Here is a 50,452-nt window from a genome sequence, read left to right on the forward strand (position 1 = left end):
GATCGCTCCGAATGCTCATTCGTCCCCTCCGATCAGACGCAGGCGGGGCCTACCAGTACGCGGCGGGACCGGTGGTTGGGGCCTGGGTGCCGCCGCCTCGCGCACGGCATCGGCGATGGCCAGCAGATCATCACGGCTGCGCTCGGGGACCTCGGCCCCGCCGTCGAGCCGGATCAGCTCCCAGCCGCGAGGGGCGGTGAGCCGATCGGCGTGGTACTGGCACAGATCATGGGCGCCCGGTTCCGCTCTGACCGATAGCGGGCCTATCACCACACAGGCGTCCGCGTGGACATAGGTCAGCGTGCGCGAGGCCGCGCGGGAACAATTGGTCTTCGAACAGGTTCTTACTCCGGGCACACCGGAAGTCTAGTACATCGCCTACAATCGGCCTGTGTCCCGATCCCATCCGCGCGACAGGCACGGCCGCGGCCTGCGCACCGAGCTCTTCGCGGCCCCCGTGCCCGCCAAACGCAGCCGCGCCGCGCATTTCGCACGGATGGCCGGCAGTCTGTTCGACGAACTGCGCGCACGCGCAGCCGGGCAGCTCGACCGCGTGGTGCTGGCCGTCGATTTCCTACCCGACCCCACCGCCGCCGAACCACGGCTGGCCGCGACCTTCAACGCCCGGGCCGAGGGCGGACACACGATCGTCATCTATCGTGCCCCGGCGCTGGCCGCCGCGGACCCGCTCGAACTCAGGGAGGCACTGTTGTTCGCCCTGGCGCAGGAGGCGGCCGGGCTGTGCTCCTTCTCAGCCGAGGAACTCCTGGGCCGTTGAGACCCGCGGCCGCTGAAGCCCGTCAGCGCAGGCTGTCGATCCCGCCCTGTTTCTTCAGCGCCCGACGTTCGCGCTCCGATAGACCGCCCCAGATTCCGAAGCGCTCGTCGTTCTCCAACGCGAACTCGAGGCACTCCATGCGGACCTCGCAGGAACCGCAGACCTTCTTGGCCTCGCGCGTCGAACCGCCCTTTTCCGGAAAGAACGCCTCGGGGTCGGTCTGGGCGCACAGCGCCAGCTCCTGCCACCCCGGCCCGCGCAGCTCTTCACTCAGCAGCCTTTGCAGAGGGTTGGGCACACTGACCACGGACGCATCGGGACCAGCCTGCAGCGGCACCAGTTCGACCGGGTCGATCTGCAGCGGGTCGGACCGGCGCGCAGGCTCGGTGACCGGATCCGCAGACCAGTCGCCTGCGATCCTGTCCTCGACGGTGGGCCCGGTGATCGATCCGAGCAGGTCGTAGTCGAGCTCGTGATTGCGCTGCACATTGTCCTCCGTGCTCACGTGCTTCCCCTTTCCCCAGGTGGCTCGTTGCGGGCACTCATGTATTCCCCTGCCTAGAATTACACGTGTGTCATTACCCATGAGTCAAGCTGCACTTTGCTATTTTATTCACCGACACGTGGGGTAATAGAACACACCTTTGATTCAAAACTCGGTGTGACCACAACATATTGTGTTCAACGAATGAGTCAGCACTATATATGCCATTTGCTGGGAGTTCCCAGACCATTTTAGGAATGCAGTGACATTCAAGCGAATAGGAGCGAGCATGACGGTCCCAACCGACTTTGCACAGCTGATCGGCCGCATCGCGGGCCACAGCGGACCCGCAGTGTCCTGGCACGGAGCCGACGGCGCCATGCTGGAACCCACCGGAGCGGTGATCGCCAACTGGGTGTACAAGGCCACCGGCCTACTCCGCGACTTCGGCTGTGGGCCCCGGGTGCCACTCCTCGTTGTCACGGACGGTACCTGGCACTGGCGCTCCCTGAGCTTCTCACTGGCCGCCTGGGCGATCGGCGCGCCGGTGATCTTCACCGGCCCGCTCGCGCAGCCCGCCGCCCTGGACGGTTATCCGGCCCACCTGGCACTGGCCGAGGAGGCCTGCGCGGACACACCGGCAACCGCCGCAGCAGACGAGGTGCTCGTCTACCCCACAGCGCCCCTGGCCCTCGACGTCGAGGTCCCCGATGGTTTCACCGACGCGGTCAGCGCCATGCGCGCCCACCCCGATACGGCCGTCCTGCCGCCGCTGCGCACCCTGTCCTGGGCGCCCGTCGGCGGCACCGTCCACGAGCTCACCCTGACCGGCGCCCGGACCGCACCGTTGGACCCGGAGGCTGACACCGGTGATGTCCTCGACGTTCCCGGCACCGACGCCGAACTGCTCGCCCTGCTCGGCCGGCTGGGGACCGGAGTGATCGGCCTGGGTTCGGCACGCACGGCACACTGACCGACATGTGCGGTCGACGCCGCATGACAGAATGGCGAACATGGACAAAGTTGTTTCAACACCCGCAGCAGCAGTGGCGGACGTCTTCGACGGGGCCAGCCTGGCCGTCGGCGGGTTCGGCGTAGTCGGCGTCCCGGAATACCTCATCCGCGCGATCCGGGACCAGGGCGCGCAGGACCTGACCGCCGTCTCCAATAACGCAGGGGTCGACGGACGGGGACTGGGCCTGCTGCTCGAAACCCACCAGATCAGCAAGATGATCGCCTCCTATGTGGGAGTCAACAAGGAGTTCGCGCGGCAGTACCTGGCCGGTGAACTCACCGTGGAACTCACCCCGCAGGGCACTCTGGCGGAGAAGCTGCGCGCCGCGGGCGCCGGGATCCCGGCGTTCTACACGATCACCGGCGCCGGCACCCAGGTGGCCACCGGCGGCATCCCACAGCGCTACGATTCCCACGGCGAGGTCGTCATCGCCTCCGCGCCGAAGGAGACGCACACGTTCTCCACCTTCGGTGCCGAACAGACCTATGTGCTCGAGGAGTCGCTGCCGGTTGACTTCGCGCTGGTCCGCGCGGCCAAGGGCGACCGGCACGGCAACCTGGTCTTCCACGCCTCTGCCAGGAACTTCAACCCGCCGGCGGCCCAGGCGGGCAGGATCACGATCGCCGAGGTCGAACAGCTGGTCGAACCGGGCATGATCGATCCCGATGATGTCGATCTGCCCGGCGTCTACGTCACCCGCGTGGTGCCCCTGACACCTGCACAGGTGGCCGATAAACCGATCGAGAACATGACGCTGACGAAGGACTGAGATGGCACTGACACGCACACAGATGGCCGCGCGCGCCGCACTGGAACTGGCCGACGGATCCTATGTCAACCTGGGCATCGGCCTGCCCACCCTGGTGCCGAATTACCTGCCGGAAGGCGTCGACGTCGTCCTGCAGAGCGAGAACGGGCTGCTGGGAGTGGGCCGGTACCCCCGCGCCGACGAGGTCGATCCCGACCTGATCAACGCGGGCAAGGAGATCGTCACGATGAACCCCGGCGGGTCCTATTTCGATTCGGCGACGAGCTTCGGCATGATCCGCGGCGGCAAGATCGACGTGGCCGTGCTGGGCGCCATGCAGGTCGCCGCCAATGGCGATATCGCCAATTGGATGATCCCAGGCAAGATGGTCAAGGGCATGGGCGGGGCGATGGACCTGGTCCACGGGGCCCGGCGCGTCATCGTCATCATGGAGCACGTGGCCAAGGACGGATCGCCGAAGCTCAAGTCCGCCTGCTCACTGCCGTTGACCGGGCAACGGGTGGTCTCGCGCATCATCACCGATCTGGGGGTCTTCGATGTGGACAGCACGGGCTTCACCCTTGTCGAGGCGGCCCCCGGCGTCACGGTCGACGAGATCCGTCGGGCGACCGAAGCGGATCTGACAGTGCCCACCGAACTCCCCCGAACCCCGCAGGGCGTCCTGACCGCCGCGGCCTGAGCCCCGGTCACCCTGCCCCGGGGAATGGCTCAGGCGCCGGAGGGGCCGGACGTGGCGATGAACAGCTCCCCCGACCCCGTCACCGTGACCGGGCCCTCGGCATGGCCGATGAACGCGGCCTGCCCCTGCAGCACGGGCAGTTCCTGCGCGGTGGCCCGGAGCTCCGCGGCGCCTTTGGTGCACAACACGATGGCAGGACCCGCGATCAGCTCCGTCCCGCCGGCGAACCGGTGCAGGGCGAAGTCCGCCACGGCCGGGCCGTCCACGCCGGCTGGCACCACCGGCGGCGGCCCGGGCCGATAGTCGACCAGTTCGCACAACAGCCGGGGATCGACGTGTTTGGAGGTCAGGCCGCCACGGACCACATTGTCCGAGGACGCCATGATCTCCACGGCCAATCCGTGTACATAGGCGTGTGGCACCCCCGCCTCCAGCGCCAGGGACTCTCCCGGAGCCAGTCGCAGATGGTTGAGCAGCAGGGCCAGGCACACGCCCACGTCTCCCGGATAATCCACGGCCAGGCGATCGGTGAGCGAGGCCGCATCCCGATTGCCGGCCACCTCGAGTAATTCGGGCAGCAGGGATCCCAGGGCCCCGAACTCGTCCTGACGGGAGAACAACAGCCGCAGCGCAGCGGCCAGCCCGGCCTCGGCCGTGGCACCGGAGTCGAGGGCCCCGGCCCATTCGCGCAGCAGGCCGGAGGCCTCCGGGCGCCCGAGTTCGGCCGCGGCACCGGCCGCACCGTGCAACACGGGGGCCGTCAGGGCCGGGTCCGCGAAGCCGCACAGGACCTCGAACTCGGAAAGCGCCGTGACCATTTCGGGTTTGTGCCACGGGTCCTTGAACGTCCGCCGTGGATCGTCCAGGTCGATCCCGGCGGCATTCTCCCGGTCGAACCCGGCGCGGGCGGTCGCGGCATCGGGATGGACCTGGATCGACAGGGCCCGGTTGGCCGCCAAGAGTTTGAGGAGGAACGGAAGTCGCGTGCCGAAGCGCTCCAGATGTGCCGAACCGAGCAGATCGTCACCTGCCAGGTCGAGCGCAACCGCCAGAGTGTCGGGGGCCGGGGAGGCGCTCGCGCCGACCGGTATCGGGCACCTGGTCGGTGCAAGGGGGTGGGTGCCCAGCCAGTACTCCGCAACGGGCTCGCCCGTCACCGGTCTGCCCAGCAGCTCCGGAATCGCCCGGACGTCACCCCACTCGTAGGTGCGAACGGCTCCCTGAAGGAGGTGCATGGATCCCCTTTGAAATCGCGGACGGCTTACTTCGTACAGCCTAACCCGCCGGCCCTGAACGCCGGGTGAACACCATGTCAAAAGCCTGCGGGGACCGGAGAGCTCCAGATTGCGCGCGGGTGAATGCACAAGCGGGGCGCACCCGAATCGGTGCGCCCCGCAGGATCTGCTTACCGGCTCGCTCAGATGACCCGGATGACCACTCCGCCGGAGTTGAACATGAACTTCGAGGAGCGCTCACTGGTCCCGGTACGCCGTGAACCCGCGTCGATGAGCTTTCCCGGCTTGTCCGACACGATCGTGATGTGTCCCGGATGCCAGATCAGATCGCCCGGTTTCGCCTTAGAGCGCGGGATCACTTCCCCTGCTGCCTTCTGCTGACCCGAAGTCCGCGGCAGCTTGATCCCGTTCTTCTTATAGACGTACTGGACGAATCCCGAGCAGTCCCAGCCCTTGGTCGGAGAGGTTCCGCCCCAGACATAGGGCACTCCCACGTACTTCCTGGCGGTCTTGACGATCGCCGCGCGCTTCTCGGCCTCGCGCTGGGACGCGCTCTTCTTCGCCTTCTTCTTCGCGGGCTTCTTCCCCGGCTTCTTCGAGTTGTCTGCAGACCCTTCCCCGGTGCCTGCAGACGGCGCGGTGGAGACGGCGCCACCGGATATCGGTGGGGCGTTGCCGTCGGCCATCCCAGCGGAGAACTCGCTCACTCCGGCACCCTCGGCCCAGAACAGGGTCGCGCCCTGGAACCGCTGGGTGCAGGTTCCCCCGGCGCACTGCTCATCGCCCGCGGGATACCCCAGATGGCTCTTCTCGGATCCCTTCTTGGCCCAGTGAGCCTTGATCGCCCCTGATGTGGCGTGGGCACCGGTTGCCTTCGACCAGTGGATCGAGCCGGAGGCGAAGGTCTGGTACAGGCCCGCGGACAACTTCCCCTGATTGTTCGCGGGCAGTCCGATCCTCTTCCTGACCTCGGCATTCCAGGCCTTGGCGATCTCACCGGTGATGAGCTTGGCCCCACCCTTGGCGGTCCAGGTGATGAAGCCGGACTTGTACTGCTGGTAGCTTCCCCCTGCCAGCTTGGTCTCGCCTCCGACCTTCGCGCCCAGCGCTTTGGCATTGGCCTTGTACGCCTGCTGGATCGCCTCGCCCGAGGTGATCGGGTTGGTACTGGCCTGCTTGCCGCTCGATTGGATCGCGGCCACCGCTTTGCGGATCTGCGGAATCTTCGCGTAGAACGCATCACCGGGGCAGTCTGTGTCGCCGACATCGCGGTGGCCGACGATCCGGTTGATCCGCTTGCCGTTGACGGTGGTCTTGCCGATGGCCGGGACCCCGTCCTTCGACAGCTTCCAGGCGATTGTATTCTCAACGGCCACCTGGGCCGCCTTCGACGGCGCCTTCTTCATGTAGGTGCCGAGCACGGAGATGCCGAAGGTGCCCGTGTTGAAGTTCGACACATGGGCACCGATGATCGGACGGTCGACATTGCCGGCGCGGCCCTGCCACAGACGGCCGAACTTGTCGACCAGGACGTTGTAGCCGATATCGGCCCAGCCACGGCCCTTGACGTGGAAGGTGTAGATCCCGCGGATGATGCCGGGCACATCACCGGCGTCGTAGTTGTTCGAGCCCTCGGTGTGGTGGATTACCGCTGCCTTGACCGAGTCAGCATATGACGGGCCGCTGCGGCGGATGCTCTCATTGGCACCCCACGCCTTGCGGGAGGCGATGGAGGGCTTGGCGACCTTCTTCACCTTGGCCGCCACGTTCTGCACCCCGGCCGAGCCGCTGGCCTCACCCGCGGTGCCCTGGGCGACGGCAGCCGCCTGCTCTCCCAGTGAGGTGCCCGCCGGGAAACCCGTCGCCTGCACCGTTCCGGAGGAGTTCACCACTGCCGCGCCGGGAACCGACTGCTCATCCGGCCGGGTCGACTGTGTCTGCCCTTCGGCTGCTTGGGTGGTCGCGCTCTGGTTGATCACCGGAGTGTTGGCATTCACCGCCGCCTGGTCCGCCGCCGTCTTCTTCGGATCGATGATGACGAGCTTCGCGTCTGCCGGCGCGGAGGAGCCCAGGATGCGCATCTGCACAGCGGAGGCACCCGAGACGACAAAGGGATCGGTACCGGCCCGCTGATCGCCGTCTGCCCCCTGATCGTATGAGAGGCCGGTCCAGGCGCCCCAGCCACCGGAGGTCGACTGGGTTCGCACCTCGATATTGGAGGCGTTGGCGCCGGAGGCCACGACACCGACCACCGAGGACCGATCACGCGGAACGCTCAGTGACGCCGAGATGGCCGCGATCTTGATTCCGTCTTCGGTCTGCTGTTCGACATCACCGGAGATCGACGGGCTCGGGGCCGAGCTGGGCTCGGCGCTCGGCGTGGGCTTCGTCTCGGGGTTCTGAGTGCGCGGCGCCTGCGGCGTCTGCCGCGGAGCGGTGGAACCGGCATCGGACAGGCCCTCGCCCGGACCCTGCTCCGCGGGCCGCCCGGCGGCGCCTGAGTCCTGTGCGGATTCTTCTGCGGTGGAGTTCAAGGATGTCGATGCGGCTGCAAAGGCCTCGCCGGCCGCTTGCAGTGCCGTGTCCGAGGCGCCGAACTCCGCAGCGCTGAGCCGACGATTCTCCGTTGTCGAGCGCAGCGCACCTGGCATATTCGTCGTCGACTTCTTCGACACGGCGGCCGTGGCCGGCGAGGAGTTCCGAGCGCCCGGGGTCAGCAGACCCTTGTGGTCGACATCGGTCAAAGACAGTTCGTTGAAGCTCGGGCGAGCAGCACCCGCGGCATCGGCAACGGGCCCCAGCGCTATGCCGGAGACCACGAGAGCCGCAGCGCAAACGGCCGCAGTCGTCATTGCGATTTTCATTAGATTTAGCCTTATTCGAGGAAGACAGGGAAGAAATTTGGCCAGTCCGGAGATCACCGCCGGCTGCGATCATCCCCGACAATGTGAAATTGTTACATATTTTTCCGCGTGTCGCATTGCAATCTCTGTGCTCCCTGCTAGTTACACGGATGTAGTTCCCCGTCATTCCGCGGCCCGACCGGGCAGAAAAAAATCCCCGCGTCCACCTTCGATCGGGTGAAGGTGGACGCGGGGACACCCCGCGGGGCAGGTCGGGCGGGATCAGGGAACCGAGCAGATCTCCGAACCATCGGAGTCGGGGTCCTCGCCCCCGCCCGACTCTGCGCCGGAGGCCCGAGCAGACATCGCCTGCACCGAATCGAGGCCCAGCGCATCGGCATTGCCCTGTGCCTGCGCGCCCTTGTCGGAGGCCTTCTCGACGGCGGTGGAGACCATATCGTGGACCGTGGCGAAATCGGGATGCTTCGGCACGACCTTGGGCGGAGCCAGATTCAGCTTCGCCATCTTGTGCCCCTTGGCCTTGGTCGCCAGGTCCACGAACTCACCGACCTCGTTCTGCGGGATGTCGGTGGAAATGACCTCCGGAGCGGCGGCCGCCAGCTTGGTGAATCGCTGAGCGACGGTCATCGGATCCAGCTGTTTGAGCATGGCCTCCTGCACACAGCGCTGTCGGGTCATTCGCGCATAGTCCGAGGCGAACTCCCTGGACCGGGCATACCACAGGGCATGGTACCCGTCGAGTTCGATGTTCTTCCCCGGTTCGATCCACCCCAACGGCTTGTAGTGCTTGCCGGTGGCCTTGTTCGTCTTATTCGAGATCGGCACCCGGACGTTCGAGTCCAGCCGGATTCCGCCCATCGCGTCGACCAGCTTCTGGAAGCCCTTGAGATCGATCATCGCATAGTACTGGATATCCAGACCCGTCACACCCGAAAGCGCCTGTTCGGTGGCCTGCACACCCGCGGGGACCTTGTCGGTGTTCGGGAATTCGTCCTTGTGTTCTTCCCCCTCCTGGTACACCGCGTTGATCAGGCATTCGTCCCCGCAGTTGTAACCCTGCGGATAATGCGCATGCAGCGGTGAGGAGTCGGGGAACGGGACGTTCTGCATGTTCCTGGGCAGACCGATCACAACGGCGCGCCCGGACTTCACCTCGATGGAGACCACGGACAGGCTGTCAGGGCGCACGCCCGTGCGCTTCTTGCCCGCATCGGAACCCAGCAGGGCGATGTTGTAGCGGCCGTCAACGGGCTTCTTACCCGGACCCGAGGCGAAGATCCCCCCGAGCGCACTGCGGGTGGAGTTCAACGTGTTGACTCCCCAGGCGACTCCCCCGCCCACCAGCAGGACCAACACCAGGCTGACGGCCAGGAAGGTCGGCTTGGTACGCCGGCCCAGGCTGTCGATGCGGATCCGGCGCACGGAGTCGAGCATGCACAGCACCCAGTTCAGACCCGCCACCGCCAGCCACACCATCAAGACGATGAGCCCGAGCGCCGAGGACGCGAAGGACAGCACGGCCCGCTGTGAGACGAGCGCCACCACGATGAGCAGAACGATCAGCGCCCAGGAGAACAGCGAGATGAGCAGCGGAATCCTGGCCTTCCGTCGATCACCGATGATCGACTGCACCGAGCCGGGCAGGAGGGCACTGCAGATGAGCAACAACCAGCCGCGCCAATTCCGCATGCCGATGGGGGCATGGCGCGGATTGCGCAGTGGATCGACGTACACGAGTTCACGGCGTTTCTCGTTCACTGGCTGTCTTCTCATCTCCTGGCTCGAACCTGCCGCTTCAGGATATCGGCAAAGCCGCAAGGGCACTGGGAGCCGACTCCCAGTGCCCTTGCGCGTGTCGCCCCGCCGAACCTCTCAGCCCAGCAGCTTGCGCCCCATCACCAGGCGCTGGATCTGGTTCGTGCCCTCATAGATCTGCGTAATCTTCGCATCGCGCATCATCCGCTCCACCGGGTGGTCCTGCACATAGCCCGCCCCACCGAGCAGCTGCACCGCATCGGTTGTGATCTCCATCGCCACATCGGAGGCGAAGGCCTTGGCGGCGGCACCGTAGTAGCCCAGGTCAGCATCCTGGCGTTCGCTCTTGGCCGCGGCGACATAGGTCAGCTGCCGCGCTGCCTCGAGCTTCATGCCCATATCGGCGACCATGAACTGCACCGCCTCGAACGAGGAAATCGGCTTGCCGAACTGCTTGCGCTCCTTGACGTAGCCGATCGCGTAGTCGAGGGCGCCCTGGGCGATGCCGATGGCCTGGGCCGCGATCGTGATCCTGGTGTGGTCGAGGGTCTTCAGCGCCAGTTTGAGACCCTGGCCCTCGGCACCGATGATCCGGTCCGCGGGAATGTGGCAGTCCTCGAAGAACAGTTCGCGCGTCGGACTGCCCTTGATGCCCAGCTTGCGTTCCTTCTCGCCGAAGCTGAAGCCCTCATCGCCCTTCTCCACGAGAAAGGCGGTGATGTTGTTGCCGCGGCGGCCCTCGGGGTCCGTGACGGCCATGACCGTGTAGAACTCGGAGACTCCCGCGTTCGTGATCCACGTCTTGACGCCATTGAGCACCCAGCCGTCGCCCGAACGCTGTGCCCGGGTTTTCATGCTGGCGGTGTCCGACCCGGCCTCGCGTTCGGACAGACCGTAGGAGAAGCCCTCGCCGGCGGCCAGGCGCGGCAGGTACTTCGCCTTGATCTCATCGCCGCCGCCCAGGATCACCGGCATCGAACCCAGCTTGTTCACGGCGGGGATCAGCGAGGAGGATGCACATCCGCGGGCCACTTCCTCGATGACGATCGCGGTGGCCAGGGCGTCGGCCCCGACGCCGCCGTACTCCTCGCCCACGTGCGGAGCGTAGAAGTCCGTGGCCACGAGCGAATCGTGGGCCTCCTGCGGATAGCGGGCCTCGGCGTCGACGGCCGCCGCATGTGGGGCGATCGTCTCCTCGACGATTTCACGCACCGCCGCGCGGATCTCCTGATGCTCCTCGCTGAGCTGATACAGATCGAACATATGAATCCTTTTCCTCGGGGGATGGTTTCCGCCCCTGGCTGATCCACGGGTCACGGCCGGGCTGCCGTGGCCGAGATCACTGCGGGTCAGACCGTCCCAGTTTAGCCATGAGGGCCCGGCCCTTGGCCTCGGCACTGTCACGCAGGCCCGCCCGGTAGTCATCGAGCGCCCCACGGATCCGTTCGGCCTCTCCCCCGACCCCGGCGCCCAGGATGCGGGCGGCCAACAGACCGGCGTTCTTGGCCCCGCCGATCGACACGGTCGCCACCGGCACACCGCCGGGCATCTGTACGATCGACAGCAGGGAGTCCATCCCGTCGAGGTACTTCAGCGGCACCGGCACGCCGATCACCGGCAGGGAGGTGACCGAGGCGAGCATCCCCGGCAGGTGCGCCGCACCCCCGGCCCCTGCGATGATGACCGACAGACCCCGTTCGGCAGCCGACGCTCCCCAGGCGATCATGTCCTGCGGCATCCGGTGCGCCGAGACGACCTCGGCGGAATAGGGCACGGCGAACTCGTCGAGCACCTCGGCGGCAGCGGCCATCGTGGGCCAGTCCGAGTCCGAGCCCATGACGATGCCGACGACTGGCGCGGCCCGCTTATCATCCATCGTGGTCATGCGAGGTCCTTCCGGTCCGGGTGGGGATTGGTGTCCACTCCTGCGATGAAGTCCGCCGCGTGGCGGGCTCTGGCCACCGCATCGGCAGCGGAATCGGAGCAGACGTTGACATGGCCCAGTTTGCGGCCCGGGCGCACCGACTTGCCGTACATGTGGACCTTGGCCGCAGGATCATGGGCCATCACGTGCAGATAGGCGTGGTACAGATCGTCGCGGTCAGCGCCGAGCACGTTCGCCATCGCACACGCGGGCGCGATCGGCGCCGGATCCCCCAGCGGCAGGTCCAGGACCGCGCGCAGATGCTGTTCGAACTGGCTGGTGACCGAACCGTCCTGCGTCCAGTGCCCGGTGTTGTGCGGGCGCATCGCCAATTCGTTGACGATGTAGCCCTCGGCCGTTTCGAACATCTCCATTGCCATCACCCCGGTGACGCCGAGGGCACCTGCCACCTTGAGCACATCGGCGGTGATCGTCGTGGCCAACTCGGCGGAGATCCCCGGTGCCGGCGCCACCGCCTCCTTGCAGATGCCGTCCTGCTGATAGGTGGCGACAACCGGCCACACCGCGGTCTGCCCCGAGGGCGAGCGGCCCACCATCACGGAGAGCTCACGGGTGAAGTCGACCTTCTGTTCGGCCAACAGCGTCCCGGCTTCGGCGAACCAGTCGGCGGCCTCGGCGGCCGCGTGGATCACGCGCACCCCGTGCCCGTCGTAGCCCCCGCGCGGGGTTTTCAGGATGAGCGGGAACCCGATCCGGGAGCCGAATTCCTCCAGGTCCGCGACCGAGGAGACCTCGGCCCAGGCCGGATTGGGCAGGCCGAGTTCGTCCATCTTGGCGCGCATCACGAGTTTGTCCTGCGCGTGGACCAGGGCGGCCGGCCCCGGGTGGACCGCATGCCCGGCGGCCGTCAGGGCCTCCAAATGCTCTGTGGGAACGTGTTCGTGGTCGAAGGTGATGACATCGACGGTGGAGGCGAAGGCCTCCAGCGTCGGGTAGTCGTGGTAGTCGCCCACCACCACCTGGGAGGACACCTGGGCTGCCGGGGCATCCGGCGCCTCCGAGAGAACATGGAATCCGACGCCCAGGGCCTCTGCGGCTGGAGCCATCATCCGGGCCAGCTGGCCCCCGCCGATCACACCGATTCTTGGAAAAGTCACGACACCATTCTAAGGTCTCGGACCCGGCGGCTCATCCCACCGGAATATAGGGAATGGACAACTCACGCCGACTGACCGAACCGTGCTGGCCGATCAGCCGCAGTGCCGTCGGGGTGTCGTGGCCGGAGTCGACCAGGCCCAGACCCTCATCGGCCACCACGACGAGGTCGCCGATCCGGGCCCGCACCTCGTCGGCCAGCGGGGTCCCGGTGGGGCCGAACCATCCGCCGTCGATCGCCTCGTCCCGGCGCAGAACCGCCGCCCGGTCCCCCAACAGCTCGGAGAACGCCTGCGCGGCCGCGTCCTGCGCTCCCGGAACCGTGTGGATGTGACGGGCCCGGGGCTCGCCCGCGATGAATTCGACGCCGTCGAGCAGACCCGGCACGCCCGCCATGTCCACCCGCTGCTCCTCGGCCACGTCGACCATGCCGTGGTCGGCCACAATCGTCATGAGCACGTCTCCACCGCACACCCGGGACAGGTGGGAGAGCTCACGGTCGGCCTCCTCCAGCGCCGTCGTCCAGTCGAAGGAGTCATAGCCCTTGCCGTGCCCGGCCTTGTCGAGCGCGCCCCAGTACAGGTAGATCAGGCGCCGGCCCGGCTTGGCGGCCTCTGCACTGGCCTGCGCGACCCGCTCCCCCAGGGTCTTCGAGCCGCGGAAGCGCCCTCCGCCCAGAGCGGAGCCGTTGAGTCCGCGCCCGGCGAACTTGGGCTCGCCCAGACTGACCACATCGATTCCCGCACCGGCCAGTTCCCCGAACAGGCTGCCGCCGCCCACCCAGGTGCGCGGATCGGGGCCGCGGTCCCAGGTCAGCTGGTTGAACACGACACGCCTGACCGGGTCCAACAGGGTGTAGCCGAGCACCCCGTGGCCCACCGGCGGCAGGCCGGTGCCCAGGCTGGTCAGGGAATTGGCCGTGGTCGAGGGGAAACCCGCGCTGATCTCGCGCATCCGCGGCAGCTGCCGGCGCAAGAATGCGGCGTGAGCGGCCCGTTCGCGCAACAGCACGGCGCCGAGCCCGTCTACCAGGACCACGATGACGACCCGCTTGCCGCGCTCGGGTTCCAGCGCCTCCGCGCGGGCGGCGCGTTCCGGGGCCAACACCGAGCCCGCGTCCAGTGACAGGGCCGCCGCCGGCAGCACATCGGCCAGTTGGGGCCCCGCATAGTCGGGTGGGGTGAGTCCCACCGGTGCCGGTGCCATGTTCAGGACCGCCGACTCAGCAGGCGGGCACGGTGGACCAGGCGCTTGAGCGTCAGTGCGAAGTGTTCGGCTCGGTCGACAGCCGCCTGCCCCTCCGCCTGAGCCGCCACCCGCAGGTTGACGTCATCGCCCACTTCGGATCCGGCGTAGCCATGATCGCCCTCACAAGCCGGATCGGCGCAGGTTTCGGGGTACACGTCGAGGCGACGGACATTGCCCCAGGCCAGATTCACCGAGACCTCGATGGGGCGCTGGCCGGGAGTATAGCGCGCGGGCTCATTGTAGACCCGGCCCAGTACCGCGCAGCTCACCCGTTCAAGGGCGATCTCCTCGGTATTGGTCAGGGCCTGCGCGGGCCGGCCCGCCTCCCCCTGATCGTCATCGACGTGCGCCAGGAGCAGCCGGGTCTCCGTCACCGCAAACACCGTGACGTGTCGGTGGATTGATTCCAGGTCGATGTGCGTGTCCATCTGCACGATGTGGGCCAGCACATCCTCCCCGTAGAGGACCTCTGCGATGAGGTCCTGGGTCAGCTGCGGATAGTACCCGGTGTTCTGCAGGTCGTGGATGAGCTCGGTAGGCACAGACATGCGGATATTCTTTCATGCCGGATGTGCGCACCGGACCCTCCGGGGCACCGACCCGTGCTTGGCAGTGGCATTCGGCATATGCTGAGCCCATGGACAGATACCCCGCGGACTGGGAAGCCGATGTCGTTCTCCGCGATGGGCAGACCGCCCATCTGCGGCCGATCGTGCCGGAGGACGCGCAGGCGGTGCAGGACATGCACGCCAGGCAGTCGGCCGAATCGATCTATCTGAGGTATTTCGCCCCGCTGGCGGTGATCCCCGAGGCGCAGTTGCAGCGCTTCGTCAACGTCGATTACCACGACCGGGTGGCCCTGGTCATCACGATCGGCGAAGAGATCATCGGGATCGGCCGCTTCGACCGGCTCGACGACTCCTCCGCCGAGGTTGCCTTCAACATCGCCGACGCCCATCAGGGCCGCGGACTGGGCTCCATCCTGTTGGAGCACCTGGCCGCGATCGGCCGTGAGGTGGGGATCACCCAGTTCACCGCCGAGGTGCTGCCCCAGAACCGTTCGATGCTGCAGGTCTTCGCCGCCGCCGGCTTCGAGGTCAGCAGGGAGTTCGAGGACGGTGTCGTGGCGGTGCGCTTCGAGATCGACCCGACGGAGAAGTCGATCCAGGTGCAGGAATCGCGGGAGCACCGTGCGGAGGCACTGAGCGTGCGCTCCGTGCTGCACCCGGCCTCGGTCGTCGTCATCGGGGCCTCGCGCAAGCGCACCAGCGCCGGCAACCTGCTGCTGCGCAACCTGGTCGCCGCCGGCTACCGGGGATCACTGCACGTGGTACACCATTCGGCCGCAGAGGTCGCCGGGATCCCCGCGGAGAAGTCACTGGCCGATATCGACGGCGATGTCGATCTGGCCGTTATCGCGGTCCCGGCCGAGGCTGTCAAGGGCGTCGTACTCGACTGTGCCGAACACGGGGTCAAGGCGGTCGCCGTGATCTCCTCCGGTTTCGCCGAGGAGGGCCCGGCCGGCGCCGAGCTCCAGCGCGAGGTCGTGGCGGTGGCCAGGTCCCATGGGATGCGGGTGATCGGCCCGAACTCGTTCGGCCTGATCAACAATTCGACCGAGATCTCCCTGAACGCGTCCCTTTCGCCGATCGTGCCCGAACCCGGATCGATTGGCCTGTTCAATCAGTCCGGTGCTCTGGCCACCGCGATGCTGCAGGCGGCCAAGGACCGGGGCCTGGGCATCTCCACCTTCGTCTCGGCCGGCAACCGGGCCGACCTCTCTGGCAATGACGTCCTGCAGTATTGGGAGGAGGATCCGGAGACCAAGACGATCGGCCTGTACCTGGAGTCGATCGGCAATCCCCGGAAGTTCTCCCGGATCGCCCGGCGCGTCACCCGCACCAAACCGGTCATCGTCATCAAATCCGATCTGACGGGGCGCGAACTGCCCCCCGGCCACCAGGTGCGGGTGTCGAGTCTTTCGCCCTCCGCCCTGGATCAGGTGCTGGCCCAGGCCGGTGTGCTGCGCGCGGCCAATATCGGTCAGCTGTTCGACCTGGCCCAGGTCTTTTCGAATCAGCCCCTGCCCGCGGGCAGACGGGTCGGAGTGATCGGCAATTCGGCCGCCCTGTCGACGCTGGTCGTCCAACAGGCCAGGGCCGAGGGGCTGCGCGTAGAGCGCCCGGCGGTCTCCCTGCATCCGGAGGTCACGGCAGGGGAATTCGAGGCCGAACTGCGCGCGCTCTACGCCGATGATGCGGTGGACTCGGTCGTCGTGAACCTGGTACCCAGCGCGGCCGGTCGGGAGAACACGATCGCGGAGACCCTGGCCGAGGTCGCCGCGAAGTCGGAGAAGACCACAGTGGCCGTGTTCATGGGCATTCAGGGGCTCAACCGGGAGCTGACCGCCTACACCCGGGGTACCACCGGCGGCCTCCAGGTCCACCGGATCCCCAGCTACTTGGGGCCGGAGAACGCGGTCTGGGCGTTGGCCAGGGCGACCGAGTACGCGGTTTGGCGCGGTTCGGACCACGGCACCTACCCGGAACTCGACGACGTCGACACGCGCGAGGCCCGCACCGTCATCGAAACGGCCCTGGCCCGCGCCACCGAGGACCGGGCCGAGGTCCGGCTGGAACCCGATGAAGTGGCCCGCCTGTTGGGCGCCTACCAGGTGCGGGTGCTGCCCCAGGTATCCACTGCATCCGTCGACGAGGCGCTGGCCGCCGCTGCGAAGCTGGGCTATCCCGTAGCGCTCAAACCCCTCCACCGTCAGCTGCGGCACCGGGTGGAACTGGGCGCGGTGAAGCTCGATGTTTCGGACCCGGACGAACTGCGGGAGGACTACCAGGCGATCATCGACATCATCGACGCGGTGTCTCCGGGCACCGACCACCGGATCGATGTGCAGACCATGGCCGAACCCGGCACCCCCTGCATCGTGCGCGCCGGCGAGGACCCCCTGTTGGGCCCGATGGTGTCCTTCGCCCTGGCCGGGGACGCCGCGGAACTGCTCGACGACGTGGCCCACCGGGTGGCACCGCTGACCGATGTGGACGCCGCACAGATGATCAGGGGATTGGGGTCCTCACCGCGCCTGTTCGGCTACAAGGGACTGCCCGTGGCCAATGTGTTCCCAGTGGAACTGGTGCTCATCCGGCTGTCGGCCCTGGTGGATCGGTTCCCGATGGTCCGGCGGATCACGCTGCGCCCGATCACCGTCACCACGGCCGAACCCACCATCCTCTCCGCCACCGTGACCTTGAGCGCGGATTCCGACCGGATGGATTCCCGGCGGCGCCGGATGAATCTCTGAGCCCCCGGCGCCGTCCGCCCGCCCCGTCTGTAGGCCGCCGAGGGGCGCGGGCGGACGACGTGTCCGTACCTGCCGGTAGAGTAGTAGCGTTGTTCGATTAAAGCTCAGGCAGGAGTCATCACCCATGGCAGCGCACCCCGACGGCAAGATCGTCGATATCGACGTCACCCAGGAAATGGAGACGTCCTTCCTCGAATACGCGTATTCGGTCATCTACTCACGTGCCCTGCCCGATGCCCGTGACGGGATGAAGCCCGTCCAACGCCGCATCGTCTACCAAATGGGCGAAATGGGGCTGCGGCCCGAACGGCCCTATGTGAAGTCCTCGCGCATCATCGGCGACGTCATGGGCAAGCTGCACCCACACGGCGATTCGGCGATCTACGATGCGCTGGTGCGCCTGAGCCAGGACTTCGTCATGCGCGTTCCCCTGGTCGACGGCCACGGCAACTTCGGCAGCCTGGACGACGGGCCGGCCGCCGCCCGCTACACGGAGGCGAAACTGACGGACGCGGCGATGACGATGATCGCCGGCCTCGACGAGGACGTCGTGGACTTCGTGCCCAACTACGACAACACCCTGACCCAACCGGACGTCCTGCCCAGTGCCTTCCCCAATCTGCTGGTCAACGGGGCATCCGGCATCGCAGTGGGGATGGCCACGAACATGGCCCCGCACAACCCCGGCGAGGTCATCGCCGCAGCCCAGCACCTCATCTCCCACCCGGACGCCGAGCTCGACGAGCTCATGCGCTTCGTGCCGGGGCCCGATCTACCCACCGGTGGGCGGATCATCGGCCTCGACGGGGTGCGGGAGGCCTATGAGTCCGGCCGCGGCACCTTCCGCACCAGGGCCACGGTGCGATTCGAAAACCTCACGGCCCGGCGCAAGGGCATCGTGGTGACCGAGCTGCCCTATCTGGTGGGCCCGGAGAAAATCATCGAGAAGGTCAAGGACCAGGTCAACGCCAAGCGCCTGACCGGGATCGCCTCGATCGACGACTTCTCCGACCGCAAGAACGGCCTGCGCCTGGTGATCGGTGTGAAGAACGGCTTCAATCCGGAGGCCGTGCTCGAAGAGCTCTATCGGCTGACCCCGATGGAGGACTCCTTCGGCATCAACAACGTCTGCCTGGTCGACGGCCATCCCCGGACCCTGGGACTCAAGGAACTGCTGCAGGTGTTCGTCGGCCACCGCATCGACGTGGTGAGGCGCCGCTGCGAATTCCAATTGCACAAGGCGCAGGACCGCCTGCACTTGGTCGAGGGTCTGCTGGTGGCCATCCTCGACATCGACGAGGTCGTGCAGCTGATCCGCGGATCAGACGATGCGGCGACCGCGCGGACCCGGCTGATGGACGTCTTCGACCTCTCGGAGATCCAGGCGACTTACATCCTCGACCTGCAGCTGCGCCGGCTGACCAAGTTCTCCCGAATCGAACTCGAGGCCGAACGCGATGAGTTGCGTGCCCGGATCGAATTCCTCAGCGGGGTGCTGGCCGATCCGCAGAAGCTGCGCCGGATGGTCTCCGATGAACTGGGCGAGACCGCGGCGGCCCTGGAATCCCCCCGCCGCACCGTATTGGTCGCAGGCGACCTCAAGCAGATCACCGCGGCCGGGCGGAAGAAGGGCAAGGCTGAGCTGACGATCCCCGATGTGCCCTGCTGGGTGCTGCTGAGCACCTCCGGCAGGATCGCGCGGACCACCACCTCGGGCCCACTGCCGCACACCGGCCGCCGGGCCTCACACGATGCCCTGGTCTCCCAGGTGCGGACCACCAGCCGCGGCACGCTGGGCGCCATCACCTCGACCGGCCGGTTGTTGCCGGTGGACGTGGTCTCGCTGCCCCAGCTGCCGGCTCAGGCCACGCGGGCGAATGTGGCCGGCGGGGTGCGGGCCGCGGAGTTCCTCACTCTCGAGGCCAAGGAGAAGCTCATCGGCATCGTCGACTTCAGCCGCGATTTCATCCTGGGCACGACCGGCGGGGTGGTCAAACGGGTGGCCGGACACGAACCCCCGTCGAACCGCCCCGACTGGGAGGTCATCGGGCTCAAGGGCCGCGACAGGGTGATCGGCTGCGGCCAGCTCGACGATGTGGGCGCCGGGCAGGCGGTCTTCATCACCTCAGCGGCCCAGCTGTTGACCTTCGGCGCCGATGTGCTGCGTGCCCAGGGCATCGGCGCCGGCGGGGTGGCCGGCATCAAGCTGGGCGCCGGCGCCAAGGTCGTGTCCTTCCAGCTGGTCGATCCACGCGCCGAAAACCGGGTTGTGACGATCGCGCAGGGCCCGGGCGCCGCGCAGCCCAGCGTGAAGGTCAGCGAGCTGGCCGAATTCCCCACCAAGGGCAGGGCGACTGCCGGGGTACGCGCCCAGCGCTTCCTCAAAGGGGAGACCGAACTCGTCCTGGGCTTCGCCGGGCCCGCCCCGCAGGGCGCCGCAGCCGCCGGCGGGGCCAGGGAACTGCCGGGCGAACTCGCCCGCCGGGACGCCTCGGGTACGCCCCTGGAGTCGAAGATCGATGCGATCGGCACGGTGCCAGGCGGAGCCGCGGATGGCGCCGCGTCGGCCGAGGCAGGTGTGACCGGAGACGGCCAGGGAACTCCATTGGGACAGGGCACTGTGCCGGAGGCGCCGACCGGTCCGCGGGCCACCGGGGGCATGGCGACCGCTCCCCTGGATCTGGGGCCGGACGATCCGGCCGATGCCCCGCAGACCCGCGATGACGATTCGGACGCCGTGGTCATCAGCCACGACGACGATTCCGACTCGTTGTTCTAAACCCGCCGCCTCAGATACCGCCGAGCTCCTCGCCTATCCCGTCGTCCAAGTCCAGGTCCAGGGCGCCGGCGGTGCCACGGGTCATCTCCACTACGCTCACCTCGCCCAGGCCCTGCAGGCTCAGCGCCCGGCGGGCACCGAAGGCGTAGGCGTCCGAGCGGGCGAGCACCTGTGCGGTGTCCCAGTCGGTGAGGACCGTACCTGGTTCGGTCACCGCGGTCAGCCGTGCGGCCAGATTGACCGTGGAGCCGAAGACATCGCCCATCCGGGACAGTACCTTGCCCCAGGCGAAGCCCAGCCGGGCCTTGGGCAGCAGGTCGTCCGCACGGATCCGCTCCATCAGCGTCATGGAGATCTGCGCGCCGGACATGGGCGTCTCCGCGGCGAAGAACACCTCATCGCCCACCGTCTTGATCACCCTGCCGCCGCCGGAGGCGACGACGTTGTAGGCCAGGTCCTGGAAGCGCTTGACCATGAATGCCAGTTGACGCGGCTCCAGCTGCTGTGACAACCGGGTATAGGAGACCATGTCGACGAAACCCACCACCCGGGCCAGGGGCATCGCCGAATCATACCAGCCCGTACGATTCTCCATTGCCAGGCCCTCTTCGACATTGACAGACAGACGGCCCAGCGAATTGGCCAGATTACGCCGCCAGGCGTAGTCGAGCAGGCTCTGCATGGGTTCGACCAGCCGATCAAACAGCTCCACGGCCTCGGCCCGGGCATCGTTCTCCGAGCGGCCCTTGGTGTCGCTGAGGTACTCGACCAGAGTCTCCATCTGCCATACCGTCAACCGGTCGGTGGTCTGGCCCACCGCGCGCAACAGGGCGACGGCGGTCTCCTCGTCGACGATCCCATCGGTGACCATCGTGGCCGTCCCCGCCAGTGCCGCAACGTCGTTGTGCGTATAGGCGGCCTGTCCATCCGGGATGCGCGGCAGGCCCAGGGCCCGCCAGAACTTCCGCAACATCTTCGTCGATACCCCGGCCGAGGCGGCCGCTTCCTTGCGCGTCAGTTCCCGCTTCCCGCCCAGCAGCCGGTCCTCGAGCCGGGATACGGCACCCGAGCCGGTGGCGGGGGGCTCCCCCGCGGCGGCCTCTGCCACCTCGTCGTCCATCCGCGCCCCATCGCTCACAGCAGGCCCCCTTTCGCATCCGCCCTGACATGGATCACATCGCCGGCACTGACCTCCCCGGTCCCCTCCGGGGTTTCCACCACCAGGTCACCGCCAGCGCCCAGACCGGTCGCCCGGCCCGTGAGGCTGCGCCCACCCGGCAATTCGACCCTGACCCCACGGCCCAGGGTGAGCATCGTATCGCGAACCCGGCGGCCCACTGCAAGATCGGACACACCCAACCGGCGCTCGGACAGCTCCGTGGCGTGGCCGAACAGCTCTCCTAGGCCCGAGCGCAGGCCGCCGAGCACATCGGCCAGGAGCTGTTCCCGATCGGTGTTGCCGCCGGCCAGGGCCAGCGAGGTGGCGGTGGGCACGGGCAGCTCCGCGGCCTCCAGCGACACATTGATTCCGATGCCGATGATCGCCACGCGCTCGTCTGCCACCTGTTCCATCCGGATCAGGATGCCGCAGATCTTCTTGCCGGCGACCAGCACGTCATTGGGCCATTTGACCCCGGCGTCCACGCCCGCGGCGCCGATCGCACCCGCCACGGCGGCTCCCGTGATCAGGGGCAGCCAGCCCAGTGCCGTCATGGGCAGGTCGGCGGGGATGCGCACGGGCACCGAAACGGTCAGCGCCTTGCGCGCCGGCACCGTCCACACCCGGTCCAGCCGCGCATGACCGGAAATCTGGTGGTCGGTGCCCCAGACGGAATAGTCGGGCCAGGCGCTCGGATCCGCCTGCAGAGCGGCGGCGAGTTCGTCATTGGTCGAACCGGATTCCGCCGGCCAGACGATCCTGGGCAGGTCGGCACCGCGAACGTGCGCGCGTTCAACGGCCCGATCCACGTTGAAATACGAGGAAGCAGGTACTGTGTGCACCACATCACCCTAATGGGTTTGGCTGCGGCATACAACGGCGGGGGTACGTGACTAGGGTGGAGGCCATGAGTTCAGAATCCTCACCGAAAACCACCGCGGCGAAACTCGCGGCTCTCATCGAGCGGCGCAGGCTGGCCCATGCGGGCAAGCAGACCGCCATCGACAAGCAGCATGCCAAGGGCAAGCAGACTGCCCGCGAACGCATCGATCAGCTGCTCGACGCGGGTTCCTTCCAGGAGATAGACGAATTCGTCCGCCACCACAACACCCAGTTCGGAATGGCGGCGAACCGGCCCGACGGTGACGGTGTGGTGTGTGGCCTGGGCACGATCGACGGGCGCACCGTGGCGGTGTTCGCCCACGATTTCACCGTCCTGGGCGGCTCCTTGGCCGAGGCCAACGGCCGCAAGATCGTCAAGGTCCAGAAACTGGCCCTCAAGCTGGGCTGCCCGATCATCGGTGTCAACGACTCCGGCGGCGCCAGGATCCAGGAGGGCGTGGGATCGATCGCCCTGTTCGCGGAGATCTTCCACTGGAACGTCCAGTCCTCCGGGGTGATCCCGCAGATCAGCCTGATCATGGGTCCCTCGGCCGGTGGAGCGGTCTACTCCCCCGCGCTGACCGACTTCACGATCATGGTCGACGGCACCAGTCACATGTACATCACCGGTCCCGATGTCATCAAGACCGTGACCGGCGAAGAGGTCGGCCATGAGGAGTTGGGCGGGGCCAGGACCCACAATTCGGTTTCGGGCAATGCCCACTATCTGGCCGCCGACGAGGCCGATGCACTGAACTATGTGCGCGATCTGTTGAGCTTCCTGCCGGGGAACAATATGGATCCGGCGCCCGCCACCGGGTATCCGGTCGACTTGGAGGCCTCCGATGAGGATCAGGCCCTGGACACCCTGGTGCCCGACTCCCCCGCCCAGCCCTACGACATCCTCGACGTCGTGCGCACGGTACTCGACGACGGCGAGTTCCTGGAGGCCTCCGAACTGTTCGCGCCGAATGTCGTCACGGGTCTGGGCCGGGTCGAGGGACAGACGGTGGGTGTCATCGCGAACCAACCGATGCAGCTGGCCGGTACCCTCGACATCGACGCCAGCGAGAAGGCGGCCCGGTTCGTCCGCTTCTGCGATGCCTTCAACATCCCGATCCTGACCTTCGTCGACGTGCCGGGCTTCCTACCGGGGACCGACCAGGAACTGGGTGGAATCATCCGGCGCGGGGCCAAACTCATCTACGCATACGGTGAGGCCACCGTCCCGCTGATCACCCTGATCACGCGCAAGGCCTACGGCGGCGCGTACTGTGTGATGGGCTCCAAACAGCTGGGCGCCGACCTGAACCTGGCCTGGCCCACCGCGCAGATCGCCGTGATGGGCGCACAGGGTGCCGCCAACATCGTCTACCGCCGCAAGCTCAAGGATGCGCAGGATGCCGGCCTCGATGTCGAGGCGGTGCGCGCGGACCTGGTCGAGGAGTACGAGGACGCCCTGCTCAATCCCTATCTGGCGGCCGAGGAGGGCTACATCGACGCGGTGATCGCCCCGGTCGAGACCCGCGCCCGGATCGTCCGCGGACTGCGCGCACTGCGCAACAAGCATGTGGCCGCGCCCGAGCGCAAGCACGGGAACATTCCGCTGTGACCGGTGCACAGGACTCCAACACCGCATCCCTGGACCCGGCGCTCGAACGGCGCCTGGCCAAGCAAGCGGCCATCGCCGCCCTCGTCACCGTACGGCGCACGGTGGCGTTGCGCCAGGCACCGGCACCGGCCGCCACGCCGCGGGTGTTCGCAGCGCCTGCCAGGGGGATCCATGCCCCTGGCAGGCCGGCACGCGGTGGTTGGGCCCGCCGCTACTGAAGCACCGCGGCGGGGGTCCCGGTCCTCAGGCGCCGGGTCCCCCGCCCGCTGTGCCGGAACCTCGAGTACGACGACCGGGTCCACGGCCGTGGACCGCCGTGTACACGCCGAGCGCCAGGACGATCAGCACGGCCGCACAGACGTAGATGGCCCGGTCGCCGGCCCTACCCGAGACCCAGCCCAGGATGAGCGGGCCGATCCCGGTGCCCAAGTCGAGCATGAGGAAGAAGGTCGCCATCGCCACGCCGATCTGCGCGCGCCCGACCGCCTGCACGGCAATCGTCTGCATGATCGGCATAACCGAGCCGAACCCCACGCCCAGGGCGACTCCCGCCAGCACGATCTGCCAGGGCTCGTGCGCGAGCGCCAGGACCACCAGGCCCACCGCGAAGACCAGCAGCATTGGATAGGCCACCGCGTTGTCGCCGCGCGCATCCTGCATCCGGCCGACCGTCAGACGGGCTGCGAAGGTCGCGCAGGCATAGGCGAAGAAGAACCAGCCCGCTGCCTGCGCCATGCCGTGGGCCGTGACGAACGGCTGGAGGAATGTCAGCACCCCGGAATACGCCATTCCGGCCAAGAACATCACCAGGGCGATCGGCAGGGCGCCGGGGGCCACGATGCTGGCCGCGGACAGCCGCCACTTCCCCGCGATCTCCTCGGCACCGGGGGTGCGTTCGGGCACTCGCATGCACAGCAGCGCCAGCAGTCCACCCAGGGAGACCAGGGCCGAGGTGATGAACAACCAGTCATAGCCGGCAGCCGCGGTGATCGCCACGGCGCACAGCGGCCCGACCGCCGTGGCCAGGGATGTGGCCAGACCGAAGTAGCCGGTGCCCTCGCCCCGGCGGGAGTCGGGAATCAGACTCTGCGCGATCGTCATAAGCACTGTGTGGCCCAATCCGTAGCCGGCCCCATGGACCAGTCGGACCAGGATCAACAGCCACACCCCGCCCGCTGCGATGTAGAGCAGCGAAAGGACGATCGAGGACGCCAGGACGATCAGCAGCAGGCGCTTGCGCCCCATGAAGTCCATATACTTGCCGACGACGATCCGGCCGGCGACCGCCCCGACGATATAGGCGCTCGAGGCCAGACCCGCCACGGCCGCCCCGGCGTGGAAGCGCCCGGCCGCGTAGCCGGCCAGGGAGGTCATGAGCATGTAGAACAAAAGGCTGAGGAACAGGCTGACGACCAGCGAGAGATTGAAGTCCTTGGTCCACAGCCGCGCTCTATCCACCCGGGCAGTCTAATCAGCCGGGGCGGGGACCACCTGCCGTGTCCACCGGCTGAACCAGCGCACCGACTCCCCTACCCCAGCGGGGGCCGGTAGGCTTTCGACTATGACTGACGAAACTCGCACCCCGTCCCCCATCGACGCGATAGCCGAGGACTACTCGGCCCGGATGCTGGCGCTGTCGCCCGGCCTGCGCGTCTCCCTGGGCGTCGAGGGCGACCCCCATGCCCTCGACGATTATTCCCCGGCCGGAGCCGCCGCGGTGGACGAACTCAATGCCGCGACCCTGACCGCCCTGGACCGGGAACAGGCCGCGCACCGCGACGAGCTCGACGACGTCGACGCGGTGACGCTCGACGCGATGCGCGAACGCCTGGGCGTCGAACGCGAGCTCCACGCCCGCGGACTCGACGTGGGCGTGCTCAACAACATCGCCTCGCCCGCCCAGGACATTCGCGATCTGTTCGATCTGGTGCCCACCGAGACCGCCGCCGACTGGGCCGCCAGCGCCGGGAAACTCCGCTCGGTGGCCGGCGCCCTGGCCGGCTACGAGGAGTCCCTGCGAGTCGCCCTCGCAGCCGGCAGGGCGCCTGCCGTCCGCCAGGTGCGCGCGGTGATGGCCCAGGCCACCGAGGTGGCCCGCTCCGGCGGATCCTTCGACGCCTTCGTCTCCGGCGAGACCGTGCCAGAGGCCCTGCGCGGCGAGCTCGCCGATGCCGCGGCCCAGGCCAAGGGCGCCTATGCCGGTTTCAAGACCTTCCTGGAGACCGCGGTGCTGCCGCACGCGCGCACGCAGGATGCGGCGGGCCGGGAGGACTACGCCCTGTACAGCCGCGAGTTCCTGGGTGCGAGCGTGGACCTCGACGAGACCTACCAGTGGGGCCTGGAGCAGGTGGCCGAACTCGACGCCGAACAGCGCCGGGTCGCGCAGCTGCTCTACCCGGGCGAGGATCTGAGCGTGCGCGCGACACTCGAGCGCCTGGATGCGGATCCGGCGCGCAAGATCCACGGCCTCGACGCCCTGCGGACGTGGATGCAGGAGACCGCGGATCAGGCGATCGCGCAGCTCGACGGCACGCATTTCGACATCCCCGAGGACCTCAAGCGGATCGAGGCGATGGTCCTGCCCAATGGCACCGGCGGCATCTACTACACGGGTCCCACCGATGACTTCTCCAGGCCGGGGCGCATGTGGTGGTCGGTGCCCGCCGGAGTCGAGGAGTTCTCCACTTGGCAGGAGCTCACGACCGTCTACCACGAGGGCGTGCCGGGGCACCATCTGCAGTTGGGGACGGCTGTGCAGATGAAGGACCGCCTCAACATGTGGCGGCGCAATCTGTGCTGGGTCTCCGGCCACGGAGAGGGCTGGGCCCTGTACGCGGAGAAGTTCATGGCCGAACAGGGCTTCATGGAAGAGCCCGGGAACTATATGGGCACCTTGGATTCGCAGCGGTTGCGGGCGGCCAGGGTCGTCGTCGACCTGGGCGTCCACCTGGGCAAGAAGGCCCCTGCCGAATACGGCGGCGGGATCTGGGACGCCGAGAAGGCGTGGAAGTACCTCACCGACAATGTCGCGATGGAGCGGAACTTCCTGCGCTACGAACTCGACCGGTACCTGGGGTGGCCCGGCCAGGCGCCCAGCTATAAGATCGGGCAGCGCCTGTGGGAGTCCGCCCGCGACACGGCGCGGGCCAAGGCGCAGGCGGCCGGCCGGGAGTTCAGCCTCAAGGACTTCCACACCAGGGCCCTGGCGCTGGGCTCGGTCGGCCTGGACACTCTGACCCGGGCACTCGAGCGCGACTGAGACTTCCGGTGGCGGGAGCCGGGTGCGGATACGGCAGTGGCCGGGCAGAACACGGGGTTCTGCCCGGCCACTGCCGGTTCGACTGCGCGGGCCCTAGATATCGCCGAGGTCCCGGCGCAGCCCGGCGGCCAGTTCGCCTCCGGCGGCGCACCAGGCGTCCTGTGCCCCGCACTCCGGCAGACAGTCGCGCAACATCACCAGCAGCTGGTCGGGCAGTGCGCGCTGTCCGTAGTCGGGGACCGGACGGGCATCGGAGGTCAGCGCGCTCAGCTCGACCAGGACCGCGCGCACCAGGGGCCCGGCCGCCGTCATCTGCGCCGGCGTCAGCCCGGCCAGGCGGATGCGCAGGCGGCGGATCTCCTGTTCCAGGACCTCAGCCGCCGAATCGCTCGACACCACCGATCAGTCGTTGCCGCGCAGATAGGACAGCAGGCGCAGGATCTCGACGTAGAGCCACACCAGGGTGGTCATGAGCGAGAAAGCGCACAGCCAAGAGTACTTCTCCGGGATCCGGTTGACCACGCCCTGTTCGATCATCTGGAAGTCCGATACCAGGGTCATGGCCGCCAGCACTGTGGCGACCAGGCCGATGATGACGCCCAGGGGCATGTCGATGCCCATGATGCTGATCTGCACACTGCGGGCGTTCATCGCGCCGCCGGAGAAGATCGAGAAGAAGAAGTTGACGATCGAGAACACGGCATAACCGCCCACGGCGATCATCAGGAACTTCAGGAAGCCCCCGGACATCCGGACCTTGGCGAACTTGAACAGGCAGAACATGACGGCGAAGACACTCAGGGTGGCCAGCACCGCCTGCACCACGATGCCGCCGTAGAGGGACTCGAACAGCTTGGAGATGCCGCCGAGGAACATGCCCTCGAACACCGCATAGCCCAGGATCAGGCCCTTCGAGGGCTCCTTCTTGAAGGCGTTGACCAGGCCCAGGACCAGCCCGACGATGGCACCCACCAGCATCAGCTGGGGAATGAACCAGCCCACGGCCGCGCCGACGAGCAAGATGCCGAAGCAGGCCAGCGACTTCATGAAGACGTCATCGTAGGTCATCGCGCGTTCGGGCTGTGCCGGTGCCGCCTGATAGGCGGGCATCTGGAACTGCTGGTCGAGCTGCTGGGCACTGGGCGCGCCCGGCTGGTACGAGGCGGGGCCGGCCTGGTGGCCCTGCGGGATCATGTGACGGGAGTCGGAGACTCCCTGGCGGACGGTCCGGTCCATAAGGGGGTTGCCCATGTGGTGCTCTCCTGTTGTGTGGTGCTTTGGTCCACAATTCTATGGGCGCAGCCTGGCAAAAGAATCAACACCCCTTGGTTATATAACCAGGGGGTGTTGATTCTTCAGCAGGCGGTGGGACTCAGCGTTCGATGTCCCCACGGATGAACGCCTCCACGGCGTTCTTGTTCGTGTCGTCGTCGCGCTGTTCGGGCGGCGACTTCATGAAGTAGGCGCTCGGCGAGATCAGCGCACCGCCGATCCCCCGGTCCAGACCGATCTTGGCCGCGCGCACCGCGTCGATGATGACGCCGGCGGAGTTCGGGGAATCCCAGACCTCCAACTTGTACTCCAGCGACACCGGGGCATCGCCGAAGTTGCGGCCCTCGAGGCGCACGAATGCCCATTTGCGATCGTCGAGCCAGGCGACGTAGTCGCTGGGGCCGATGTGGACATTGCGGTCGGCCTGCTTGCCGGCGAAGTCGCTGTTGTGCAGGTTCGAGGTCACGGCCTGGGTCTTGGAGATCTTCTTCGACTCCAGGCGTTCGCGCTCCAACATGTTCTTGAAGTCCATGTTGCCGCCCACGTTGAGCTGGTACGTCCGGTCCAAGGTCACGCCGCGGTCCTCGAACAGTTTGGCCATCACCCGGTGGGTGATGGTCGCGCCGATCTGGCTCTTGATGTCGTCGCCGACGATCGGCACGCCGGCCGCTTTGAACTTCTCGTCCCATTCCTTGGTGCCGGCGATGAACACCGGCAGGGCGTTGACGAAGGCGACATGGGCGTCGATCGCGGCCTGGGCGTAGTGCTCCACGGCCTGCTGCGAGCCCACGGGCAAATAGCACACCAGCACGTCGACCTTGGCGTCGCGCAGCGCCTGCGCCACATCGACGGGTTCAGCGTCGGATTCGACGATGGTGTCGCGGTAGTAGCGGCCCAGACCGTCGAGGGTCGGACCGCGCATGACCTCCACACCCGTGGGCGGGACGTCGGCGATGTGGATCGTGTTGTTCTCGCTGGCGCCGATGGCCTCGGCGATGTCCACGCCGACCTTCTTACCATCGACGTCGAAGCCGGCGACGAACTGCAGATCGCCGACGTGGTAGTCACCGAACTGAACGTGCATCAGACCCGGGACCTGCGAGGTCGGGTCCGCGTCCTTGTAGTATTCGACGCCCTGGATGAGCGAGGATGCGCAATTGCCCAGACCGGCAATCGCCACGCGAATAGGATTGTGTGCCACTTGGCGGATTCTCCTTGTAATAGGCAAGACGGTTCAATAGTACTCAGTATCGCTCAGGACACGACAAGCGGTTCGAGCACCAGCTCGGGGTGCTCGCGCTGGACTCCCTGCAGACGCCAGCGGTCGGAGAACAGGGCCAGCAGTTCGCCGTCGGAACGCGAGAGCACCTCGACCGAGCGCTCACGCGCCAGGGTGGGCACAGCCTCGGGCGTCGTGCGACGGGCCAGCGAGAAGTTCAACCTCTCCATCTTCACCGGGGCATGGAACTCGTGGATCATCCGGTCCTCGGCCACCTCGAACTGCATGGGACCCACCGCGCCGAGCACCGGTGCCTGGTCCCCGCGCAGATCCGAGCGCAGCACCTGCACGACGCCCTCGTGGTCGAGCTGTTCGATCCCACGGCGGAACTGCTTGTACTTCGAGGAGTCCTGCGCGCGGATGACCATGAAGTGCTCGGGGGCGAAGGTGGGGATCGGCGGGTACTCCACCCGGTCGTCCAGATATAGCGAATCCCCCACCCGCAGGGCCGAGGCGTTGACCAGGCCCACCACGTCACCGGGCCAGGCCTCGTCGATGACCTCGCGGTCGCGCCCGAAGACCTGCTGGGCGTACTTGGTGGCGAACGGCTTGCCGGAGGCGGCGTGGGTGACGACCATCCCACGCTCGAACACACCCGAGCACACCCGGATATAGGCCAGGCGGTCGCGGTGGTGCGAGTCCATGCCCGCCTGCACTTTGAACACGAACCCGGAGAACGCGGAGTCCACCGGGCGCACACCACCGTCGACGTCCGTGCGCGGCAGGGCTGCCGGTGCCAGGTCCACCAGCGTGTCAAGCAGCTTGTGCACACCGAAGTTGAGCACTGCGGAGGCGAACATCACAGGTGTCGTCTCGCCTGCCAGAAAGCGCTCCTGATCATGGTTCTGCTCTTCCAAGTCCAACAGTTCGGATTCGTCCACGGCCGTCGTCCAGGCCTCGGACTCGAGTTCCAGGGCGGCGTCCGCGTCCATCGTCTGTTCTTCGGCGATGCGGGCGCCGGCGTCGTTGCGCGTGTACTTCGTATACGTTCCCGAGGTCCGGTCCAGCACCCCGCGGAAGTCCCCCGACTGTCCCACCGGCCAGGTCAGTGGCGTTGGCAGCATTCCGGTGCGCTCGAGGATCTCATCCATCAGCTCGAGGGCGTCGATGCCGGGCCTGTCCCACTTGTTGATGACCGTGATGATCGGCAGGTTGCGGTGCTTGCAGACTTCGAAGAGCTTCATCGTCTGCATCTCCAGGCCCTTGGCCGCATCGACGAGCATAACGGTGCAGTCGACTGAGGAGAGCACCCGATAGGTGTCCTCGGAGAAGTCGGCGTGGCCGGGAGTGTCGATGAGGTTGATGACGCAGTCGCGGTATTCGAACTGCAGCGCGGCCGAGGAGATCGAGATGCCGCGGTCCTGTTCCATCTGCATCCAGTCGGACACGGTGGCCCGGCGGCCCGCCTTGCCGTGAGTGGCGCCTGCCTGGCCGATGACGCGGGCGTGCAGTGCCAGGGCCTCGGTCAACGTGGACTTACCGGCGTCGGGGTGCGAAATGACGGCGAAGGTGCGCCGGCGCGCGGCCTGGTCACGGATTTCCTTGGGGGTATGGGTCTGCGAGCTCACCGGACCATTCTACGTTGACTGTCCAGCCGGAACACATGCGTCCCCGCTAAGCTGTGGGGCCGTGACCGATCACCATTCGAACCGCACGCGTTCCACCCGCACCCGCGCTGCATACCGGCCGACTGACGAGCACGTCCGGATCGCCGCCGATCCCGAAGCCGGGCGCAGACGGCTGAACTGGATCCCGCCGCTCGTGGCCGCCGTCATCTCGATCCCGCTGCTGTGGCTGGCGATTCGCTTCTCCCTGCTGGCGGCCTCGACGATGCGCGATATCGTGCTGCTCAACGACGCCCCCGGTACCGGTTTCACCATCGGCATGTACATCTACTCCGCCTGCGGCTGGCTGGCCCTGGCCGGCGTCCTGGCCTGCCTGTTCATCGCCCTGTTGCGCGGCACCCGGCGCTGGCGGATCTGGTGGTCCGCCGGCGCCCTGGCATTCGCGTTGGCCGTCCCGGCCAGTTGGCTGGCCCTGGGCTGGGTGTTCTGAGCACCTCCGCCGAGGCCGCGGCCGCCTTGGGCGCTCAGGCGGCCGGTCTTACAGCTTCGCCAGCGCCTTGGCGATCCGCTGTTCGCTCACGGTATGGGCCGTGCCCAGGTGCGGGGCGAACAGGGACACCCGCAGTTCCTCCACGTCCCACAGCACGTCCTGCCAGGGTTCGGGCAGCAGATTCGACCGCGTCCGGATGCCGGCAGCGTGTTCGGCACCCAGGGTGTTGCGCGCCTTCTTCTCCACCTGCTCTGCAACCAGGGTGACTCGGTCCATCAGCTGCTTGTCACGGGTCGCCTGCTGTCCCAGGCGCTCGGCCCTGTGCGCCGCGGCCTGCAGATAGACGGGCAGGCGGTCGAGCCTGTCAGCGGCCGTTTCCACGAACACGCCCGGATGGACCAGCCGGCTCAGTTGATTGCCGATATCGGACAGGTTCGCCAGGATCGCCAGCGATTGCGAACCACTGACCAGTTTCGCGGCCTCATCGTGCAGTGTGTAGATCCGCACTGCTTGGGCCAGGGAACGCTCGACGGCGGCGACGATGCCCTCGTTGACGGTCCGGATCAGGGTGTGGAACTGCTCGGCCGTTCGCACCGGCACCCCCGCCAGCGGATCCTCGCTGCGGCTCCCCGCCGCCTGGCCTACCAGTCGGTACACCGCAGCGTACAGAGCGCCTGTCAGCGGATCGTTCGCCTTGTCCCGGTGCCCGCCGAGGAGCAGTTTGTCCTTATTGCTCAGCGTGCCGGACGCATAGTCCAGGGCATCGGACGAGCGCAGGGCGATGAGCCGGGCCAGCCCCCGCAGCTGATTGCGGTGTGCGTCGCCTGCGTGGGCGTAGGCGTGCAGGGACACGCTCGTGCCATCGTCGTGCAGTCCGGGCATGAGTACCCGTTTGCCCGCCTGTGCGCGCTCCGGGATGGTCCCGAAGACCCAGTCAACGGCATCGCGCACGGGCGTGAAGGCAATCGGCTGCGTGGTGGCCGCAGCGCCGGCAGCACGCTTGCCGCTTGTCACCGCGCCCTGCCGACCGGACTTCGGTGCCGCATTGCCCGTGGGCGCGGCACCCGCGGTGTCCTGATTCGCACGGCGCTCGTTCTCCTCGGCCAGCCGCGCGGAGAGCTCGACGACATCGGTACCCCGTGCCACGGTCCGTTTGCGCTTGCCGCGCCCGGTGGCGAACTCGAAGCCCATCCGCAGGTGCGCGGGCACCCGGGCCAGGTCGAAATCGGCCGGGGCGACCGTGATCGGCACCAGATCGTGCAACTCGCCACCACCGGCGCGTGCGGTCAGTTCGGCGGCCAGCACCTCGGTCAGTTCTCCTTCGTAGGGCCGCAGACCGGGCAGGATCTGGGCGGCGACGTCCGGGGCGGGCACGAAGTAGCGGCGTTTGGCCTTGGGCAGTGAGCGGATCAGCGCCGTGACGAGTTCGGCGCGCAACCCCGGCACCTGCCAGGAGAACACGCGGGGATCGAAGGCGCCGGCTGCCGATGCCGGGATCTCAACGGTCACGCCGTCGGCATTCGTGCCGGGATCGTATGCGTAGTGCAGCCGGGCGGTGGCGCCCGGCAGTGCCCATTCCAGCGGATAGTCGGCGGCCACATCGCCGGTGGTCGCCTCCTGGGCCAGGAGCTGCTCGACCCGCAGGTCCAGCAGGTGCTTGTCCGGCTCCTTCTTCCACCAGGCGTCGAAGTGGGCGCCGGAGACCACGGTAGCCGGCAGCCGGGCGTCGTAGAACTCGAAGAGCACGTCGTCGGCCGCCAGCATCCGGCGGTCGCGCACCCGGCTGGCGAGCTCCTCTGCCTCGGCGATGATCCTGGCGTTGTGTCGCAGGAAGCCGTGGCGGGCGTTCCAGTCGCCGGCGATGAGCGCCTCGCGGATGAAGATCTCCCGGCTGTAGGCCGGATCGATCCGGCCGTAGCCCACCTGTTTATCGCTGATCAGGGTGAGCCCGTAGAGACTCATCCGGTCGAAGGCCATGACCGAGGCATTGCGCTTGGACCAGTGCGGTTCCAGGTACTGGTGCTTGATCAGGTCCCCGGCCACGGCCACGACCCACTCGGGCTCGATCTGCGCGACCGTGCGTGCCCACAGGCGCGAGGTCTCCACAAGTTCCGCGGCCATCACCAGATCCGGATTGCGCTTGAACAGGGCGGATCCGGGGAAGATCGCGAATTTCGTCCCGCGCACCCCGTTGTAGTCGCGCCCGTCGACCTGCTTCTGCCCGATCATGGACAGAAGCCCCGTCAGCAGGGCCTGGTGCAGGGCGACCTCCTGTGGCCCATAGCTCGACTTGGCGCCCTTGTCAGCCCGCCCGACCGCGTCTGCTCCCGCCGGGCCGGGGGCCACTGCCGCCCCCGAAGACAGGCGCCGGGCGTCGGGCCGGTCGATGTGGATACCGGCATTGCCCAACAGCGAGCGCAGCTGATGGACGAAGTCCTGCCATTCGCGGATCCGCACGAAGTGGAGGAATTCGGCCTTGCACATCTTGCGGAACTTCGAGGTCGACAGTTCATGACTCTGCTCGGTGATGTAGTCCCACAGGGCCAGCCAGCTCAAGAAGTCGCTACGCGGGCGGGTGAACCGCGCGTGCAGGCCCTTCGCCTTCTCGCGTTCCTCCTGGGGGCGTTCGCGCGGATCCTGAATGGACAGGGCCGCGACGATGACGGCGGCCTCCGCCCCACAACCCGCCTCGGCTCCGGCCAGCAGGATCCGGCCCATCCGCGGGTCGATCGGCAGGCGGGCCAGGGTGTGGCCCAGCTTGGTCAGCCGCAGTCGTGCGGTCCCGCCGGGGCCCTGGGCACCAGAGCCCCTCGCCGTGTGATCGCCGGTTTCCTCGCGCAGCGCACCCAGTTCGGTGAGCATGCCGATGCCCTCGCGCACCGCGCGGGAGTCCGGTTTGGTCAGGAACGGGAATCCCAGCACCTCAGCGGCAGAAGCCGCCAGGCCCAGAGAGCACATGGACAGCACGACGCTGGCCAGGTTGGTCCGCAGGATCTCCGGATCCGTGAACTCGGGACGGGTCGCGAAGTCCTCTTCGGAGTACAGGCGGATGCAGATGCCGTCGCTGGTGCGCCCCGAACGGCCCTTGCGCTGGTTCGCGCTCGCCCGGCTGATCCGCTCGATCGGCAGGCGCTGGACCTTGGTGCGCGGGGAGTAACGGGAGATCCGGGCGGTGCCGGCGTCGATGACGTATTTGATACCGGGGACCGTCAGGGATGTCTCCGCCACGTTCGTCGCCAGGACCAGCCGGGGGTTGGAGTGCCGGGCGAAGACCCGCTGCTGGTCCGCGGTGGAGAGCCTGCCGAACAGCGGCACGACTTCCCACCGTGAGTCGACGCCGCGCAGCCGGGAGATGTGGGAACCCAGTGCGTCGGCGGTATCGCGGATCTCCCGCTCACCGGACAGGAACACCAGGATGTCGCCGGGGGCCTCGCCGCGCAGTTCATCGAAGGCCGCGAGAACGCCCTCGGTCTGGTCGGCCGGCACATCGGCCAGCGGGTCGTGGTCCGGGTCGGCTTCCGGATCGTGTGCCACGGCCTCGCGCGCGTCCTGCCCCACCGGGCGATAGCGGACCTCGACCGGGTAGGTCCGGCCCGACACGCTGATCACAGGCGCCGGTTCCCCGGCGGGCGTGGCGAAATGGGTTGCGAAGGACTCCGGGTCGATCGTCGCCGAGGTGATGATGAGTTTGAGGTCTGGACGTTTGGGCAGCAGCCGGGCCAGGAAACCCAGCAGGAAGTCGATGTTGAGGCTGCGCTCGTGTGCCTCGTCGATGATGATGACCTGGTAGTCGCGCAGGTACTTGTCGTGTTGGAGTTCGGCCAACAGGATGCCGTCGGTCATCACCTTGACGCGGGTGGCGTCGGTGACCTCCGCTGTGAAGCGGACCTGGTAGCCGATGCCCTTGCCCAGTTCCAGCTCGGTCTCCTCGGCCAGGCGGGCCGCCACCGCGCGCGCGGCGATGCGCCGGGGCTGAGTGTGGCCGATCAGCCCGTCGACGCCCAGTCCCAATTCCATACAGAGTTTGGGAATCTGCGTGGTCTTGCCCGAACCGGTCTCGCCTGCGATGACGACCACCTGGTTGTCCCTGATCGCGGCGAGGAGTTCATCGTGGGCGGCGCTCACCGGAAGTTGTGCCGGGTACTCCAGGCGTGGGTGCACAGCGGCCCTGGCGGCGGCCCGGCGCTCCCGCACCTCCTTCGACCGGTGCGCGCTGCGCTGTTCAAGGCGGCCTCGGCGGGGCCGGTGGTGCTTGGTCTTGGGCTGCGCAGGGGGCTGGGGCGACTCGTCGTTCATATCCCCTCCAGTCTACCGGCGCGCTCCGCCACTCGGCTCGTCATCCGGCCGTAACACCTCGGTCGGTAGGGTTGTCTGGAAATCACACGAAGATCACATGCGATACGGCTGCGGCACGGGAGTGGAACGGAATTGATTGGAGCATTAGAGGGCTTCGGCGTCATCGCCGTGATGATCGCCGCCGGTTGGATCCTGGGACGGTCGGGAATCCTGGGCGACAGCGGGCAGAAGGTCTTGGCCTCCACCGTCTTCTACGTCGGCAATCCGGCCCTGCTCTACATGACCCTGGCCTCCACCCCGCTGGACATCGTGTTCAACCAGGCACTGCTGGCCACCGCCGGGTCCTCGATCATCCTGGCCATTGCGCTGTTCGTGTTCACCGTGTCCATCAGGAAGCGCGGGGTGGGCGAGGGCGTCGTCAGCGCCTGGGCCGTCAGCTACGTCAACATCGGCAATCTGGGCATCCCGATCGCCGCCTATGTGCTGGGCACCCTGCAGTACGTCGCCCCCGTCATGCTCTTCCAACTGGTCATCCTGGCGCCGGTGGGGATGGCGATTCTCGACGCGGCCAGAGCCAAACGGGTGGGGGCCACCGACCGGCGCTGGTGGACCCCGGTGCTGGCCGTCGCCCGCAATCCCATCCTGTGGGGCGCGGGTCTGGGCATCGTCGCCTCGGCCACCGGCTTCGCCCTGCCCCCGGTCCTCCACGATCCGATCGAGATGTTGGGCAATACCGCGGTCCCCCTGACCCTCATGGCCTTCGGCATCTCGCTCAAAGACGGCTGGGCGGGGCCCAAACCGGGCACTCGCACCCAGCTGAGCGTGATGACGGCTGCCAAGCTGATCGTCCAACCGGTGTTGGCCTGGCTGATCGGCGGACCCCTGCTGGGCATCGAGGGCAGGGATCTCCTGGCCATCGTCGTCACCTCGGCCCTGCCCACTGCCCAGAACGTCTACGTCTACGCCCTGCAGTACCGCCAATCGGAGACCCTGACCCGCGACATCGTGTTCATCACCACCGTGCTCAGCGTGCCCGTGATCATCGTCTGCGCGCTGCTCTTCGGCTGAGCCGCTGCCTCGACCCGCACTTCCCGAATCGTGCCACCAGGACGGCACGACTTCCCTCCTGGCCGCGTGTCATTGCCGACATTGTGTCCCACGAGCGGTGAGAATGGTCCCGTGGCTAGCAACGATTCCAAGAAATCCGACGACCTCGTGTCGCAGCGTATGAACTCGGGAGCTCACGACGAGCCCGAGTCGGCGCCCACCGGGGCCGCCGCCGACGCGCCCGCGAAGTCGGACTACTTCGACGACGAGGAGACGCAGGCCTTCCAGGCGTTCCCCGCCGAGCCCAAGCCGGCCAAGGCCGACATCCCCGCGGGTTTCAGCTCCGAGGAGTGGGGCCTGGTGTCCTCGCCGATCGATGCCGATGACGACCGGACCCAGGTGATCCCCACTCCGCAGATCAGACCGGCCATGGGGGTCAAACGGGGTGCCGCCCGGACGGATGCGACCCCGGCACCCGCCGGCCCGGCCACGGGTGGGATGGCCGTCGTCGCAGGCCCCGCCACCGGTGGGCTGCCCGTCCAAGCCGCGGGACGGGTCGCGGAACCGGCTGCCGAGGCCGCGAGCCGGCAGCCTGGCACGGTCAAGCGCCACTATGGCTTCTTCGACGTGGTGGCCAGCGCCTGGCTGACGATCGCCACGCCGTTGGTCCTCCTGGCGCTGGCCGTGCGCGCGGTGGCCAGCGGCACATTCCTCAAATTCGAGTACTTCTACCGGCCCGGCTTCCCTGCCGATGCCTATGGATTCTCCTCGGACGACCGGTTGCACTATGCCAGCTACACCGTGGACTATCTGACGAACGTGGACGGTGCCCGCTATCTGCGCGACATCGTGCTCGCCGGCGGCATGCAGGCGTTCAAGGACGACGAGATCGCGCACATGGCCGACGTCAAAGCGCTCATCTCCCTGCTGTTCTTCCTGGGGATCGTCGGGGTCCTGGGCGGGATCATCGCCTGGCTGTACCTCTCCCGCAAGGGCGGCCCCGGCATGCGCATGGGCATCCGGTTCGGCTCGATCCTCACCCTGGCGATCGCCGTGCTGGTGGCGGTCGTCGCACTGACCGGCTTCAACCGTTTCTTCTCCGGTTTCCACCAGGTCTTCTTCTCCGCGGGAACCTGGCAGTTCTACATCGACGACACACTGATCAGATTGTTCCCGGAGACGTTCTGGGTCGACGGGGCGATCACCGCGGGCCTGATCCTGGTGCTGGGCTCGCTGGTTCTCCTGTGGTGCTCGCTGATCGGCTACAAGAAGCGCAGGGCCGACCGCCAGGAACTCAAGCAGCGCTAGCGGCCGCCGAACCCGCGTACACTCAGTCGCCCACCGACTCGATTCCGCGCATCACCAGCTTGGGATCGGGCGGGTAGACGATCGAGGTGTCCTTGCCCTCGTAGTCGAACTTGTTGAGGAAGTAGCGGATCGCATTGAGCCTGGCCCGCTTCTTGTCATTGGACTTGATGACGATCCACGGGGCGTCGTCGGTGTCCGTGCGCAGGAAGGTCTGTTCCTTCGCGTGGGTGTAATCGTCCCACCGACCCAAGGACTCCAGGTCCATCGGAGAGAGCTTCCACTGCCGGGCCGGGTCGATCTGGCGGATGGCGAAGCGGGTGCGCTGCTCGTGTTCGGTCACGGAGAACCAGAACTTGGTGACGTGGATGCCGGAGTCGATGAGCATCTTCTCGAACACAGGGGCCTGCTGCATGAAGGACTCGTATTCCTCGTCCGTGCAGAAGCCCATGACGCGTTCGACATTGGCCCGGTTGTACCAGGACCTGTCGAACATGACGATCTCACCGCTGGTCGGCAGGTGCTTGATATAGCGCTGGAAGTACCATTGCCCGCTTTCCTCCTCCGTGGGCTTGTTCAAGGCGACCACGCGGGCCGCGCGCGGGTTGAGGTGTTCGGTGAAGCGCTTGATCGTGCCTCCCTTGCCCGCGGCGTCGCGGCCCTCGAAGACGATGACGTGGCGTTCGCCGGCGTCCTGTGCCGAGTACTGCAGCTTGAGCAGTTCGATCTGGAGCTTGTACTTCTCCAGCTCATAGGTCTCCCTGTCGAGGCGTTCCTCGTATGGATAGCCCTCGTGCCAGGTCTCCACCGCAGCGCCGCCCGGATCGATGAGTTCGGGATCGGCGGTGTGCCCGTTCTTGACCGTGTAGCCCTCGGTCCGCAGCTTGTCGATGTATTCGCGTAGATTCTCACGTGGCGGAGTGAACACCGTGCACCTCTTTCTCTTATCCCCAGAATAATAGGGACACAGGGTGAACGACAGATGGCCAATGGGTTCTGAGACGGTGCAGCGCGGCCGGTGAGACGCCGGCTGAGACCGATGCCGGACCTCTGGCAGCGTCACCGGCGTCAGTCCTCCGGTGGCCGGGCACGGTGTCGCACCAGGACGAGGGCCGTCAGTGCAACCACCACCACGGCGGCCCCGATGCACAGTGTGGCCACGGGCCACCGGGCATAGGCCGCGCCCACCGCCGCGAATCCGGCGATTCCGATCGTGGCGAAGATCAGGGCCCAGCAGGCCCCGCCGATGGCCAGGGCCGGCAGGTAGCGGGCCAGGGGCATCCGGGCAGCACCCGCGGCCAGGTTCGCCATTGTCTGGAAGCCGACGGTCAGGAAGCTGGCGGCGACCAGGGGTGCGCCCCACCTGCCCACCAGCGTTTCGGCGCGCCGGTACCTGTGCGAGGTGAAGACCCGTTGGATCCGGGGGAACCGGCCCGCGCCGGCCCTGGCCAGCCAGCCCAGCAGGTAGGTGGAGCCGGCGCGTACCAGGACGATGCCGAACAGGGCGGCCCAGGTCAGGACCAGGGGCGCTTCCCAGGTCAGTGGGTTCATCGTCTGGTCCGCATCGAGCGCCCGGCCTCCTGCTCCGGGCGGATGCTCGGCGGCCGGAGTCTCAGGACAGCTGGTTGGCCTCCACCCATTCCAGGTACTCCTCGTTCACGTCTCCGGTGATGTAGTCGCCGGTGAAGCAGCTGGTCTCCAGCCGGGTCAGATCCGAGCCGTCGATGATCCCGTCGACCATATCGTCCACGGTCTGATAGACGACCGCATCGGAGCCCAGGGCCTGAGAGATCTGTGGGATCGTGCGACCGGCGGCGATCAGCTCGGAACGGCTGGGCATGTTGATCCCATAGACGTGAGGATAGCGCACGGGCGGGGCGGCCGAGGTGAAGGTCACCTTGTTCGCACCCACCTGGCGGGTCATCTCCACGATCTCCGTGCTGGTGGTGCCGCGCACGATCGAATCGTCGACGACCAACACGTTCTTGCCCTTGAATTCGCTGGCCAGGGCGTTGAGCTTCTGCCGGACGCTCTTCTTGCGCTGTTCCTGGCCGGGCATGATGAAGGTCCTGCCCACATAGCGGTTCTTGTAGTAACCCTCGCGGTACTCGACGCCCAGTTTCTTGGCGACCTCCATCGCCGCGGGACGCGCGGAGTCCGGGATCGGCATGATGACGTCGATGTCACCGGCGGGAACCTCGCGGGCGATCTGATCGGCCAGCTTCTCCCCCAGGCGCAGGCGGGATTCGTAGACGTTGATGCCGTTCATCACGGAGTCCGGCCGGGCCAGGTAGACGTACTCGAAGGAGCACGGGATGAGCACAGGGGATTCGTGGGTCTGGCGCAACTCAAGTGAGCCGTCGACACCGATGAACACGGCCTCGCCAGGGGCGATGTCGCGGACGATCTCGTATCCGGTGGCGGTCAGGGCGACGGATTCGCTGGCGACCATCCATTCGGTCTGCCCGCCGCCGACGGCCTCGCGCCGGCCCAGCACCAGGGGGCGGATGCCGAACGGATCGCGGAAGGCCAGCAGTCCATGGCCGGCGATCAGGGCGATGACGGCATAGGAGCCGCGCACCCGGCGGTGGGTGTTGGCCACGGCCTTGAACAGCTGGTCGTTGTCCAAACCTGCGCCGGAGACCTGCTGCTGCAGTTCGGAGCCCAGCACGTTGAGCAGCATCTCGGTATCGCTGCCGGTGTTGACGTGGCGCATGTCCCGCGTCGCCAGTTCGACTTCCAGCTCACGGGTGTTGGTCAGATTGCCGTTGTGCACCAGGACGATGCCGTAGGGCGCGTTGACGTAGAAGGGCTGGGCCTCGAGTTCATTGGCCGCTTCGCCCCGGGTGGCGTAGCGGACGTGGCCCAGGCCGACATTGCCCAGCAGCGAGCGCATGTCACGGGTGCGGAAGGCCTCTTTGACCTGCCCCTGTCCCTTGCGCATGTGCACATGGGGGCCGGACATCGTGGCAATGCCCGTCGAATCCTGTCCCCGGTGCTGGAGCAGACCCAGCGCATCGTAGACCTGCTGATTGACACTGGTAGTCGAAACGATGCCGACGATTCCGCACACGGAGAGCCCCACTTGCTGGACAACGGATTACCTATAAAGATTAGCTGGTGCGCAGGAATTTGTGGAACGAGGATTACACACCGGACCCGAACGCGGGGTTCGCCCGCTGGGTACTGGCCTTCGGGACCTTCGGAGTGCCCCAGGCCGCCGCGCCCATCGCCTTCTCACTGCTGGCCCTGTCGCTGACCGGATCGGCCGATCACGGCTCCTGGGTGGTGTTGGCGATGACGCTGGCGCAGATCGCCGGCGCCGTCCCGGTGGCCCGCGCCGGCCGCGGCCATCCCCTGGTGCGCTACACCCGACTGCTGATGATCGTGCGCACCGGCGCCCTGCTGGCGGCGACCGTGCTGGCAGCGGCCGGGGCGCCGCTGTGGGCGATCGCCCTGGCCGCCGGCTGCGCCGGACTGGTCAATGGGGCCGCGCACGGCTGCCTGCGCGCGGTGCTCAACCATCTGGTCGGCCCCGGCCGGATCCCGCGGGCGCTGGGCCTGGGAGCGACGCTGAACGAGGTGACCTTCGCCTCCTCGCCGGTCATCGTCGCCGTGATCGGGGCCTACTCGCCGGTCGCCGCCGTCGCCGCCATCGCGGTGCTCGGCACGGTTCCGCTGTTCCTCGTGCCCTCGGTCCAAGCGCCTCCGGCCACGGCGTCCACCGTGTCCTCGCGCACTCTGCTGCGGCCCGGAATCCTGCTGTGGCTGTTCTGCTGCCTGGCCACCTCGGCGTCGACCGCCGGGGTCGAGGTCGGTGCCGTGTCCCTGGCCCTGCGCTTCTCCCTGGCCCCGGCGGCCGGCGCGCTGTTCGCACTGGTGCTGTGTCTGGCCTCGGTCTCGGGCGGCCTGTGGGTCACCGCCCGCAACCGGCAGGCGCAGCCGCGGGCGGTGATCGCGTACCTGCTGGGCACCTCGGTCGGGGCCGTATTGGTGTGGGGTGGCTGGACCCTGGTCACGACCCTGGTCGGCGCCGTGCTCATCGGCTTCTTCATCCCGGTGCTGGGCACGCACTATTCGCTGGTGCTCGACCGTCTGGCCCCACCGCAGCTGCGCGCCGAGGCCTTCTCCCTGTTGCGCACCGCGAGCGCGGTGGGCGTCATCGCCACCTCCGGAGTGCTGGCGATCGCGGGCCTGGACTGGGCCCTGGGCGTGTGCGCGGGCCTGGTCGTGGTGGCCACGGTGCTGGTGGCTGTGTCCGGACGGCGACCGCCGAACACATCCGCCTGAGACACGATCTCAGACGTCGACGGCCACATCGCCGATGCCCTCGGTCGCCCTTGCCCACACGACGTATTGGTCCAGCGTCTCCTCGATCGCGGCCTTCGCATAGTGATCGGGGTGCCAGGCCGCCCACTCATCACAGTAGATGGGCTCGCCCCGATAGTGCAGGCCCAGCGAGACCAGTCCGTACTTGGGCGGGTCGATCCCCACCGTCACACCCTGGCCCGCCGCCGTCAGCGCCTGGGCGATATGGGTGCGGGACACGCTGCGCAGCCGGGGGAAGACGCAGTCCGTACCCGCGACCAGCAATTGGAAGGAGCGCCGCGCGCCGCTGCGCAGATCCGACATGAGGATCGGATAATCCTCCAGTTCCTCCAACTCGATACTGCCGCGCCCGGCATCCGGGTGCCCCGGCGGGACCTGCAGATTGAAGGGCAGTTTGAACAGCAACCGGGTCTCCAGGTCGATCGGCGGGACCAAGGGAGCCATCGCCAGATCGGCCGCGTGTTCGCGCACCGTTTCGTAGATGTCGATCGTGGGGACCTCGACGACGTCGAAGATGCGCTGGGAACTGTCGGCGATAAAGGGCAGCAGCAGGGTTTCGGCGACCATCGTGGGGCAGGCCACTCGCAGCTGGGTGGGACGGTTGCTGATGTCGGCCACCGAGCGCCACCACTGGGCGTTGCGGTCTACCATCCGCCTGGCCATCGGCAACAGTGTGCTGCCCGCCGGGGTGAGCGCCATTCCGGCCTTGGAGCGATCGAAGAGCTTGGCCCCGCACACCTTCTCCAGGGCCTGGACCTTCCGCGAAACCGAGGACTGGGTCATGAACAGGGCGCTAGCGGCATGGGTGGTCGAGCCGTACTGGGCAACGGCCAGAAAACACTCCACACTTGATATATCCATGCTTTGAGAGCATAGCATCACTCATATTTGAGCATTTTTACGCATAACCATGGCGGGCTTATCGTGAGGCGAACCACTTTTACGAACGAGAGGGAACCCCTTCGTGTCTCACGTCCCAACATCACCGGCCGCCCCGGCCACGAAGGCCCAGCGCGCCAATCAACGCAAGTCCACCCTGGGCGCCTTCGTCGGCACGGCGATCGAATGGTATGACTTCTACATCTTCGGCACCGCATCGGCACTGGTATTCGGCAAGCTGTTCTTCCCCGTCCTGTCGCCTGGTGTCGCACTCCTGGCATCCTTCGCCACCTTCTGGGTCGGGTTCCTGGCCCGGCCCATCGGCGGATTCATCTTCAGCCACTTCGGCGACAAGCTGGGGCGCAAGAACACCCTGCTGGTCACTCTGGTGATGATGGGCAGCGCCACCTTCCTCATCGGCTGCCTGCCGACCTATCAGAGCATCGGCGTCTGGGCGCCCGTCCTGCTGGTCGTCCTCCGCGCAATCCAGGGCCTGTCCGTTGGCGGCGAATGGGGCGGGGCCGTGGTGCTGGCCACCGAGAACTCCGCCGAGGGCAAGAAGGGCATGGCCGGCGCCTGGGTCCAGCAGGGTTCGCCCGCCGGCTCCATCATCGCCACCCTGGTCTTCCTGGCCGTCGGCTCCCTGCCCGACGCACAGTTCCTGTCCTGGGGCTGGCGCGTTCCCTTCCTCATCACCGTCGTCTTGCTCTTCGTCGCCTTCCTGATCCGCCGCAGTGTCGAGGAATCCGAACAGTTCAAGGAGGTCCAGGAGGCCGGCGAGGTCGCCAAGGTTCCGTTCCTCGAGGCCTTCCGAGTCGCCCCTCTGCTTATCGTCTTCGGTGTGTTGGGTTCCGCGCTGGGCATCGGGCTGGCATATTTCAACAACACCTTCCTGCTGTCGTGGACGACCGGCCTGCTCGATATGCCACGCACCCTGGTGCTCAACCTGATCCTGTTGTCGGCCATCGCGCAGTTCATCTGGCAGCCCATCGCCGCCCTCCTGGCGCCGAAGGTCGGCGGCACGCATATCGCGATGATCGCCGGTCTGGTCCTCAACATCGTGTTGGCGGTCCCGTTCTTCATGGCCATCCAGTCGGCCAACGGCGTGTTCCTGGGCCTCATGCTGGTGATCAACGTCATCGGCGGCACCGGCTACTACTCCCTGCTGGCCAGTGCCCTGGCCGAGGCCTTCCCACCCCGCATCCGCTACACGGGGGTGTCGGTGGCCTATCAGCTGTGCGCCACGATCTTCGGCGGATCCACCCCGGTGATCGGCCAATGGGTGCTCAACGCATCAGGCGGGAGCCCCTGGGCCGTCATGGCCTTCTACATCGCTCTGACCGCCGTTACCCTGATGGGCGTGATCGGCCTGCTCGTCCTGAGTCGTCAACCCATCCGTACGCAGAAAGGAAGCAAGGCATGAGAATCGATACGATCTTCCGGGGCAATTTCCACACAGGCGAGGCGTTCCCGACCCCGACCTCGGCCCGCCTGGAGGAGAATCGTGCGACCGCACTGGCCGTGGACCGCGGTCGAATCGTCGCTGTCTCCCGGAAAGACGACCTGTCCGATTTCGACGGGATCTCAGCACGGGAGACCGTCGAGATCGACGCTCCCCTGGTGGTTCCCGGCTTCCACGATGCCCACCACCACACGATGGGCACCGGCGAACAGCTGGGTGCGATCGACCTGCGCTATCCGGCTGTGACGAGCCTCGACGAGCTCTACGCCGCCGTCGAGGCCAGGGCCAAGGAATTGCCGGCCGGCCAGTGGGTGCGCGGCGCCGGCTACGATCAGAACCGCTTGGGCGCCCATCCGACGGCCGAGATACTCGATCGGGTGGGCCATGGCCACCCGGTGATCCTCGACCATGTCTCGCACCATATGATCACGGCGAACACCGCCGCATTCGAACGGGCGGGCTTCCCTGGTCGGCGGGACTACCCCGAGGTCGACGGCGGGGTCGTGCCACGCGACGCCGAGGGCCTGCCCCTTGGCCTGTTGCAGGAGAAGGCGACCGAACCGATCCAACTGGCCTCGGCGCAGGTGACCAAGGACGAGGCGATCGCCAACCTCAAGCGCGCCTCTGACCAGGCAGTGTCCTACGGGCTGACGAGCCTGACCGAGCCCGGGGTGATCCTGGGCGGGGCGATGGGGACCAATGCGCCCGTGCTGGACATCTACCAGGACGCAGTGGCCCAGGGAGCGCTGCGCCCGCGGATGACGGTCATGCCCTTCTATCAGGTACTCCACGGACTGGAAATCAACGCGGAGGGCATGCGCACCCTGGACCTGGGAATCAGGACCGGGTTCGGCGACGACCGGCTGCGGATCGGGCCGGTCAAGATGATCTCCGATGGCTCGCTCATCGGCAGGTCGGCGGCTGTCCACGAGTGCTATTGCGGGGAGCCGGAGAACCGTGGTGTGATGACGGTGCCGCCGGAGGCCATGCCCGATCTCATCGCATCGTTCCACCGGGCGGGCTGGGCCGTGGCCACGCACGCGATCGGCGACAGGGCGATCGACCATGCGCTCGATGCGATCGAACACGCCCAGCAGTCCTTCCCCCGCGAGGTCCGGCACCGGATCGAGCACTTCTCGATCGCAACGGATGAGCAGGTCACCCGCTGCGCTGCACTGGGCGTCATCCCGAACCCGCAGGGCGTGTTCATCTCCGAGTTCGGCGATGGCGTGGTCGATGCGATCGGCGCGGAGAGGGCGGCCGGCACCTACCGGATGCGTTCGCTGGTGGACGCCGGCATGGTGGTGCCCGGTTCGACCGACAGCCCGGTCTCCGATGCGAATCCGCTGAAGTCGATGCACGACCTGGTCAACCGGCGGACGTCCTCCGGGGCGCCCTTCAATCCCGCCGAGGCGGTGACCATCGGCGAGGCGCTGCACGCCTACACCTATGGTTCGGCCTATGCGATCAACCGCGAGGACGCCGTCGGCACTCTGGAGGCCGGCAAACTCGCCGATTTCGCCGTGTTGGATGCGGACCTGTTCGGCATCGAATCCGCGCGGATCGAAGACGTCACCGTCACGGCCACCGTGATCGGCGGAGATGTCGCGTACCGGGCCTGAGGATATGGGCTGAGGGTCTTCGAGCGCGCTGACGGCGGGTGGGGATGACGTTCCCCACCCGCCGTCGTCGCGTTCAGACAGGCGGCCGGGCGGCGGTCCGACACCACTTCTAGATGAGCGATCCCAACCACAGCCCCAGCCCCGCCAGGGCCGCCGAACCGATGAGGACGCCCAGGGCATTGGCCAGTCCGGCTCCCCATTTGCGTTCCTGGAGGAGGCGGACCGTCTCGAAGCTGGCGGTGGAGAAGGTGGTGTAGCCACCCAGGAAGCCGGTCCCAAGGACTTGCTGGAACTCGGGCGGGAGCACGTGCGCCAGGGTCAGTCCGGTCAGCAGGCCCAGGACCAGGGAGCCCGAGAGGTTGATGGTGATCGTGCCCCAGGGCAGGGTGCCATGGGTATGGGCTTTGACCAGCCCGTCGACTAAGAACCTGGCCGAGGCGCCCGCTCCCCCGGCCAGGGCCAGGGCCACGAAGATCAGCGGGCTCATACGGTCCTCCTGCCCCAGATCCGGTGCCGGTATCCGGCCAGGGCTATGCCTGCCCATGAGGCGGCGGCGCCCACCAGGATGGTCGCCAGGGCGTAGAAGATTCCCGCGGCAGTGAGACCCGGTTCGGCGGATCCGATCAGGGATGCGGAGTCGGTCGCCAGTGCACTGTAGGTGGTGAAGCCTCCCATGAAACCGGTCCCACCGAACAGGCGCACGCGCCTGCGCCAGCCCTCATCGGGGCCGAGCCGGTTCAGATCGTCGAGCAGAAAGCCCAGAACGAATGCGCCGAGCACATTGATGGCGAGGATCGTCCAGGGGATGCCGCCTGAGGCCGGCAGCGCTAGGCTCAGAGCCGCTCGGGCCGCGGTCCCCAGGGTGCCACCGGCGAAGACCAGGAGCAGATAGCGCGGGCGCAGATGGAGCGGCCGGGCGGGACTGCGCAGCTCCACCTGTAAATCATCGGGATCCGGGGCGTTCATGGATCCACCTACCTTTCGGGCATGGCAAAGCACGCCAATCGGGTAGGGACTGTTGTCGGGATTCCGAGGTTCGGGTACGGCGAGCCCCACCGCCGCGGCACGCGACGTGCCTGGTTCCAGGTTAGCACCGGATGTCTTCGAGAGCCGAGGTTAGACTCCTCCCATGGGTGCTTGGGGTATTGGCGCATTTGAAAACGATGGCGCATTGGATCTGGTAGGCGATATGCGCTCTGGTCATTTCAGTTTCGACGAGCTGGGTTGGGCTTTCGAAGACGAGGATTATCTGGAAGTCGACGGAGGGCAGATCGCCCTGGCCCTGGCTGGGTTGGCGGTCGCGGTGAAGCTGAGGCGACCGTCACCGGTCCCGGAGTTCGACCTGCAGGCCGTTGCGCCTCTGTTCACATCGGAATCAATCGGATTCATCCGGAATCAGGTCGAACGCACCCTCGCAGGTGCCGAGGGCTCCGAGCTCTTCGAGCTGTGGGAGGAAACGGACGAACTCGACGCATGGCTGCAGGCATCCAGGGCGACATTGGCGGAGTTGAACGAAATAGGCGGGATTTAGAAGGGCGGGGGCGGGTCCGCCAGTTCTTCACCCGGGGGTTCGGCCCGCTGGACCACCGATCGGACCACCGGATACTCCTTCCACGGTGTCCGGTCGTGGTGTGCGCTGAGGAGCCCTGTCTGATAGGCATTGATCGGATCATCCACCGGAGTGACCCTGACCCGCGACAAGCCCTCTGCGTCCCCGCAATGTCCCAGGTCCCACACGATCGCATCCTCGGCATCGCGCACGGGCACACTCGTCCCCCGCGTCTTCAACTCATGATGTCGTTTGCACATGACATGCAGATTCGTGAAGTCCGTGGCCCCACCGGCTTCGGGGTCGACGTGATCGAATGGCACCAAATGTTCGGGTTCGCACGAAGAGGCTTTCCTCGTGCAGCCCGGAAAGGTACACCATCCCCACCGCGCAGCCAGGGTCAGGCGCATCGCCTGCGACACCCGGTAACGCTTCGCCTGCGAGGGCAGTACCCGGCCGGTATCCGGATCCGTGAGCAGTCGGTAGACGATATCGGCATCCCCTGCGACCCGTCTGGCCACCTGCGCCGGTACTGGCATCCCGTCATCGGCGTGTCCGGGCAGGTCACCGATCCCGGCATATGTGGTCACCGGCACGGTCACGACCACAGATGCCTGCTCGGCCAGCCAGTGGGACGAGTCCGGACACTGCAATCGCACCCGAGCCGGGGTCACCTCACCGGTGCCGGGGTCTGCCAGAGCGACATCCACGAGGGTTTCCGGACGGACACCGGCGAGGACGTCGAAGGCCAGTTGCGCAATGGTGCGCTCGTCGACCAGCTCCGTGAGCTCGGGGACCGGGGCACCGGGCTCGAACCTGCCCGTACCCATCTCCTGCTGGATGTCGGTTGGCCCGGTGAACACTGCTGTGTTGTTCCGTCGGATTGCCCGCGCAGTGCCCACCACTCGCGCGTGCAGGGCCTCCAATTCCAGGGCGGGCCCGACCAGGCCCAGACACGCCGACCCATCCGGATTCTTCGCAAAGAACACATGCCGACCATCCACCACTCGCTCAGCCTGACGGCCGCTGTCATCGGCGGTGGCGTCGGCCTGAGTGAGCAGGGCGATGCACGCGTGCAGGGTCTTCCGGAACGCCTGCACCGACGCACTCGGGTCGACCAGGGCCATGCGTTCGTCGATGGCCAGCACCTGCCCGATCGTCAACGCGGCACATGCCCGCGCTACATCCTGCAAACGGGCGTAGTCCAGGCCGTATCCATGGACCATGGTGCGCAAGCGGGGCAGACCGATGACCATCGTCAACGCCTGGACCAGGCTCGACCGGGCCGCGCCCTCACCAACCCCGGTGAGCACCGCGATACGGGCGGGAACGGGGTCGGAGTCGACATCGACCAGGGACGCCACATTCCGGCCCGCGCACCGTCGGCGGAGTGCCTGGACAACGCGAGCTGCCACCGGATACCCCCGGAAACCGGTGGCCGGGCCGCTGGGGTCCTCACTGGTCGGCGCGTACGCCAGGCATGGCACCACTCCTGCAGACTCCACCGGATCAAACTCCACCCCTGTCCCAAGGCCACCAACCGCTTGCCCGGGCAAGCGGCCGGCTAAGGCCATGCCGGGCGCGGGAGCACTGCCGAAGGGAGCCTCGGCATAGACCAGCCCACCCTCCCGGCCGGCGGCCGCGGCGATCCGCCCCGCCCACCGGCTCTGCTGCCCCGGGGTCAGGGGCACGTGCACATCGTGGACGGGAGCCCCCACATCCAGGGACACCGCAAACAGATCGGCTTCGGTGACCCCGAACCGTGCCGGCAGGTCCGAGTCGAGGAAGGCCGAGAGACCGAGTAATGCAATCGCGTCGGCCTGCTCGCCGAGTACGTGGGAGGCATCCTGGTGGGCCTCGGACAGGTGCTGGTGTAAATCCCCGTAGAGACCGGCGGCGTAGGCGCCGGCGACCTCATCACCGATGACCTCTCCCGTGGCCACACGATGAGCATCGGCCCAGTCATCGAAGGCCTTGACCTCACGCACTCCGGGATCGTCGTACATCCGCGCGCGGGCCATCGTGGTCTTCGGCGAGACGGCAGGGGTGATGAACAGGGGGTGGGCGGTGGTCGATCCAACCCGCCAGGTCCCGGCGTGCCACACGTTCGTGTTGTCATGGTGCGGGTTCATGCCGGTCACCTCCCCGGAATGGGTATATGGCGGAAACTCCTATGTTTCCCGTAGTCTCATTCTAGAACATGATTAGAACAGTGACTATGGTGTTCGCTGATATATCATCATTGTTGCATTATTGTGATCGAGATTGCCTACTCGAGTGCGAAGGTCCAGCCGGTGTAGTCAAGCCCCGGTAGCCGACCGTCCGTCGTGTGATTTCCAGGGTAGATGCAGGCACTGACGTTGATACTTGTAGGGATGGTTTCCATCCAGGGTGTGACCCAGGCACTGACTGGCCACCACAGTGTGTGCCTTTGCCGTGATCTGTCCACCCACCAGGGAATCATCGAGTGTCCCGACCGGACG

General features: G+C 67.1%; 42 protein-coding genes (1 of these 42 only partly in view). 16 read left to right on the forward strand and 26 right to left on the reverse strand.

Features of this window, described 5'->3' with window-relative positions:
* Both NQ034_RS10275 and NQ034_RS10280 read right to left on the reverse strand, forming a co-directional pair.
* On the reverse strand, positions 1-19 hold the start of the coding sequence (locus NQ034_RS10275) for a phosphohexomutase domain-containing protein (RefSeq protein WP_257048696.1). Its footprint begins 1,409 nt before the window's first position; the window shows 19 of its 1,428 coding nt (coding positions 1-19); its start codon is at positions 17-19; its stop codon lies beyond the left edge, outside the window.
* Positions 16-357, reverse strand: coding sequence for a DUF3499 family protein (locus tag NQ034_RS10280; RefSeq protein WP_257048697.1), 342 nt, complete (start codon positions 355-357; stop codon positions 16-18). The genes NQ034_RS10275 and NQ034_RS10280 overlap by 4 nt, the downstream gene beginning before the upstream one ends.
* A 34-nt stretch (positions 358-391) precedes the next feature.
* On the opposite strand from NQ034_RS10280, the gene NQ034_RS10285 reads away from it, so the two are divergent.
* The gene (locus NQ034_RS10285) at positions 392-778 is read left to right on the forward strand and encodes a hypothetical protein (protein WP_257048699.1); all 387 of its coding nucleotides are present in this window, start codon (positions 392-394) and stop codon (positions 776-778) included.
* A gap of 22 nt (positions 779-800) precedes the next feature.
* Here NQ034_RS10285 and NQ034_RS10290 read toward each other — a convergent pair whose 3' ends face one another.
* Positions 801-1,283 carry a WhiB family transcriptional regulator gene (locus NQ034_RS10290; protein ID WP_373456763.1) on the reverse strand — a complete coding sequence of 161 codons (483 nt, stop codon included), beginning with the start codon at positions 1,281-1,283 and terminating at the stop codon, positions 801-803.
* Positions 1,284-1,551: 268 nt separating this feature from the next.
* On the opposite strand from NQ034_RS10290, the gene NQ034_RS10295 reads away from it, so the two are divergent.
* The 3 genes from NQ034_RS10295 to NQ034_RS10305 are packed head-to-tail and all read left to right on the forward strand — an operon-like array spanning position 1,552 to position 3,725.
* Positions 1,552-2,235 (forward strand): hypothetical protein, encoded by a 684-nt coding sequence (locus NQ034_RS10295; RefSeq protein WP_257048701.1) that lies wholly within the window; start codon positions 1,552-1,554, stop codon positions 2,233-2,235.
* Between the two features lie 40 nt (positions 2,236-2,275).
* Positions 2,276-3,046 carry a CoA transferase subunit A gene (locus NQ034_RS10300; RefSeq protein WP_257048702.1) on the forward strand — a complete coding sequence of 257 codons (771 nt, stop codon included), beginning with the start codon at positions 2,276-2,278 and terminating at the stop codon, positions 3,044-3,046.
* 1 nt (position 3,047) lies between these two features.
* Positions 3,048-3,725, forward strand: a complete 678-nt coding sequence (locus NQ034_RS10305; RefSeq protein ID WP_257048703.1) for a CoA transferase subunit B — start codon at positions 3,048-3,050, stop codon at positions 3,723-3,725.
* 29 nt (positions 3,726-3,754) lie between these two features.
* Here the strand turns inward: NQ034_RS10305 and manA are convergent, their stop codons facing one another.
* From manA to NQ034_RS10345, 8 genes are all read right to left on the reverse strand, one after another.
* Positions 3,755-4,960, reverse strand: coding sequence for a mannose-6-phosphate isomerase, class I (gene manA / locus NQ034_RS10310; RefSeq protein ID WP_257048704.1), 1,206 nt, complete (start codon positions 4,958-4,960; stop codon positions 3,755-3,757).
* Between the two features lie 182 nt (positions 4,961-5,142).
* Positions 5,143-7,824 carry an NlpC/P60 family protein gene (locus NQ034_RS10315; protein ID WP_257048705.1) on the reverse strand — a complete coding sequence of 894 codons (2,682 nt, stop codon included), beginning with the start codon at positions 7,822-7,824 and terminating at the stop codon, positions 5,143-5,145.
* A gap of 261 nt (positions 7,825-8,085) precedes the next feature.
* A complete protein-coding gene (locus tag NQ034_RS10320) occupies positions 8,086-9,582 on the reverse strand; it encodes an LCP family glycopolymer transferase (RefSeq protein ID WP_257048706.1) in 1,497 nt (498 codons plus the stop codon).
* 114 nt (positions 9,583-9,696) lie between these two features.
* A complete protein-coding gene (locus NQ034_RS10325) occupies positions 9,697-10,842 on the reverse strand; it encodes an acyl-CoA dehydrogenase family protein (protein ID WP_257048707.1) in 1,146 nt (381 codons plus the stop codon).
* A 76-nt stretch (positions 10,843-10,918) separates the two neighbouring features.
* Positions 10,919-11,464: a 5-(carboxyamino)imidazole ribonucleotide mutase gene (gene purE / locus NQ034_RS10330; protein ID WP_257048708.1), complete on the reverse strand. Its 546-nt coding sequence runs from the start codon at positions 11,462-11,464 to the stop codon at positions 10,919-10,921.
* Entirely contained in the window at positions 11,461-12,621 is a 1,161-nt protein-coding gene (locus NQ034_RS10335; protein WP_257048710.1) for a 5-(carboxyamino)imidazole ribonucleotide synthase, read from the reverse strand. Before NQ034_RS10335 ends, purE begins: the two co-directional genes overlap by 4 nt.
* A 31-nt stretch (positions 12,622-12,652) precedes the next feature.
* Positions 12,653-13,825 (reverse strand): alkaline phosphatase family protein, encoded by a 1,173-nt coding sequence (locus tag NQ034_RS10340; RefSeq protein WP_257048712.1) that lies wholly within the window; start codon positions 13,823-13,825, stop codon positions 12,653-12,655.
* A gap of 2 nt (positions 13,826-13,827) precedes the next feature.
* Complete coding sequence (locus NQ034_RS10345) at positions 13,828-14,415, reverse strand: DUF5998 family protein (RefSeq protein WP_257048713.1); 588 nt, start codon at positions 14,413-14,415, stop codon at positions 13,828-13,830.
* 89 nt (positions 14,416-14,504) lie between these two features.
* Here NQ034_RS10345 and NQ034_RS10350 point away from each other — a divergent pair, with 89 nt between their 5' ends.
* Positions 14,505-17,183, forward strand: coding sequence for a bifunctional acetate--CoA ligase family protein/GNAT family N-acetyltransferase (locus NQ034_RS10350; RefSeq protein WP_257048714.1), 2,679 nt, complete (start codon positions 14,505-14,507; stop codon positions 17,181-17,183).
* 124 nt (positions 17,184-17,307) lie between these two features.
* Positions 17,308-19,962, forward strand: a complete 2,655-nt coding sequence (locus NQ034_RS10355; protein WP_257048715.1) for a DNA gyrase/topoisomerase IV subunit A — start codon at positions 17,308-17,310, stop codon at positions 19,960-19,962.
* 10 nt (positions 19,963-19,972) lie between these two features.
* Here NQ034_RS10355 and NQ034_RS10360 read toward each other — a convergent pair whose 3' ends face one another.
* Positions 19,973-21,100, reverse strand: a complete 1,128-nt coding sequence (locus NQ034_RS10360) for an adenylate/guanylate cyclase domain-containing protein (RefSeq protein WP_257048717.1) — start codon at positions 21,098-21,100, stop codon at positions 19,973-19,975.
* Positions 21,097-21,963 (reverse strand): biotin--[acetyl-CoA-carboxylase] ligase, encoded by an 867-nt coding sequence (locus NQ034_RS10365; protein WP_257048719.1) that lies wholly within the window; start codon positions 21,961-21,963, stop codon positions 21,097-21,099. Before NQ034_RS10365 ends, NQ034_RS10360 begins: the two co-directional genes overlap by 4 nt.
* 65 nt (positions 21,964-22,028) lie before the next feature.
* Here NQ034_RS10365 and NQ034_RS10370 point away from each other — a divergent pair, with 65 nt between their 5' ends.
* Together NQ034_RS10370 and NQ034_RS10375 are read left to right on the forward strand one after the other, a co-directional pair.
* Entirely contained in the window at positions 22,029-23,615 is a 1,587-nt protein-coding gene (locus tag NQ034_RS10370; protein ID WP_257048720.1) for an acyl-CoA carboxylase subunit beta, read from the forward strand.
* Positions 23,612-23,833, forward strand: coding sequence for a hypothetical protein (locus tag NQ034_RS10375; protein WP_257048721.1), 222 nt, complete (start codon positions 23,612-23,614; stop codon positions 23,831-23,833). The genes NQ034_RS10370 and NQ034_RS10375 overlap by 4 nt, the downstream gene beginning before the upstream one ends.
* Positions 23,834-23,858: 25 nt before the next feature.
* Here the strand turns inward: NQ034_RS10375 and NQ034_RS10380 are convergent, their stop codons facing one another.
* Positions 23,859-25,073, reverse strand: a complete 1,215-nt coding sequence (locus NQ034_RS10380; RefSeq protein ID WP_257048722.1) for an MFS transporter — start codon at positions 25,071-25,073, stop codon at positions 23,859-23,861.
* 103 nt (positions 25,074-25,176) lie between these two features.
* Between NQ034_RS10380 and NQ034_RS10385 the strand changes: the two genes are divergently transcribed.
* Positions 25,177-26,874 carry a DUF885 domain-containing protein gene (locus tag NQ034_RS10385; protein ID WP_257048723.1) on the forward strand — a complete coding sequence of 566 codons (1,698 nt, stop codon included), beginning with the start codon at positions 25,177-25,179 and terminating at the stop codon, positions 26,872-26,874.
* 93 nt (positions 26,875-26,967) lie between these two features.
* On the opposite strand, the gene NQ034_RS10390 is transcribed toward NQ034_RS10385, so the two are convergent.
* The 4 genes from NQ034_RS10390 to NQ034_RS10405 form a co-directional block, all read right to left on the reverse strand.
* Positions 26,968-27,270, reverse strand: coding sequence for a hypothetical protein (locus NQ034_RS10390; RefSeq protein WP_257048724.1), 303 nt, complete (start codon positions 27,268-27,270; stop codon positions 26,968-26,970).
* A 6-nt stretch (positions 27,271-27,276) separates the two neighbouring features.
* The gene (locus NQ034_RS10395; RefSeq protein WP_257048725.1) at positions 27,277-28,125 is read right to left on the reverse strand and encodes a Bax inhibitor-1/YccA family protein; all 849 of its coding nucleotides are present in this window, start codon (positions 28,123-28,125) and stop codon (positions 27,277-27,279) included.
* A gap of 121 nt (positions 28,126-28,246) precedes the next feature.
* Positions 28,247-29,347: an inositol-3-phosphate synthase gene (locus tag NQ034_RS10400; RefSeq protein ID WP_257048727.1), complete on the reverse strand. Its 1,101-nt coding sequence runs from the start codon at positions 29,345-29,347 to the stop codon at positions 28,247-28,249.
* 53 nt (positions 29,348-29,400) lie between these two features.
* Positions 29,401-30,993, reverse strand: a complete 1,593-nt coding sequence (locus tag NQ034_RS10405; protein WP_257048729.1) for a peptide chain release factor 3 — start codon at positions 30,991-30,993, stop codon at positions 29,401-29,403.
* Between the two features lie 61 nt (positions 30,994-31,054).
* Here NQ034_RS10405 and NQ034_RS10410 point away from each other — a divergent pair, with 61 nt between their 5' ends.
* Positions 31,055-31,480, forward strand: a complete 426-nt coding sequence (locus tag NQ034_RS10410; protein WP_257048731.1) for a hypothetical protein — start codon at positions 31,055-31,057, stop codon at positions 31,478-31,480.
* Between the two features lie 48 nt (positions 31,481-31,528).
* Here the strand turns inward: NQ034_RS10410 and hrpA are convergent, their stop codons facing one another.
* Entirely contained in the window at positions 31,529-35,776 is a 4,248-nt protein-coding gene (gene hrpA / locus NQ034_RS10415) for an ATP-dependent RNA helicase HrpA (protein WP_257048732.1), read from the reverse strand.
* A 132-nt stretch (positions 35,777-35,908) separates the two neighbouring features.
* Between hrpA and NQ034_RS10420 the strand changes: the two genes are divergently transcribed.
* Positions 35,909-36,844, forward strand: coding sequence for an AEC family transporter (locus tag NQ034_RS10420; RefSeq protein ID WP_257048733.1), 936 nt, complete (start codon positions 35,909-35,911; stop codon positions 36,842-36,844).
* Positions 36,845-36,955: 111 nt separating this feature from the next.
* Complete coding sequence (locus NQ034_RS10425) at positions 36,956-38,131, forward strand: TIGR01906 family membrane protein (RefSeq protein ID WP_257048735.1); 1,176 nt, start codon at positions 36,956-36,958, stop codon at positions 38,129-38,131.
* A 22-nt stretch (positions 38,132-38,153) separates the two neighbouring features.
* Here the strand turns inward: NQ034_RS10425 and ppk2 are convergent, their stop codons facing one another.
* The 3 genes from ppk2 to purF form a co-directional block, all read right to left on the reverse strand.
* Positions 38,154-39,056 carry a polyphosphate kinase 2 gene (gene ppk2 / locus NQ034_RS10430; RefSeq protein ID WP_257048736.1) on the reverse strand — a complete coding sequence of 301 codons (903 nt, stop codon included), beginning with the start codon at positions 39,054-39,056 and terminating at the stop codon, positions 38,154-38,156.
* 140 nt (positions 39,057-39,196) lie between these two features.
* A complete protein-coding gene (locus NQ034_RS10435) occupies positions 39,197-39,679 on the reverse strand; it encodes a DedA family protein (protein ID WP_257048737.1) in 483 nt (160 codons plus the stop codon).
* Between the two features lie 61 nt (positions 39,680-39,740).
* Complete coding sequence (gene purF, locus NQ034_RS10440; protein ID WP_257048738.1) at positions 39,741-41,201, reverse strand: amidophosphoribosyltransferase; 1,461 nt, start codon at positions 41,199-41,201, stop codon at positions 39,741-39,743.
* Between the two features lie 47 nt (positions 41,202-41,248).
* Here purF and NQ034_RS10445 point away from each other — a divergent pair, with 47 nt between their 5' ends.
* Entirely contained in the window at positions 41,249-42,418 is a 1,170-nt protein-coding gene (locus tag NQ034_RS10445; RefSeq protein ID WP_257048739.1) for an MFS transporter, read from the forward strand.
* Positions 42,419-42,427: 9 nt separating this feature from the next.
* Here NQ034_RS10445 and NQ034_RS10450 read toward each other — a convergent pair whose 3' ends face one another.
* The gene (locus NQ034_RS10450) at positions 42,428-43,318 is read right to left on the reverse strand and encodes a LysR family transcriptional regulator (RefSeq protein WP_257048741.1); all 891 of its coding nucleotides are present in this window, start codon (positions 43,316-43,318) and stop codon (positions 42,428-42,430) included.
* Positions 43,319-43,421: 103 nt separating this feature from the next.
* Between NQ034_RS10450 and NQ034_RS10455 the strand changes: the two genes are divergently transcribed.
* Positions 43,422-44,759 carry an MFS transporter gene (locus tag NQ034_RS10455; RefSeq protein WP_257048742.1) on the forward strand — a complete coding sequence of 446 codons (1,338 nt, stop codon included), beginning with the start codon at positions 43,422-43,424 and terminating at the stop codon, positions 44,757-44,759.
* A complete protein-coding gene (locus NQ034_RS10460) occupies positions 44,756-46,420 on the forward strand; it encodes an amidohydrolase (RefSeq protein ID WP_257048743.1) in 1,665 nt (554 codons plus the stop codon). Before NQ034_RS10455 ends, NQ034_RS10460 begins: the two co-directional genes overlap by 4 nt.
* A gap of 109 nt (positions 46,421-46,529) precedes the next feature.
* Here the strand turns inward: NQ034_RS10460 and crcB are convergent, their stop codons facing one another.
* Together crcB and NQ034_RS10470 are read right to left on the reverse strand one after the other, a co-directional pair.
* A complete protein-coding gene (gene crcB, locus NQ034_RS10465; RefSeq protein WP_257048745.1) occupies positions 46,530-46,907 on the reverse strand; it encodes a fluoride efflux transporter CrcB in 378 nt (125 codons plus the stop codon).
* The gene (locus NQ034_RS10470; RefSeq protein WP_257048746.1) at positions 46,904-47,386 is read right to left on the reverse strand and encodes a fluoride efflux transporter FluC; all 483 of its coding nucleotides are present in this window, start codon (positions 47,384-47,386) and stop codon (positions 46,904-46,906) included. Before NQ034_RS10470 ends, crcB begins: the two co-directional genes overlap by 4 nt.
* Before the next feature lie 163 nt (positions 47,387-47,549).
* Here NQ034_RS10470 and NQ034_RS10475 point away from each other — a divergent pair, with 163 nt between their 5' ends.
* Positions 47,550-47,951 (forward strand): DUF4259 domain-containing protein, encoded by a 402-nt coding sequence (locus tag NQ034_RS10475; RefSeq protein ID WP_257048748.1) that lies wholly within the window; start codon positions 47,550-47,552, stop codon positions 47,949-47,951.
* On the opposite strand, the gene NQ034_RS10480 is transcribed toward NQ034_RS10475, so the two are convergent.
* Positions 47,948-50,101 carry an HNH endonuclease signature motif containing protein gene (locus NQ034_RS10480; protein ID WP_257048750.1) on the reverse strand — a complete coding sequence of 718 codons (2,154 nt, stop codon included), beginning with the start codon at positions 50,099-50,101 and terminating at the stop codon, positions 47,948-47,950. The genes NQ034_RS10475 and NQ034_RS10480 overlap by 4 nt on opposite strands.
* Positions 50,102-50,452: the final 351 nt, after the last annotated feature.

This window comes from Brevibacterium moorei (assembly GCF_024580735.1).
GTDB classification, from domain to species: Bacteria; Actinomycetota; Actinomycetes; order Actinomycetales; family Brevibacteriaceae; genus Brevibacterium; species Brevibacterium moorei.

Coding starts and splice junctions, on each gene's coding strand:
- NQ034_RS10295 (WP_257048701.1), top strand. CDS start 1,552: ATGACGGTCCCAACCGACTTTGCACAGCTGATCGGCCGCATCGCGGGC.
- NQ034_RS10300 (WP_257048702.1), top strand. CDS start 2,276: ATGGACAAAGTTGTTTCAACACCCGCAGCAGCAGTGGCGGACGTCTTC.
- NQ034_RS10305 (WP_257048703.1), top strand. CDS start 3,048: ATGGCACTGACACGCACACAGATGGCCGCGCGCGCCGCACTGGAACTG.
- manA (WP_257048704.1), bottom strand. CDS start 4,960: ATGCACCTCCTTCAGGGAGCCGTTCGCACCTACGAGTGGGGTGACGTC.
- NQ034_RS10315 (WP_257048705.1), bottom strand. CDS start 7,824: ATGAAAATCGCAATGACGACTGCGGCCGTTTGCGCTGCGGCTCTCGTG.
- NQ034_RS10325 (WP_257048707.1), bottom strand. CDS start 10,842: ATGTTCGATCTGTATCAGCTCAGCGAGGAGCATCAGGAGATCCGCGCG.
- purE (WP_257048708.1), bottom strand. CDS start 11,464: ATGACCACGATGGATGATAAGCGGGCCGCGCCAGTCGTCGGCATCGTC.
- NQ034_RS10340 (WP_257048712.1), bottom strand. CDS start 13,825: ATGGCACCGGCACCGGTGGGACTCACCCCACCCGACTATGCGGGGCCC.
- NQ034_RS10345 (WP_257048713.1), bottom strand. CDS start 14,415: ATGTCTGTGCCTACCGAGCTCATCCACGACCTGCAGAACACCGGGTAC.
- NQ034_RS10350 (WP_257048714.1), top strand. CDS start 14,505: ATGGACAGATACCCCGCGGACTGGGAAGCCGATGTCGTTCTCCGCGAT.
- NQ034_RS10355 (WP_257048715.1), top strand. CDS start 17,308: ATGGCAGCGCACCCCGACGGCAAGATCGTCGATATCGACGTCACCCAG.
- NQ034_RS10370 (WP_257048720.1), top strand. CDS start 22,029: ATGAGTTCAGAATCCTCACCGAAAACCACCGCGGCGAAACTCGCGGCT.
- NQ034_RS10385 (WP_257048723.1), top strand. CDS start 25,177: ATGACTGACGAAACTCGCACCCCGTCCCCCATCGACGCGATAGCCGAG.
- NQ034_RS10395 (WP_257048725.1), bottom strand. CDS start 28,125: ATGGGCAACCCCCTTATGGACCGGACCGTCCGCCAGGGAGTCTCCGAC.
- hrpA (WP_257048732.1), bottom strand. CDS start 35,776: ATGAACGACGAGTCGCCCCAGCCCCCTGCGCAGCCCAAGACCAAGCAC.
- NQ034_RS10435 (WP_257048737.1), bottom strand. CDS start 39,679: ATGAACCCACTGACCTGGGAAGCGCCCCTGGTCCTGACCTGGGCCGCC.
- NQ034_RS10450 (WP_257048741.1), bottom strand. CDS start 43,318: ATGGATATATCAAGTGTGGAGTGTTTTCTGGCCGTTGCCCAGTACGGC.
- NQ034_RS10460 (WP_257048743.1), top strand. CDS start 44,756: ATGAGAATCGATACGATCTTCCGGGGCAATTTCCACACAGGCGAGGCG.
- crcB (WP_257048745.1), bottom strand. CDS start 46,907: ATGAGCCCGCTGATCTTCGTGGCCCTGGCCCTGGCCGGGGGAGCGGGC.
- NQ034_RS10470 (WP_257048746.1), bottom strand. CDS start 47,386: ATGAACGCCCCGGATCCCGATGATTTACAGGTGGAGCTGCGCAGTCCC.
- NQ034_RS10475 (WP_257048748.1), top strand. CDS start 47,550: ATGGGTGCTTGGGGTATTGGCGCATTTGAAAACGATGGCGCATTGGAT.
- NQ034_RS10480 (WP_257048750.1), bottom strand. CDS start 50,101: ATGAACCCGCACCATGACAACACGAACGTGTGGCACGCCGGGACCTGG.